Below are 56,724 nucleotides of genomic sequence, written 5' to 3' on the forward strand. Positions count from 1 at the left end.
GCGTATATCTCGTCGCAGCGATGATCTGGCTCAGATGAATGTCGATTCGTCCTAGTACAAGATTACCGCTCAGCTTCTGCTGAGTATTCCAAACATGAATAGCGGTTCGCCGCCCGTCGAGTTCCAACAGGAAGTCGGGTTGAAAGGTTACTTTGAAAAAGCCTCTGGGACTCAAAAGGTGAGAGCAGGACATGTCGCCAGCGCGCCAGGATTGTCCTCTCGCCATTTGAAAAATCTTTCGAGCCCTCGTTTGGCCGAAGCTCGCTCTGGGGCTTTTGTTATCTGATCCGTTGACGCTAAAACCTGTGCATCAGACAGTCCCTCGAAGGTGATCTGTTGAATTCGCAGTCGGAGGCTTCGGTGGTAATCGAACCCGCTTTTGCTAGGTTTGTGTCGTTCGCGGACTGCCCGTTTCTGCGGTTTGGGACTAAGGCAAACCAACCTGAGCAAAAAAGAGAAGCCAAATGTCTTTACAGATGCCATCGCCAATCCCTTCGAGAACGGAGGACGCTCAAGGTGTGCTGAGCGCCATTTGCATGCTGATTTTTGGCAAGCCTCTTTGTTGTCTGTTTGTTCCTATATAAATTCCGGACGCCGAAGCGCCCGGAAAATCCTGATTAAGTAGGTTGGCTAACACCACGCGGTTTTAGCTGTCAGCTCCCCGAAACAATAAGCCCAATCAGCTGCACCCGCTCGTCGCCCCACACGTGTCGCACTTCTCGCAGGTGCCATTCCGCACCATCGTGAAGTTCTGGCATTCCGAGCACATGTTGCCGGTATAGCCCTGCATGATCGAGCGCTGGCGGCGTTCGGCTTCCACCTTCTTGGCTTCGGTCTTCGCCGTTGCCGCATCGGCTGCCGCCTTGTCGGAGAAGAGGGCGGTGGCGTCGCTGGTGATTTCCTCGGTTACCTCTTCGGCGATCTCCTCGGCCAATTCCTTGGCGCGCTCCTCGTAATCGCGCTTGAAGGCAACGATTTCGGAGGTGGAGATGGCGACCGTCGGCTCCAGCTTGCGGGCCGCACTGCCGGCAAAGGCGGTGACGGTGCCGGTGGAAGCGGCGCGGGCAGGGGCTGCGGTGGCGGCACCCTTGGGTTCGCCCGCTTGGCGTTCGCCGCCGGTGCCTGAAACCAGCGTCGGCTTGTAGCCGCGGGTCCAGCCGGTCGACAGCAGGTTGGTCTTGCCTTCCTGGATGCCCTTGCCGAGTGCGGTGTTGGAGAAATCCGACGTATCGACATGCGCAAGGTCATGACGGCCGAGATAGGAGACGGCAAGCTCGCGGAAGACATAGTCGAGGATCGAGGTGGCGTTCTTGATCGCGTCGTTGCCGATGACCATGCCGGCCGGCTCGAACTTGGTGAAGGTGAAGGCCTCGACATATTCCTCGAGCGGCACGCCATATTGCAGGCCGAGCGAGATGGCGATGGCGAAATTGTTCATCATCGCACGGAAGGCGGCCCCTTCCTTGTGCATGTCGATGAAGATCTCGCCGAGGCGGCCGTCGCCGAATTCGCCGGTTCTGAGATAGACCTTGTGTCCGCCGACGGCGGCCTTCTGGGTATAGCCCTGGCGGCGGTTCGGCAGCTTCTCGCGTTCGCGCGAAACCCGTTCGATCACCCGCTCGATGATCTTCTCGGTGATGGTGACGGCCTGGGCGGCGACCGGCGCCTGCAGCAGTTCCTCCAGCGCATCCTCGTCGTTCTCATCCTCGATCAGCGAGGCGTTGAGCGGCTGCGACAGCTTGGAGCCGTCGCGATAGAGCGCGTTGGCCTTGAGGCCGAGCTTCCAGGACAGCAGATAGGCGTTCTTGCAATCCTCGACGGTCGCCTCGTTCGGCATGTTGATCGTCTTGGAAATCGCGCCGGAGATGAAGGGCTGGGCAGCCGCCATCATGCGGATATGGCTTTCCACCGAGAGATAGCGCTTGCCGATCTTGCCGCAGGGATTGGCGCAATCGAAGACCGGCAGGTGCTCGGCCTTGAGGAAGGGAGCGCCTTCCAGCGTCATCGCACCGCAGACATGGATGTTGGCGGCTTCGATGTCCTTCTTCGAGAAACCCATATGGTCGAGCAGGCTGAAGCTCATGTCGGAGAGCTGTTCGTCGGAAACCTTCAGCGTCTCCTTCAGGAAGTCGGCGCCGAGCGTCCACTGGTTGAAGACGAACTTGATGTCGAAGGCGCTCTTCAGCGCGGCGTTGACGGCTTCCACCTTCTCGTCGGTCAGGCCCTTGGCCTTCAGCGTCGACGGGTTGATCGCCGGCGCCTGGTTCAGGTTGCCGTGGCCGACGGCATAGGCCTCGATTTCGGCAATCTGGCTCTCGGAATAACCGAGCGTGCGCAGCGCGTCGGGCACGGCGCGGTTGATGATCTTGAAGTAGCCGCCGCCGGCGAGCTTCTTGAACTTGACGAGGGCGAAGTCGGGCTCGATGCCTGTCGTGTCGCAATCCATGACGAGGCCGATCGTGCCGGTGGGCGCGATGACCGAGACCTGGGCATTGCGGTAGCCGTGCTGTTCGCCAAGCGCGAGCGCCTTGTCCCAGGCCGATTTGGCGTGGGCGACGAGATCCTGGTCCGGGTTTTCCGAATGGATCAGCGCGACCGGGTCGATCGACAGCGCCTCATAGCCGGAGGTTTCGCCGTGAGCGGCGCGGCGATGGTTGCGAATGACCCTGAGCATGCTGTCGCGGTTCGGCGCGAAGTTCGGGAAGGGGCCGAGCTCGGCCGCCATTTCGGCCGAGGTCGCATAGCAGATGCCGGTCATGATCGCGGTCAGCGAACCGGCAATGGCGCGGGCCTCAGTGGAGTCATAGGGAATGCCCGACGACATCAGCAGGCCGCCGATATTGGCGTAGCCGAGGCCGAGCGTGCGGTATTCGTAGGAGAGTTCGGCAATGCGCTTCGACGGGAACTGCGCCATCATGACCGAGACTTCGAGCACGACGGTCCACAGGCGAACGGCATGTTCGTAGTCGGCGATATTGATGCGCTTGGTGGCCTTGTCCTTGAACTGCAGCAGGTTCAGCGAGGCGAGGTTGCAGGCCGTGTCGTCGAGGAACATATATTCCGAGCACGGGTTCGAGCCGCGGATCGGGCCGCCGGCGGGCGAGGTGTGCCAGTCGTTCATCGTCGTGTTGAAGTGGATGCCCGGATCGGCAGACGCCCAGGCGGCATAGGAAATCGTTTCCCAGAGATCGCGCGCCTTCAGCGTCTTCATCACCCGGCCGTCCTTGCGGGCGGTCAGCTTCCATTCGCCGTCATTTTCGACGGCGCGCAGGAAGTCGTCCTTGATCGAGACGGAGTTGTTGGAGTTCTGGCCGGAGACCGTGAGATAGGCTTCCGAATCCCAATCCGTATCGTAGGTCTTGAATTCGAGATCCTTGTAGCCCTGGCGGGCGAACTGGATGACGCGCTGGACGTAATTCTCCGGAACCTGATCCTTCTTGGCGGCGCGGATTTCGCGCTTCAGGGCAGGGTTCTTGGCCGGATCGAAGCAATCGCCATTGTCGCCGCCTTCGCAGTTGAAGCAGGCCTTCATGATTGTCTTCAGGTGCCGGGCGACGATCTTCGAGCCGGTGACGAGGGCCGCGACCTTCTGCTCTTCCTTGACCTTCCAGTTGATATATTCCTCGATATCGGGATGGTCGATATCGACGACCACCATCTTGGCGGCGCGGCGCGTCGTGCCGCCGGATTTGATGGCGCCGGCGGCGCGGTCGCCGATCTTCAGGAAGCTCATCAGGCCGGAGGAGCGGCCGCCGCCGGAAAGCTTTTCGCCTTCGCCGCGCAGCATCGAGAAGTTGGAGCCGGTGCCGGAGCCGTATTTGAACAGGCGCGCTTCACGCACCCAGAGGTCCATGATGCCGCCTTCGTTGACGAGGTCGTCCTCGACCGACTGGATGAAGCAGGCATGCGGCTGCGGATGTTCGTAGGCGGACTTGGACTTGGTCAGCTTGCCGGTGAAGGGGTCGACATAGAAATGGCCCTGGCCGGGACCGTCGATGCCGTAGGCCCAGTGCAGGCCGGTGTTGAACCATTGCGGCGAGTTCGGCGCGACGCGCTGGGTGGCGAGCATATAGGCAAGCTCGTCCTTGAAGGCGGCAGCATCTTCCTCGGAGGAGAAATAGCCACCCTTCCAGCCCCAATAGGTCCAGGTGCCGGCGAGGCGGTCGAAGACCTGGCGCGCATCGATTTCGGAGCCGGTCTGCTCATCCCTGGGCAGGGTCTTCAGCGCCGCATCGTCGGGAACGGAGCGCCACAGGAAGGAGGGAACGTCGTTTTCCTCGACCTTCTTCAGCCGGGTGGGGACGCCGGCCTTGCGGAAATACTTCTGTGCCAGAACGTCGGTCGCGACCTGGGAGAACTGCGCGGGAACGTCGATATTCTCGAGGCGGAACACGATCGAACCGTCGGGGTTCTTGATCTCGCTCGTCGCCTTGCGGAATTCGATATCCGCATAGGCGCCTTGTCCGGCCTTCGTGAAACGACGTTCGATGCGCATGGTCTTGACCTCGTGTTGGCGCCCGGTCCCCGCGACCGGGGCGCAAAATTCCTATCCGGCGGCACATTTGTCGTCGTGCAGCCAGTCTCGTTTCCGTATTGTCACAGGGGTGTCATCCGGAGATGTCCTTCCTGTATCTTGTGGTGATGGTGGCTGCAAACGCTAAATATAGTATTAACAGCTTATTATCGCCAGTCCCGACGTCACTTTTTTTGGAGGCTGAAAATCGCGCAGAGATCCTGTCAGGCCTGACACCGTTCCCGGCACATTGCCTTGATTCCGCGTCCTAATTTTCAATAGGGAACCGGGCTCGTTACCTCCGGTCCTGTCGCCGCCGCAACATCAGGGACAGTAAGTTTGAAACGGGTGATTCCGTCAAGGGCTGGCCGTTAATTGATTGCTAACCACAACATCTTGTGGATGCGCCTGTGAAGATTGGGGAAAGCCGGGGAGCCCTGAAATTACAATGGCTTGCAGGCGCTGTCGGCTAAGGAAAAGGCTGAAACGGCAAAAAAGCGCCCGGCGGCAAATCTTGTGATGGCATTTCCGGTGCAAATCGGCATGCCGATTCGGCGCGGAAATCAGCCCTCCTCAGAGCGCATCGATGGCGATGGTGACGGTGGCGACGCCGATCGGCCTGTCCTCTTCATCGATAACGACGAAGCTCGCCTGCGTTTCCAGCATCTGGGTGGATTGGTTGCGTTCCGCCCGGTCGATGAAGATCTCTCGGGAGCCGTCGGCGAAGGTTCTGAGGTATTTCTCCTCGTCGCCCTGCCAGTAGTCGGCGGTGATGGTGCTTTGCCCGACGTTCAGCCCATGACTGTCGGTGACGAAAAATTCGACGATCGCCCCCTGCGAGGCGTCCTGCCTGGCTTTCAGGTAATTCGACACGGATTTGTCGAGCAGCAGCTGGACCATCTGCAGGTGGTGCCGATCGACCTCCGACCGGTAGGTCTCGTCAAGCACCCGCAGGTCGATTTCGCTGACATCGGTGAATTTGGCATTCTGTTCGGCGATGGCTTTCAGCACCAGCGGCGTTTCCACCATCGGCCGGATCCGCGTCTCAACATAGTCGCGCACCAGCGGAATATAGGCAGGCTCGGCGCGGGTAGGCGCGAGCGGAGGCAGACATGCCGCCAGCCCGACGGCAACCACCGCAACATATCCCCACCGCGCCATCGTCGTTTCCTTCTACCGCATCGTTTACTGCACGCTTTAAGCGCAGTTTGATGCGATTCGCAGCTGCCGAGTTTATGCGAATAAGTTAAAATAGATGTGCAGATCCCGATAGCGGATTCAGCAAACCCCGCCGACAAAAACTGGAACAATTTCAAGTGGTAAATACGATTGGTGCGCGCTGCGATCTGTGCGCTCAGCGTGGACCCTTGGCGATCGGCTCCTGGTAGGTGAAGCCCATGTCCCAGGGGAAGTAGATCCAGGTATCCTGGCTCACCTCGGTGATGAAGGTATCGACGGTGGGCACACCCTTCGGCTTGGCATAGACGCAGGCGAAATGGGCCCGCGGCAGCATGGTGCGCACCTGAACGGCGGTCTTGCCGGTATCCGTCAGATCGTCGACGACGAGCACGCCTTCGCCGCCGTTTTCGGCAAGCTCGGGCGCTATTCCCTTGAGCAGCGTCATGTCGCCTTGGTTGACATAGTCATGATAGGAGGCGACGCAGACGGTCTCGATCAGCCGGATGTTCAGTTCGCGCGAGATGATCGCGGCCGGAACGAGGCCGCCGCGGGTGATGCAGACGATCGCCTTGAACGTCTGGTCAAGGCCGGCAAGCCGCCAGGCAAGGGCGCGTGCATCGCGGTGGAACTGATCCCAGGAGACGGGAAAGGCTTTATCGGGAAGGGACATCGGGCTGCTCCGCGGCATGAAGAAAGGACACGCCGTTTGTCGGCGACCGGACGAGCTTGAGGCGGCGATCGGCAAAACAAGAAACGCGCGAGCTGCACTGCGCTAGTTATGCCCGAGGCTCGAAGCCCTCATCGGTCGCCGCAATTAACGGAATTTGCCGTCAAAAGGCAAGAGCAGCCGATCAACGCGACAAAAGCGTCAGCGCCGTCATCGATTGCAGCAAGGTCCTCGTCGTGCCGCCGAAAATCATCTGCCAGAGCCAGGAATGCGTATAGGCGCCCATGACAAGAAGATCGATGCTGTCGTCCGACAGCCGGTTTTCGATGACATGCGAAGTGTTCTTATCCACGCTTCGGGCCGTCGCCAGCGTCGTTTTCACGCCGTGGCGGGCAAGGGTGGCGGCGATCTCGGCGCCTGCGGTCAGCGGCGATTGCAGCGCCGTGTCGGCCGGATCGACCGAAAAGATCTCGACCTCTTCGGCGGCTTTGAGGATCGGCAGCGCGTCGAAGGTCGCGCGTGCCGCCTCCTTCGAGCCGTTCCAGGCGATCAGCACGCGCTTGATCGGCTTCGGCTGGCGGATGATGTAGGGGATGATCAGCACCGGCCGGCCGGTTTCGAATAGGAAGCTGTCGACGTCGACATGGCTGTCTGAGGCTTTGGCCGGGTCGGCCTGCGAGGCGATCAGCAGATCGGCGCTGCGCGCGCTTTCGATGAGCGGCGCGGAGCCGTAGCCGATGGAGGTCGCAAAGCTGCGCCACTCGGAGGAGCCGCCTGAGGCTTCCGCCTTGGCGCGAAAAATCCGCTCCACCGCGAGGGTTTCGCTATGCGCCATGTCCTGCAGCGCCTGCACGGCGACCGGATCGGGGATTTCCATCGGCGCCACCAGCGGCACGGCGGAGATGTTTTCGGCATGCAGGCCGATCACATGCGCGCCGCTTTCGGCGGCAATGGCAAAGGCGAAATCGGCAACGGCGCTGCTATTGTCTGCTGTATCGAGAATGGCGAGAATGGTTTTGTAAGACATATCAATTCTCCTTGCGCTGAAATGGCGTGCGCGAGGGAAGGAATGCACCGGACCGTTCTTCCGTTCCTTGACGGGGATCAAGCCTGGTCCCCGGTTCCGGCATTGTCCTCAAGCCTCGGCGGAATGGTTTTCGGCGATGTCTTTCCTCTGGCGGATGGCGTCGATCATGGCTTGCACCTCGGCGCCGGCCGCATCGATGGCCGCCTGCGCGCGGCCGCGCACGACGATCTCGGTCGAGAATTTCTGGCCGATATAGCGGGGATAGGAGCCGATGCTGGTGTCCGGATGGGCTTTCTGGATCGCCGTCAGGGGCGTGCCGATCTCGCCTTCGCCGTAAGGGCAGGCGATGGCGAGCGACAGCACCGGCGTGCCGGTTCGAAGCGTCGGCAGCACATTGTCGACCATCGCCTGGAAAACCTGCGGCACGCCGGCCATGACATGGACATTGCCGATGATGAAACCGGGCGCCGTCGACACCGGATTGGCGATATGAACGGATCCGCGCGGCATGCGCGCCATGCGCTGGCGCGCCTCGGTGAATTCCATCTCGCGGCGTCGGTACATATCGGCCAGCAGCCTCATCGCCTCTTCGTCATAGTCGCAGGGCACCCCGAACGCCTTGGAAATGGCATCGGCGGTGATGTCGTCATGCGTCGGCCCGATGCCGCCTGACGTGAAGACGTAATCATATTTGCCGCGAAGCGCGTTCAGCGCCTCGACGATCGCCTCCTCGTCGTCGGCGACGATGCGCACCTCCTTGAGGTCGATGCCGGAAAGGGTGAGCAGGTCGGCCAGGTGGCCGATATTCTTGTCCTTGGTGCGGCCGGAAAGAAGTTCGTCGCCGATGGCGAGCATGGCGGCGGTGACGACGGTGGCATGGCTCATGGGATGTTCCGTGATGTGAGGCTGGTCAATAGGTAGCGCCCTTCGGCCGCTTTGCAAACAGCCGAGCATGATGGTGAGACGTCAAAGCGGTTTAGGCCGGCGGTGCCGCATGCCTGCTCGTCGGTGCCCTGATTTGTAACGGCATATGGTGCGGACGGCGGGGGTCGAACCCGCATAGCCTAGGCCGAGGGATTTTCTTACCGCTACGGCTTTCGCCGCCGCCTTCCGGCGTTTGTGGTCTGGACTATACCTTCACCCTAGCGTCTGCCTTAGGTGCTGCCCGTCTAGTCTCTACACCTTCCCCTTGCAGGGCTTGGCTCGGGATTGCCATCTGACAGGTTTCCCCGACTTTGAGCAGTTCTACATCAGGCGTTTCCGCCAGTGCACTCAATTTTGTTTTAAGTCCCTTGTGTCTACCGATTCCACCACGTCCGCGTGGTTCTCCCTGCTAACAAAGAGAGGCGGCATTCTCAACCGATATTCAGTGGCGAGGTGCGATTCCGTTTCAAAGTCTGGACGCCTGCCATCACCTAGTCGTTTGGAATGTTCAGCTGAATCTCGGAGTAACGCGGCGATCCGGCGCGCTGATCAAAGCTTCGGCAAGCAACTGCGCGTCACGAAGTTTCAGATTGTCGTTGTGGCCATGCAAGGGCGTGACAGTCGATTGCGGAATTTCATGCCAGCCGGCGAAAAAAACTCAGCACAACCCTTGCGACACAAGCTTGTTGAATTTCGCCGGACATTGGGACAAAGTACCGGCAGGGGTAGCGTTTGCGATTTTTACTGTTGCAATACGTGCATTGCACTTTTTCATCATGAATGTTGGGACATGTGGTGACTTATAGGGCGAAATGGCTTTTGTTCTGAAGACCTTCGGGAGGCTGCAGCTCGTTGACGGGGAGGGGAAGGCTGTCGCGTTTCCTGAGAAAGGCCTGCTGCTTCTCGCCTATTTGTTTACAACCGAGCAAGCTTCGGCGGATCGAACGACGCTGGCCCGCTTCCTATGGGGCGAAGGTGACAGGGATGTTGCACTTTCGACTTTGCGGAAGGTGATTTCGAGAATTAAGGCTCGTCAAAACGATCTCGGGGTAAACATCCTTTCGTCTCAAGGCAACTTGCTCACCCTCGACCAAGGGGCTCTGTCTTCCGACATGCTGCTCGACGGCGAGGAGGAAGAGGGTGAGCCGTTCTCCCGGCTGAGACAGCTGGTGACGCTGATGAACCAGCCTTTTCTGGAGCCAGTTCACAACCATAGCCGTCAGTTTCAGCGCTGGCTCGCCGAGCGTGAAGATTTCCATAACGAGCTTCTCGCCAATACTTTGAGAACGGCGTCCCAACTGGCCCCGTCGCAAAAGGAATCCGAGCTCCTGAGGAAGGCCGCGGTTATCCTGTTTCGGACCGAGCCGAAGGATCCGGAAACACTGCAACTGCTCATACGGATCTTCAAGGCGGAAGGGGAAGTCGAATCCCTTCGCAGCTACTTTGAACAGCGGCGCAGCTCGACGGCGAGAGCTGTCGCCGCGCGCAGCGAATCCGATGGCGGTGACGCGAAATCCCTGCGTCCGCCATCCGTGTCGTCACAGGCGAAACTCGAGGCTGCTCTACCCCCCGAGCCCGAAGATATCCGGATTGCCATTCCCCGCCTGGTGCTGCTTCCTCCCAGGAATCAATCCGTTCGGCCCCAAGCCGGTTTTCTGGCAGCGTCTTTGGTGGAGGATATCACGATCGGATTTTGCGTCTTCAACAGCCTGGAGGTCATCGCCCCGTATTCGGCGGTGCAAATCGGCCATCAGGTGGAGACGCAGAAGGCCTTCTTTGAACGGCATCGCGTCAACTATATCCTCGACACCCGGATCAGCAATATGGGCGAGGAAGTGACGCTGTTCGCTCAGCTGATCTTTTTCGATCAGAATCAGATTGTCTGGGCCGAAAGGTTCAGCCTCGATCGCATGGATCTTGCCAGAGACAGGAGAGTGGTTGCCCGCCAGATCGCCCTCTCCGTGTCCAGTGAAATCGAGCGTCATGAGGCATTGCGCGAAGATCTGAACCCGGTCGCCTACCACAGATATCTTGTCGGCAGGCGCCACCTGGCGCGGCTGACGCTTCCGAACCTGCGGCGCGTGCGCAAGGAAATGAAAGCCGCGCTCAGCGTAAGCCCGGATTTCACCCCGGCGCTGAGTTCGATGGCGAGGACCTATTCCAAGGAATGGCTGCTGACGGCGCGGGGGGATATCGATCTTTTACAATTGGCGGAAACCTTCGCAAAACAGGCCACCGCGATGCGTTCGGACTTCGCCGATGGCCATCGCGAGCTCGGTGTCGCCAAACTCTTGCAGGGCGCCTTCGATGAAAGCGCCGAAGCAATGGAAGTGGCGGAAAGCCTGGCGCCGCACTACGCCGACGTGATTGCCGACTACGCGGACACCCTGGTTCATTGTTCGCTCCCCGCCATGGCCTTGCGAAAGATCGAGCGGGCAATCGAACTGAACCCGCTCGGTCCCGATACCTATTTCTGGACTGCTGCAGGAGCAAACTATGCGCTGGGCGAATTCGAAGCTTCGCTGGACTATATCGGGCAGATGGCCGATCCTAATTTAGCGGATAGGTTGTCCGCTGCAAGTTGGGCCATGTTGGGTCATCAGGATAAGGCGCGGATCTTCGTACGAAGGTTTCGTGAAGGCAATCCGGACTTCGATGTGGACAAATGGTTGTCTGCAGTTCCAAGTAAAGAGCAGTGGCATAAAGATCTTTATCGTGAAGGCCTGAAGAAAGCTGGATTTTAAACATCAATCGTTAGAAAGGGCAAAACATGGCTACAGTTGTTGTTATTAGTGTTGAAGGTCAAGACGGGCTCTGGGTCGCCGATCTGGACGCCGGCACCGTACTGCCGCTCCCGGTCCCCAAGGCGGGCGGCTTGAAAGTGGTAACCGATCTTCGCGCCACCGGCGCGACGGTGACAAAAGGCGTGAATGTGGCTGTCACCGTCAAGTCTGCGGAAGCGGCGTTCTCCGGCCATTATGACGGCTAGACGTGATGATGTTGTCGCGCCGTTGCGTCTTTCAGGCTGGTGACGGAAGCTATAACACTCTGAATTATTTGTGATTTATCCGGATTTCGATCTCGGGAATCTGTGCAGAAGTGCGAGACGGCGAGCGGGAAGTCGACCTGCTCGCCGTCGAGCATAAGCTTGCGCTATATTGATGTAATCATAGTCATTCCCGATGCCGATCAAGTGCAGCGGTCTCAGCAAGCACTATTGGCTTCGGTTATGCGGGTTCGTGTCCTCTTGCCCACACAGCTTCATAATACCGTTTGAATATGCACGTATATCGTGGATATAAGCATGTCATCGCTTGACAATAGCATTTTCGGTGCAAGGATTGCGCCGCGGCGGTTGAGTAAGTGTTGTCTTGTGGGAGTAAGGCGATGGTTTACGATTGGACTGGGGCTAAGGTTCGGCGCATCCGGATCTTCAAGACCAGTGTCGCGCTTGTTCTGGGAACCGCGACGGCTGCGATACCGCTGTTCTTCTGGGCCATGGAGTTTCGCGGTTTCTAACCTGAGGTAATCACCGTCTCGCGCCACCTGTTGATCACCCAGCCGGCCAGCAGCCCGAGGGCGGCGCCCATTGCCTTGATGCCGGCATCATGCAAGCGCGGATGGCGCGTCGGCGAGAGGTACTGCAGATATTCGATGGCGACGGAACCAGCGATCAACAGCACGGCCACCAATTTCCACTGTTTCGGATAGGCGAGCGCAAAGGCGAGGCCGACAAGAATATAAGCGCCCGCGCGGTCGGTATCGACAGTCGTGACGGTCTCCGGCCTCAGCCCGATCGGCGAAACCGTGACGAAGAGAATGAAGGCGAGCAGCAGCCAGGCCACAGGTTTTGCGAATTTGAAGATCATCATCGTTCCATATAATTGGCAGGCCTTTGCATTGACAGTTAAAATCAGTTCATCTGCCGCCGATTTCGCGATTGGCTTAAGAAAGGCTTCCTGAGGCTGGACCCGGCATCAGGATGTGAGCGGTTCGGTCAGCGAACCGGAAATGACCGGAGCGGGCTTTCTTTTGCCGGTCGGCCTGTGCCATAGCGGCGGCGGCTAATCTTTAGGAATGGACCACGTTGGTGACAAGACTTGATGTCGAAAACGCCGAAGCGGCAATGCGCAGCCTTTTTCCGGCAACGCCGCTGCAGCTCAATGACCATCTCTCGGCGCGCTACGGGGCCGATATCTGGCTGAAGCGCGAAGATCTGTCGCCGGTGCGTTCCTACAAAATCCGCGGCGCCTTCAATTTCTTCCGCAAGGCGATCGGGCAGGGCGCTTCCGGCAAGACCTTCGTCTGCGCCTCGGCCGGCAATCACGCCCAGGGCTTTGCCTATGTCTGCCGCCATTTCGGCGTGCCGGGCGTCGTCTTCATGCCGGTGACGACACCGCAGCAGAAGATCGACAAGACCCGCATGTTCGGCGCCGAATTCATCACCATCCGGCTGTTCGGCGATTTCTTCGACCAGTGCTATCAGGCCGCACGCGACCATGTCGAAGCGGTCGGTGGCGTCATGGTGCCGCCCTTCGACCATGCCGACATCATCGAAGGGCAGGCGACCGTCGCCGCCGAGATCATGCAGCAGCTGCCTGAGGGAACGGTGCCCGATATGGTCGTCCTGCCGGTCGGCGGCGGCGGCCTTGCCGCCGGCATCACCGGTTATCTCGACGGCACCGTGCCGAAATCGGCCTTTGTCTTCACCGAGCCCGCCGGCGCGCCGAGCCTGAGGCGCAGCATCGAGGCGGGTGAGGTGACGACGCTTGCCAAGGTCGACAACTTCGTCGATGGCGCCGCCGTTGCCCGCATCGGCGACCTGAATTTCGCCGCCCTTCGCGATTTCCCGGCAAGCCAGGTGCAACTGATGCCGGAGAACGCCATCTGCGTCACCATCCAGGAGATGCTGAATGTCGAGGGCGTCGTGCTGGAGCCGGCCGGCGCCCTGTCGCTGACGGCGATCGCCGCGATGGACGCCGAAGCGATCCGCGGCAAGACCATCGTTGCCGTCGTTTCCGGCGGCAATTTCGATTTCGAGCGCCTGCCTGACGTAAAGGAAAGAGCCATGCGTTACGCAGGGCTGAAGAAATATTTCATCCTGCGGCTCGCCCAGCGCCCCGGCGCGCTCAGGGATTTCCTCAATCTGCTCGGGCCCGACGACGATATCGCCCGCTTCGAATATCTGAAGAAATCGGCCCGCAATTTCGGCTCGATCCTGATCGGCATCGAAACCAAGGCGCCGGAGAATTTCGCCCGGCTGATCGGAAATTTCGAAGCCGCCGGCATGGGTTACGAGGATATCACCGAAAACGAGATCCTCGCCAACCTGATCATTTGACTTGGCGAAAACAATGTCATCGTGCTAAAGGCGGATCATGGCTTCGTTCCTTTCAAATCTCTTTTCGATGTTCTCCGGCGGCGGCAAACCGACCTCGGAGGCGGCAGGCCCTTCCGGCGAGCCGCAGCTTTACAACGATTGCACGATCTACGCGGAGCCGCGTAGGGAAGGCAGCCAATATCGCCTAGCCGGCCGCATTGAAAAGAAGGTTGGCGACGAGGTGCTGGTGCGCAATTTCATCCGCGCCGATCTGTTTTCCTCTTCCGATGACGCGCTCGAATGCACGGTGCGCAAGGCGCAGCAGATCATCGACCAGCATGGTTCGTCACTCTTTGGCGACGGCGAGAAGCTTCGCCAGGTCTGACACCGGGATGCGCCGCATCGGCATCTGATACCGGCCGCAATTATTCTTTTTTTTCAATCCTGTGACGCGGCGACGCGGCCGGTGATCGGCATCTCGCTCACGCAATCTTAAAGGATTGCAGTCAAAGCTATGGCCTGCAGCATGTGCAGGGCCGCCCTCGTGTTTGACTTTTTCGGACGATCGACCAAAGGATCCGCCGTCGCGGCCACTGCGCCCGCGTTCGGTCCAGCGCGCCGACCTGAAGCCGGGGTGCGGTGATGGAGACGCTCAACCTCGCTCTCTTTGCCGTCGAAGCCATCGCTTATTTCGCGCTGATGGTGACGCTTCTGCATTTCCGTCATCGGCTCGGTCTCGGGGTTTTCCTGACGGCGCTCGGCGTCATGCATTTCATGGAGACCTATCTGGCGGCGGTCTTCTATATCGCGCTGCCGTTCGGCGATGTGTCGCCGGGCTCATCGGTCTTCTTCTCCGGCAAGCTGATGATGATCCTGATGCTTTACCTGCAGGAGGATGCCGCGACGGTCCGCCAGCCGATCTACGGCCTGTTCCTCGGCAATCTGCTGACCGTCGGCATTGCCTGGGTGCTGCAGCTGCACCTGCCGCTGCAGATGTCGCCCGACCACACGCCCGACGTCGATTTCCTCCAGGAGATGGGCTGGCTGATGGTCTGGGGCACGGCACTGCTCTATGTCGATTCGCTCGGCATCATTCTGCTTTACGAAAAACTCGGGGATTTCTTCCGCCGCCGCGTCGTCCTGCGTTTCCTGATTTCGGGCTTCGTGCTGCTGACCTTCGACCAGATCGGTTTCTTCGCCGCGCTGCATTATTTCCTGGATGTGCCGATCGCCGCATTCTGGGCAGGCTGGAAGGCGAAAATGCTTGCCGTCTGCCTCTATGCGGCAATGTTCGCGATCTACGAATATCGTATTCGCCGGGGCGGGGTTGCCGTGTCCGCACGCTCGATCAGCGACGTCTTCGGCGACCTGACCTTCCGCGAGCGCTACAACGATCTTCTGGAGCGCACCGGCCGCGACATGCTCACCGGCGTCTACGATCGCACGCGCATGGAACTGGAAGCACCGCTGATGCTGCGCGAGGCATTGAGGCAGGGGCTGTCCGCCACCATCCTGATTATCGACGCCGATCACTTCAAGGATGTCAATGACGGCTACGGCCATCTCCAGGGCGACGAGGTGCTGAAGGCGATCGCCACCCGGTTAGGCACGACCTTGCGTTCGAGCGACCGCGTCTTCCGCTTCGGCGGCGAGGAATTCGTTGCCGTTTGTCCGGGCACCGACCACGAGGAAGGTTTGCTGCTTGCCGAACGCTTGCGTTGGACGATCGCCACCAGCGTCAAGACGCCGGACGACAGACCGGTCACGGTCAGCATCGGTGTCGCGACCGCCGACGAGGACGGCGTCGATTTCACCGCGGTGCTGGCGGCCGCCGACGGCAGGCTCTATGCGGCCAAGAAGAGCGGCCGCAACTGTGTCGTCGGCCGCTCCGGTGTCGTGAAACTCGGTTGAGCCGATCAGCGCAGCAGGTCGGTTGCCGGTGTTTGCGATGTTGGGGAAGCGCAAACAGCGGATGCAGATGTCATTGATTTTCAATGGCTTATCAGTACCATAAAAACGGCTTGTTAGCATAACGCAAACGTGATCTCCATTGCCGCAACGGATGAGCTTTCCTGCGAGGGGCGTGGAGACATGAGTGATGCAGTTGCACGGACGAAGGTCGATGGCGGCGAGTTTGCCGTCTTGTGTATCGGAGGATTTCTTCTTTCGATCGCCTATGGCGTGACCTTTCTGATCCCGGTGCTGGTCGGTCAGCGCGGCGGCAACGAGGCGCTCGCCGGCCTGATCATCTCGGCGGCAACCATCAGCACGGTCATTCTGGTGATCCTCTCCGGCCACATCGCCGATGCCATCGGCTCTGCGCGGGCGGTGGCGATTTCCGGGCTGTTTCTGGCGGCATCGGGGCTGGGATTTGCCATGGTGCCCGCAGCCGGGCTCAGCCTGATGACCGTCGGTTTCGTTCTCGGCATCGGCTGGGGTACCTTCTATGCGCTCGGCCCCATCCTGGTCGCCGCGATCACCGAGCCCGAGCACCGGATCCGGTTCTTTGCCCTGCTTTCGGGATCGATGATGTCGGGCATCGGCGCCGGCCCGATAATTGGCCGCATTGTCACCGGCTGGTCCCTGCCGATCGAAACCGCCTTCGCCTTTGCGTTCCTCTCCAGTCTCGCCGGCGGCGCGCTTTATTTCCTGCTCCATGTCAGGCTGACCTCTGCCGGCAAGATCCTGCCGCATGTCAACAAGATCTCCTTTGCCGCAGCGCGTCAGGTGATCGGTTCGCGGGCGATCTATTCCATCGCCATGGTCGGCATCGGCGGCGCGATCTTCGGCGGGCTGTCCAGCTTTCAGACCAGCTATGCCAAGGCGCACGGTTTCGATTATTCGCTGTTCTTCATCGGTTTCATGTCCGCCGCCATCCTCAGCCGGCTGTTCGTGGCGGGCTATGTGGTCAAGAAGGATCCGTTCTATGCGCTTCTGGTGCTGACGAGCCTGACGCTCGCCTCCATCCTGCTGTTCCTGGTGGTGACTTCAAGTCAGTTGGCCTATCTCGGAGCGGCTGCGATGCTGGGGCTGGGCTACGGCCTGACCTATTCCGTCATCAATGGCCTTGCCGCAAATGAGGCGCCCACAGGCCTTATGCCGCAATCGCTTCTCCTGTTCTCGCTGTCCTATTTCATCGGTGTCTTCGGCTTTCCGCTGATCGCCGGCAACCTGATCGTTTCCTCTGGTATCCAGGCCATGCTGCATGTCCTGCTGCTGCTTGCCGTCGCCAATCTGGCAATCGTCCTGTTTCGTGTTGTCCACCGCGTCCGGAACCGCTGAGCGAGGCCGGGCAAGGTCGACTTGCCCAGCCTCGCTGGTTACGCGGCGCGGAAGATCTTGGCGCCGGACGGGGCGCTCGTCATGCCGCCGTCGACGGTGATCTCGATGCCGGTGACATTGGACGAGTCATCCGAGGCCAGATAGAGCGCCGCCTTGGCGATTTCGTCGGCTTCGCTCATGCGGCCGAGCGGGCTCATGCCGCCGATGCGGGCTTCGAGCGCCGACATCGCATCTTCCGTCTGGGCCATCGGCGACCAGATCGGCGTCTTCGTGCCGCCGGGTGTCACCTGATTGACGCGGATACCGCGCGGCGCGAGTTCGGAGGCCATATTGCGCGTCATCGCCCGAACCGCGGCCTTGGTCGCCGCATAGGCCGACCAGCCGGGAGCGCCGAGCACGGCATGCACCGAACCGTTGAGGATGACCGAAGCGCCGTCGCTGAGATGCGGCAGGGCCGATTGCACGGTGAAGAAGACGGCGGTGAGATTGGTGCTGATGATCTGATTGAACTGTTCCGGCGACGTGTCACCGAGCGGTGTGGCACCGCCGATGCCGGCATTGGCGAAGACGATGCCGAACTTGCCGACCTCTGCTGCGGCTTCCGCAAAGGCCTTCTCGGTGGCGGCGGCATCGGTGACATCGACCTTCAGCGCCAGCACGCCGGCGCCTAGCGCCTTTTCGGCGGCCGCGAGCGTTTCCGGGTTACGGCCGGTGATGACGACTTTAGCACCCTCGTCGATGAAGACCCTGGCCGTCGCAAGACCGATGCCGCTGTTGCCGCCGGTGATCAGAGCAACCTTGTTTTGTAGACGCATGATTCATGCTCCTCTTGGAATTGGCAACGATCTGGATTATGATCGTTATCTATAAGGATTATGTTTGTAATCCACATAAGTCAAGAGGCACCGATGGGGCGTTCGCAGCTGGAAAAACAGAAGACGCATGAGAAGATCGTGGAGACCGCATCCAGGCGGCTGCGCGAAGCGGGACTCGACGGTATCGGCGTTGCCGACCTGATGAAGGAGGCCGGGCTGACCGTCGGCGGCTTCTACAAGCACTTCGCCTCCCGTGACGATCTGGTCGCCGAGGCGATCCAGTCTGCCTTCGATTCATGGGGACACAAGCTGCAGGCCGAGGGCGTGGACCCGGCAAAGATGACGGCTGCCGATATCGCCGATCGTTATGTCAGCACCTATCACCGCGACAATCCCGGCGAGGGCTGCCCTTTTGCGGCGCTGACCTCCGATATCTCACGCAGCGGCGAGAAGGCGCGAGCGATCGCGACGGACGGACTGAGGCGTAATTTCGCGGGATTGGCGAGCAAAGCCGCAGGAGTGGATGAAGGGGAAAGACGACGCAAGGCGATCATGGCCTTCGCGATGATGGCCGGCGGCGTCGGCCTTGCCAGGATTTCCTCCGATGAGGCGCTGTCCGCCGAAATCCTCGAGACGATCCGGGATTTTGTCACCGCTATCGACAAATGACAAACGGCCGGCGAAGGGCCGGCCGTTGCATTACACCTAAGCGTTTGACAGCCGATCAGGCGGCCAGCGCGATTTCCTGGACGCGCGACTTGGCGGCGTCGATGGCCTTTTCGGCAGCTTCAGGACCGAAGGCGAGGCCTTCGACGTAAATGGTCTCGATATCGCTGATGCCGAGGAAGCCGAGAACCGACTTCAGATACGGTACGGCATGGTTCAACGGGGCAGCCGGGCCCTGCGAGTAGACGCCGCCCGAGGTGAGCACCACGTAAACCTTCTTGCCGGTGAGCAGGCCGACCGGGCCGCTTTCGGTGTACTTGAACGTCACGCCCGCGCGGGCGACGTTGTCGATCCAGGTCTTCAGCGACGAATAGATATTGAAATTGATGAGGCCGGTGCTGATGACGATCGTATCGGCGGCAAAGAGTTCGTTGACCAGTTCGTCGGAGGTCTTGACGGCGGCGACTTCTTCGGCGGTGCGGGCTTCGGCCGGCTTGCGGATGGCGCCGGTGAAGAGGTCATCGATATGCGGCAGCGGGTTGGCGGCGAGGTCGCGGCGAACGAGGACGCTGCCCGGATTCTGGTTCTTCAGCTTTTCGGCGAGTTCGACGGCGATCGGCGTCGAGAGCGATTCGGCACGCGGGCTGGACGTCAGAAGAAGGATGGACGACATGGTGCATTTCCTTTCGAATTGGATTTGACGGCCCGTTGCTGGGAGGTGAGCCGCAGTCTCGAAATGGAAAATAGGTCTGGCCCGCTATCGAAAAAACGGTGATAATGTCGATCGAAACTATCGATGGAATGGATGGATATGCTTCCGAACCCGACTTTGGACCAATTGCAGGTGTTTCTGACCGTCGCCGAGACCGGCAGCTTTTCGGCCGCGTCGCGGGCGCTGAACCGGGCGCAATCGGTCGTCAGCTATACGATCGCCAATCTGGAAGCGCAGCTTGAAATGCCGCTTTTCGAGCGCTCCGGCGCCCGACAGCCGAAGCTGACGGAGGCGGGCAAGGCGATGCTGGAGGATGCGCGCCGTATCCTCGGCGACCTGCAGGTCATGCGGGCGCGCGTCAAGAGCCTGAAGGAAGGGTTGGAAGCGGAGGTCTCCGTCGCCATCAGCGTCATGGTGCCGTCAAAGGCGGTGGTCGACGTGCTCCACGAATTCCGCGAGATATTCCCGTCCGTTGCGTTGAACCTCAATGTCGGCGAGCTCGGAATGGTCATGGATCTGGTCATGAGCGGCAAGGCGACGATCGGGATCGGCGGCGCCGTGCTGAAGCAGGACGATTCGGTCGTCACCGAGCGGATCGGCCATTCCTTCATGATGCCCGTTGCCGCGCGCAACCACCCGCTAGCCCAAATTGACCGGCCGCTGACGCTCGGCGACGTGCGCGAGGACGTGCAGCTCGTCGTCACCGATGCGTCCGGCCTGACGAAGGGGCGCGATTTCAACGTTCTGTCCTACAAGACATGGCGCGTCAGCGATATCGCGACGAAGCATCAACTGATCAAGGCCGGCCTTGGCTGGGGCGGCCTTCCGGCGTCGCTCATCCATGACGATCTCTTAAGCGGCGCGCTCGTTCACCTCGATCTGGATGCCTACGAACAGGGGGAGTATCCGATCTATTCGATGCGCCGGCTCGCCAATCCGCCCGGACCTGCCGCCACCTGGATGATCGACGCCTTCCGCACCCGGCTTACCCATTGCCCGAGCCAGGCAGATTTCCACGCCCGGATCGCGGAACTGCGCGAACCCGCAATCCCGCTCGCCGCAGAATAAGGCATGTCGCGCAAAAGTGTGCAGCGGTTTTCCCAGGCAAAGCGCGAAGCGCTTTTGCCGCACCGACATGCGCAAGATAAAAGAGCTAAAGCGCAAACCGCGAATCTGAAAGATCGCGACGCGCTTTAGGGAAGGCGCGGCTGCCGCGCCTTCCTCGATCTGCTCTTAGAGAACCAGTCTGAACTTCGAGAAGCCGTCAGCACCATCGCCGGCATCCTCGATCTTGACGCTCTTGACCGCAGCCAGAAACTGCTTTGCCTTCGGGCCGCTTTCGAATGTGACCGTCGTGCCCGGCAGCGGCTTGAAGGTCCAGTTCGCATCGGCCGAAGGATTGATCGTGCCCTGGTCATGGACATAGCGGACGATGACGTCGCGGTTGGTGTCCGGCGCCTGGAAGATCACCTTGTCGGCAGCGATCTCCGGGAAACTGCCGCCGCCGCCGGCCCGGTAATTGTTGGTGACGACGACGAATTTCTGCGTCGGGTCGATCGGCTTGCCGTCGAAGACTAGATTCTGGATGCGGTTGGCATCCGGATTGATCGCTTTGCCTGAGGAATCATATTTCGGCGGCTGCGACAGGTCGATCTGGTAGGTCACGCCGTCGATCACGTCGAAATTATAGGACGGGAAGTCGCTGTTGAGCAGCGCCGCGTCCTTCGCGCCGGCGTCGATGTGATTGAACATGCCGGCCGACATTTCCAGCCAGTTTTTCACCTGGGCGCCAGTGATGGCAACGGCCTGCACCGTATTCGGGTAGAGATAGAGGTCCGCGACGTTCTTAATGGCGATATCGCCGGCCGGGACGTCGGTATAATAGTCGGCGCCGCCACGGCCGCCGGCCTTGAACGGGGCCGCCGCCGAAAGTACCGGCAGATCCTTGAACGCGGTGTCGGCCAGCATCTGCTTGATGTACCAGGTCTGGGCCTGGCTGACGACCTGCACGGAAGGATCGTCGGCGACGAGCGCGAAGTAGGAATAGAGCGGCGCCGAGGTCTTGCCGACGGGGGTGCGGACATAGGCGAGCGTCGCCTCGTGCTCCGACTTGGCGGCTTCGACCACGTCCTTCTTGTCGGCGTAATCGGCAACCACCTTCTTCTTGTCGTCGCGATGGTAGATCGGCCGTGCTTCCGCGGTGAAATCGACGATCTTCCAGCTGTTGCCGTCCTTTTCGAGCAGCAGGTCGATCAGGCCGAGATGCGAACCCCAGAAGCCGGCCATCACGGCGGGTTTGCCATGCAGCGTACCTTTGACCGGATCGGCATTGGCAATGCCGTCCCAGCTCTTCGGGCCGGGGAAGACGAGATGCTGGTGGCCGGTGAAGATCGCGTCGATCCCGTCGACAGCGGCAAGATGCAGCGAGGCGTTTTCCATCTTTTCGGACGGCGCGGCGCCGTCGATGCCGGAATGGGAGAGCGCGATGACGATATCGGCGCCAGCTTCCTTCATCGCCGGAACCCAGGCCTTGGCGGCTTCGACGATATCGCGCGTCTGCGCCTTGCCCTCGAGGTTCTTGATGTCCCAGAGCATGATCTGCGGCGGCACGAAGCCGATGAAGCCGATCTTGACCGGGCTCTCCTTGCCGGCGCCGTCCTTGATCTGTTTTTCCACGATGATGTAGGGCTTGAAGAAGAGATCGTCCTGCTTCGGATCCGAGGCGAGCTGGCCCTTGGTCAGGTTGGCGCAGACGAAGGGAAAGTTTGCGCCTGACAGGACCTTGAACATGAAGTCGAGGCCATAATTGAACTCGTGATTGCCGAGCGTCCCGACAGTGTAGCCGAGCGTGTTCATCGCCTTGATCACGGGATGGACGTCGCCGTCCTTCATGCCGTGCTGATAGGCCATGTAGTCGCCCATCGGATTGCCCTGCAGCACGTCGCCATTGTCGATCAGCAGCGAGTTGACGGCCTCTGCGCGGATATTGTCGATGATCGTTCCGGTGCGCGACAGTCCCATCGTGTCGTTCGGCTTGTCGGCATAATAATCATAGGGGAAGACGTTGACGTGAATATCCGTCGTTTCCATCAGACGGAGATGGGCCTGGTTGGCGCTGGCGCGCGCGCTGAAAGGGTGCAGCAGCACCAGGGCGGAGGTGGCGGCAAGCCCGCCGAGCAGAGAACGGCGGCTCATGACGCCAACGTCGAAAATGGAAGACATCGAAACTCTCCTATAGGGATCATGCATCGTCCGGCCCGTCAGAATTAGGACGATTTGGCAAGGAGTACACATCAAAAATGACAGGACGGCAAAACAATCCGCCGTGGACGCGGCATGGCTGCGAAATGCAATTCATGCTGCAGTCGGGCCGCCGGGGACAGGATCAATTATAGGGTCAGCGCCATACTGCCGCAGCCGGGGCGAGGTCGATCTGGACGTCAACGTCGGCCGCTGCGACCGGAACGATCTCAGTCGCATCTTCGCCGCGAAGGCGGTCAGCGTGACGGTTTCGGCGTCGACGTTGCCAAATGAGGTGGGCGGTCGCCGCTGGTCGCGGCCCTAAGCTGACGCACCGCCAGCACCGGCCGTATCTCTTTATGAAAAAAGCGAAAATAGGAGGAGACCTGTGCCCGCGCATTCGAATTCACATCGAACTGGATGCCGATGCGGCCGTTGTGCTTCCAGCGGATGATGCCTTCCAGCAGCCCGATATTTTCAGCCTCGATGCGCACCTTGCTGCCGGAAGCGGCATGGAGCGGCGTCTTCGTCTCCAGCGCGGCGCCGGTTGCCGACAGGTTAAGGATGCGGACATCCACCTCGCTATTCAGATATTTGACGCTGCCGAAGACGCGACAGTTTTTCCGGTCGGCCTTGCGGGCTGTAATTTTCAAATTGTGGCTCATATGTTCTCCATCGAATATAATGGGGAGCATAGCGCACGAAAATTGAAATGGTTTTAGGGGCTTGGCTAAAATTGCAGTGAAATCATCACCTACCCGCGGCCGTCCTGCGGCCCACCACATGTTCGCGCCAAATGGTGAAGATGCCGGCGCAAACGACGATGATCGAGCCGATGATCGTGTTGATACTGAGCGTTTCGTCATAGATCGTCACACCGATGATCGAGGCGTAGACCAGTGACAAATAGGTCAGCGGCTGGACCGCGGCGGCATCGAGGAGATCGTAGGCGCGGATCAGGAAGTAGTGGCTGGAAATGCTGGTCACGCAGACCAGCGCCATCCAGCCCCAGTCTCCCGGCGACATGGAGCTCCAGTAGAAGGGGCCAATGATGCTCATCGTGATGCCGCCGATGACGCCGGTATAGAAGAAGCTGGTCATCGACGAGTCGTCACGGCTGACGAGACGCGTGGCGATGACATAGAAGGCGAAGTTGAAGCAGGAAATAATGGCCAGAAGCAGCTTCACATCGAAAAACTCGCCTTCCGGCTTCAGAATCAGCAGCACTCCGAAAAGCCCGGCGCCAATTGCCATCCATCGTCTCCAGCCGACCCGCTCGCCGAGGATCGGCATCGACAGCAGCGCGATCAGGATCGGCGTCGCGGAAAAGATCGCTTGTGAGCGGGCAAGGCCGATCACGGCAAAACAAGTGATGGCCAAAACCACCTGAACGGCAAGCAGCACGCCGCGCACGACCTGAAGAAGCGGGCGTTTGGTGCGGGCCGTCGTCTTAAGGCCGCCGCGCATCTTCGAAGCGAGGATGATCGTGAACAGCGCGAAGGCCCAGTAGCGGATCATCGTCACGAAGATCGGCGGGTAGGTGGACGCCAGATGTTTCGAGATGGCATCCTGAAGAGAGAAGATGGTGATCGCCAGCAGAGCGAAAATATAACCGTGGGTCTTCGATGTCATGATATGCCGTTGAGCGGAAAACACCGAAAGTCTGGTCAGGCTTTCGGCACATATGCAAGGGCTCAAAGCCCGACATTCGGCTTGTCGATGATCTCTCTGAGGGCAAAGCTCGAATTAATCTTGACGACGTGGGGCAGGGCCGACAGCCAGTCGCGGTGGATGCGTTCATAATCCTCGAGATCGCGGGCAGCGACCCTGAGAATATAGTCGTATTCGCCCGACATCAGATAACAGACGAGCACGTTCGGGCACAGCTTCACCGCCGCCTCGAATTCCGCCAGCGTCTTGGCGAACTGGCCCGACAGCGAGATATGCACGATGGCAATCATCTTGTAGTCGAGCGCCTTGTGCGAAAGCCGCGCATGATAGCCGCCGATGACGCCGCTTCTCTCCAGAATGTCGAGCCGGCGCGAACAGGCCGAAGGCGACAGGCCGATCCGCTCGGCAAGCTCGGCATTGGTGATGCGGGCATTGGCCTGCAAAGTCCGGAGAATCGCAAGATCGATGGTATCGAGATCAGCCATTCGAATAACCTTCGAATTGAGAGGCATTGAGCGCAATAATCACCGAAAAATCACCTATTGGCAAATCGTCTTTGCAAGGACATTTCACTGCCTTGATGGTTGGATTCCTCATCCGAAAAATCCGCGGCCGCGGAGATAAAATGAGAGGAACGCCAATGCGTGTCGGTTGCCCGAAGGAAATCAAGAATCATGAATATCGCGTCGGCCTGACGCCGGCTTCGGTGCGCGAATACGTCGCCCATGGCCATGAGGTCTGGGTGGAGACGAAGGCGGGTGCCGGCATCGGCGCCGATGACGCCGCTTATGCCGCGGCTGGCGCGAAAATCGCCGCCTCCGCCAAGGATATCTTTGAAAAATGCGATATGATCGTCAAGGTGAAGGAGCCGCAGCCCTCCGAATGGGCGCAACTGCGCGACGGTCAGCTTCTCTATACCTATCTGCATCTGGCGCCCGATCCGGAACAGACCAAGGGTCTGATCGCCTCCGGCGTCACCGCGATCGCCTATGAGACGGTGACCGACGAGCGCGGCGGCCTGCCGCTGCTGGCGCCGATGTCGGAAGTCGCCGGCCGCCTGTCGATCCAGGCTGGCGCGACGGCGCTGCAGAAGGCTAATGGCGGCCTCGGCGTCCTGCTCGGCGGCGTGCCCGGCGTGCTGCCGGCCAAGGTTGCGGTCATCGGCGGCGGCGTCGTCGGCCTGCATGCCGCTCGGATGGCCGCCGGCCTTGGCGCCGATGTCAGCATTCTCGACCGGTCGCTGCCGCGCCTGCGCCAGCTCGATGATATCTTTGCCGGCCGCATCCACACCCGTTATTCCAGCATCCAGGCGCTGGAGGAGGAGGTCTTCTCGGCCGATCTCATCATCGGCGCCGTGCTGATCCCCGGTGCTGCCGCGCCGAAACTCGTCACCCGCGAAATGCTGTCGGGCATGAAAAAGGGCGCTGTCGTCGTCGACGTCGCCATCGACCAGGGCGGCTGCTTCGAGACCTCGCATGCGACGACCCATTCCGACCCGACCTACGAGGTCGAGGGCGTCGTGCATTATTGCGTCGCCAACATGCCGGGCGCTGTCCCCGTCACCTCGGCGCATGCGCTGAACAATGCGACGCTCGTCCACGGCCTGGCGCTTGCCGATCGCGGCCTGCGCGCCATTGCCGAAGACAAGCACCTGAGGAACGGCCTCAATGTGCATAAGGGCCGCATCACCAACAGGCCGGTGGCCGAGGCGCTCGGCTACGAGGCCTTCGCGCCGGAAAGCGTGCTGAACGTAGCGTAAGCTGCCTGACTCATGGTTAGGCGAGGGCGCCGGTCTCCGCAAGGGCCGGCGCCCTTACCTTGTCGATCCGGCACTGGAAGCAGTTGTTGCGCGCCGAGCGCACATGCACGTAGGCAATCTCAGGCCGCGCCAGCAATGTCTGGGCATAGGCCGGAATATCGGCGATCTCGGTCACCGCGCCGGTGCCGTAGACGATGCGGTCGTTCTCGCCATAGCCGCGGACGATGAAGTCCGGGCTCATCGTCAGCATCGGCGGCTGGACCTCCTCGGCGGCGTAACGCCGGCAGGGCTGCTTGTGCAGGAAAATCGGCCCGGTCTCGGCATAGGGCTGCAGAGCCGGGAAGGGCCGGTAGGCGAAAACCAGAAACTCGTCGCCCTCTTCGATATTCTGCAGGCAATGGCGGCAAGGGTTGCCGTCACCGTCCGATATAATCGTCTCGGGAAGATTATCATAGGCGTCGCGACCGCCGTTCCAGAGGGCTCTAGCATCGGCGGTCGGCATGGCGGAAAAACGAATGGCGGTCATGGCAAATCTCCTGTGATCGCCATGAAATTGCGCCCGGACCCTTGCCCAAGCCACCCGTTTCTTGCGCGTTGCCAATTGTCGCCGGCTCATCAACGATTGGTGGAGAATTTCCACCTCTCCTCCCTCATTCCTTTGCTCGTCACAGGAATCCAGTGCGCCCAAGTCCTTGGGTGCGATAGACTTTTTCGGTTATGGTATTGCTTCATTCTCGGCGCGGACGCGCCGTGGCTGGATTCCTGTGACATCCCTCGGGTCAAGCCCGAGGACAGGAATGAGGGTGGCGGGGGCGTCGGAAAAGCAACCCAAACCCTCAGCCTTTCCGTGCCATCTCCAGCAACTCCTTGTCGCTGAGCGGCCGGACAATGCCGGTGCCTGTGGAAACCGGGGAGAAGCCGTACATCTGGTAGAGCTGCAGTGCGCGGGGGTGATCGAGATTGTTCGTTGTGGTGGTGACCCGCTTCGGATTGAGCGACCAGATGGCGTAGAGCGCCTGCAGCAGGAACCATTTGCCGATGCCGAGGCCGAGCGCATGTTCGATCAGGCCGAAATGGCTGAGCTCGATCGTATCCTCGTCCTCACAGAAATATTCGTAAAAGCCGGCCGGCGCGCCGTTCACATAGAGGACGCTGATATTGTTGCGCTTGTCGTTCAGCGTCTGGGCAAGTTGCTCGTCGCTCATCCGCAGCCGGTCCACCCATTGCCAGCGCGCGCCGACCTGCCGGTAGAGATAGCGGTAGAACGGCAGCGGGATCGCAGGCGCGCGCATGATGGCCGTCTGGATATTGACGGGCACCGGCATGCTTGCCTTCGGCGCCGCCGTCATTTCGAGCCGCGTGATGTGAGCTTTCAAAGAAGCAGGTGTCTTCCCCATGGCGATCAGGCTTTGACCGGTGTTGGCGGGCCGGTGACGATGGGCGTATCGTCACGGCTGCCCCATTCGCTCCACGAGCCGTCGTAAAGCTTGTTGTCGTGATGGCCGAGCGATTCCAGCGCCAGCGTGATGATCGCGGCAGTGATGCCCGAGCCGCAGGAGGTGACGACAGGCTTGGAAAGATCGATGCCGGCATCCTCGATCGTCTGGCGCAGTTCGGGCAGCGATTTGAACCGGCCCTGGTTGGCGAAGGAGCCGGAAGGCAGGCTGCGGGCGCCAGGCATATGGCCGGAGCGCATGCCGGCACGCGGCTCGGGCTCGGCAGCAGCGAAGCGGCCGGCGCTGCGGGCATCGGCGATCTGCATCGCGCCGCTCGAGACGATATCGCGCATGCTGTCGAGCGTCACCACGCGGCTCGCGTCGAAATCGGGCGTGAAGACCGCCGGCGCATGGCTGGGCGTCGCGGTTTCAAGCGGCCGGCCTTCGGCCTTCCAGCCGTCTAGACCACCGTCGAGCACGAAAACATTCTTTGCGCCCATCACCCGGAACAGCCACCAGACGCGCGGCGAGGCGAACAGGCCGATGCCGTCATAGACGACGATGCGATCCTTCTCGCTGATGCCGAGCCGGCCGACTTCTGCGGCGAAATAATCGGGCGAGGGGATCGTGTGCGGCAGCGACGTCGAGTGGTCGGCGATCTTGTCCTGGTCGAAGCGGATGGCGCCGGGAATATGGCCGGCCGCATATTCGGCATCGGCATCGCGTTTCTGCGCCGGAAGGTAGAAGGAAGCGTCCAGCACGCGCAGATCCGGTTTGCCGAGTTCGGCCTGCAGCCAATCGGCCGACACGACGAAACGGCTCTTGCTCTCACTCATTATGCTCTCCCTTGATGCTCAGGCGTCGTCGCCGGGCGTGCCGAAGCGGATGCGGAAGCGCCGGTTCTCCTTGCCCTTCTTTTCGATTTTGGCGATATGGATCTGGCCGACTTCCTGTGTCTCGGAGACATGTGTGCCGCCGCAGGGCTGGCTGTCAATCAACGAGTTCTCGCCGATGCAGACGAGGCTGACGCGCCCGAGCCCGATCGGCGGGCGGACATTCTTCGATTTGACGATGTCGGGATTGGCGGCAAGTTCTTCGTCGGTGATCCACTGCAGGTAGACCGGATGGTTCTGACCGACCAGTTCCATCAGGCTGGCCGTAACCTCGTCCTTGTCGATCGTCTCGCTCATGTCGAAATCGACGCGGCTTTCCTCCTCGCCGACGGCAGCCCCGGTGATCGGATAGGAGCAGACGACGGACAGCAGATGGCAGGCCGTGTGCATGCGCATCAGCCTGTAGCGGCGCAGCCAGTCGACATGCAGCACCAACGTCTCGCCAACCACAGGCCGCGGCTCGTTTTCGAGCGGCACGTGGATGACGATATCCTTGCTCGGACCGTGTTTCGTCTGGCCGAGTGCGATCTTGCTGCCGTCGGCGCGTTCCAGCTCGCCGGTGTCACCCGGCTGGCCGCCCGACGTCGCATAGAAGCAGGTCTGGTCGAGTTCAATGCCCCCATCCTCGTGCACGGCGGTGACGACCGCCTCGCATGTCGAGAGATAGAAGTCGTCACGATAAAGGGCATTGACGGGCATGGGGTCTCACGCGGGTTCGTAGGGAACGTCTATCTCGGGCGACTTGGCCATCCAGCCCGGAACGGGCAGTCCCTTCGAGGTCAGGAAATCAGGGTTGAAGAGCTTCGACTGATAGCGGTTGCCGTAATCGCAGAGGATCGTCACCACCGTGTGGCCGGGGCCGAGATCCCGGGCGAGTTTGACCGCGCCGGCAATGTTGATCGCCGTCGAGCCGCCAAGGCACAGGCCCTCGTTTTCGACGAGGTCGAAAAGATAGGGAAGCGCTTCGGCATCGGAGACCCGATAGGAAAAATCGGGGGTGAAGCCTTCCAGATTGGCGGTGATACGGCCCTGGCCGATCCCCTCGGTGATCGAGGAACCCTCGGATTTCAGTGTGCCGTTCTGATAGAACTCATAAAGAGCGGCGCCGTCGGGATCGGCGATGCCGATCTTGATATCCGCCTTGAAAGCCTTGAGGCCGGCTGCGACGCCGGCCAGCGTACCGCCGGACCCGACCGAGCAGATGAAGCCGTCGACCTTGCCGTCGGTATCGTTCCAGATTTCCCGAGCGGTCGTTTCCACATGCGCCTGGCGGTTGGCGACATTGTCGAACTGGTTTGCCCAGATCGCCCCGTTCGGCTCGGTCTTCGCCAGTTGCTCGGCGAGCCGCCCGGATACCTTCACGTAGTTGTTCGGGTTCTTGTAGGGAACGGCGGGCACTTCGACGAGCTCGGCGCCGAGCAGTTTCAGCGCGTCCTTCTTTTCCTGGCTCTGTGTTTCCGGAATGACAATGACGGTGCGGTAGCCGAGCGCCTTGGCGACCAGCGTCAGCCCGATGCCGGTATTTCCGGCCGTGCCTTCGACAATGACGCCGCCGGGCCGAAGCAGCCCCTTCCGCTCTGCGTCGCGGATGATAAAGAGCGCGGCGCGATCCTTCACCGATTGGCCGGGGTTCAGGAACTCCGCCTTGCCGAGGATGGTGCAGCCGGTTGCCGCCGACGCGCCCTTGAGTTTGATCAGGGGCGTATTGCCGATGGCTTCGAGGACGGAAGGGTGGAAGGTCATGGAATCTGCCTCTATTCGAACTCTTACTTTAGGAACGGTCTTTTCCCTTCACAAGGCTGAGTTGGCAAGAAATGCTATTCCACGCCTCTGTCGGGCACGATAAAATTTGGCCTTCGTCCCCCGAAATGACGCATGGCCCGCAATCTGCCGCGCGCGGGGTGATCCGAAGATTGACTTTCCCCGTACGGATGACGACAAAGCGAAAACGGAGCGCGGCAACTGGGCGTGACCGAAACCGGCATGATTGACGAGCAGATCGACACGATCGATGCATTGATGGCGCATTACGTTGCCGGCTCTTTGCCCGAGCCGGCGCGTGTGCTGGTGCGGTCCCATCTCGAAATGAAGCCGGACAATCGCAGCCTGGTGGACAGCCTCGAATTGCTGGCCGGGGAGGCGTTGGAAAGCGCAGGTGAAACCGCCATTGCCGACCGCGACCGGCAGCTTGCTGCAATCTTCTCCTCTGCCGCTCCGGTCGCAGCGCCGCAGGCGGCCAAACGGCCGGACAACGCGCTGTTTCCACAAGCGCTGCGCGATTTCGTCGGATTCGAGGTCGAGGACGTGCCGTGGCGCATGCGGTTGCCCGGCTTCAAGGAATATTGCCTCGAACTCGACGGCTGCGAGGTCAACCTGATGTGGATTCGTCCGGGCCGCGCTTTGCCGGCGCACACCCACAAAGGCATGGAACTGATCCTCATCCTCGACGGCGCCTTCAACGATGAACGCGGCCGTTTCGGCCCAGGTGATATCTCCATTGCCGACGAGACGGTCGACCATCGGCCGGTCGCCGAAAAGGACAGGCCCTGCATCGCCTTTGCCGTTTCGGACGGGCCGGTCAAGCTCACCGGATCCCTTCGTCAGATCATCGGCGACCTGATCGGCTGAAAGCAGCCACAATGGTGTGATAGAGTCATAAATCCGGGAGGAATAGAAACTTCCGGAGCTGTTTTCGTGTTGGTCAGGCAGAACCGGAGGAACATGTCATGCGTGATTTCACCGCCCGTCCCGAGCATGGACTCGTTTGGATCTCCGGTGCGAGTTCCGGCATCGGCCGCGCGCTTGCGCTGAAGCTCGCCGGCGAAGGATACAAGGTCGCCGTCACCGCCCGAAGCCATGAAAAGCTGGTCGAACTGCAGGCCGAGGCCAGCGGCCTTGCCGGCAGCATCGTCGTTCTCGATGGCGACGTCACCGATGCCGAGGACATGGAGCATATCATGGCCTCCATCGAATACGAACACGGCACACTCGCCATGGCGATCCTCAATGCCGGTGTCTATCTGCCGGTTCATGCCGAGGACCTGAACCGCGCCGATTTCGAAAAGAGCTTCGCCGTCAATCTCTCCGGCGTCGTCAATTGTCTGTTGCCGGCGGTCCGCCATATGAAGGCAAAAGGGCAGGGACAGATCGCCATCGTCTCCTCCGTCACCGGTTATGGCGGCCTGCCGACGGGCGCTGCCTACGGTGCCACCAAGGCGGCGCTGATCAATATGGCCGAAAGCCTGAAATTCGATCTCGACAAGATGGGCATCCGTATCCAGCTCATCTGCCCGGGCTTCGTCGACACACCGGCGACGCGGAAGAACGCCTTTCCCATGCCGTCCCTGGTGTCGACCGACGAAGCCGCCCGGCAGATTGCCGCCGGGCTGAAATCGCAGGCCTTCGAGATTTCCTTCCCCAGGCGCTTCACCATGATGCTGAAGCTTGCGCGCATGCTTCCCTACAGCGCCTACTTCATGCTGGTGAATCGCGTGACCGGCTGGCGTGAGCGGCCGTCATCGGCTGGTCGCCATCCGGTGACACCGCATCCGGCGGAATGATCAGCTGCGCGAGAATACGACCTGGCGCACATCGATATTGCGGGCGCGGAAGCCGGCTTCGCAATAGAACAGATAGAATTCCCAGAGCCGCTTGAAACGCTCGTCGAAGCCCATCGGGCGGATGCGCTCCCAGACCGACCAGAAGCGTTCGCGCCATTCGGCAAGCGTGCGGGCATAGTCGAGCCCGAAGCCGAAGTCCCTGACCAGTGACAGGTCGACCTTGCCGGCAAGTTCCGCCAGATGGTTGCGCGTCGGCAGCATGCCGCCGGGAAAGACATATTTCTGGATGAAGTCGGGGTTGCTGCGATACTGGTCGAAGGCCTCCGGCCGGATCGTGATGATCTGCAGGCCGGCCTTGCCGCCCGGCTTCAGACATTGCCGGAGCTTGGAGAAATAGGACGGCCAGTATTTCTCGCCGACCGCTTCGAACATCTCGATCGAGACGATCCGGTCGTAAAGCCCGGTCTCGTCGCGGTAATCCTGGAAGCGGAATTCGACGCGGTCGCCGAGACCGGCCTTGCGGATGCGCTCCTCGGCAAAGGCCAGTTGCTCGCGGCTGATCGTCAGCCCGGTTACCTTGCAGTTCAGTTCGCCTGCTGCAAATTCGGCAAAACCGCCCCAGCCGCAGCCGATCTCCAGCACGTGATCGCCGGGCCTGATGCCGGTCGCCTCGGCGAGCGCGCGGTATTTGGCATTCTGCGCCGATTGCAGGTCGTTGGCCCCGGTGGAATAGAGTGCCGAGGAATAGGTCATGCTCGGATCGAGCCACTGCCTGTAGAAATCATTGCCGAGATCGTAATGGGCGGAAATGTTGCGCTTCGAGCCCGTCTTGGTATTGGTATTCATCCAATGGCGGACGCGCTCGAGCAGGCGGCCAATGCCGCCCTTGCCATTGGAATAGCTGTAGACGGCCTCGCCGTTGATGAGGAAAAGTTCGAGGAAGGCGGCGATGTCGGGACTGTCCCAGTCGCCGTCCATATAGGTTTCGGCAACCCCGATCGTGCCGCTCGTCAGGGCCCGATAGGCAAGGTTCCAGTTGTTGAGGCTGAGAGCCGCCTTCGGCCCGGCCTGCTTGCCCTCGATCAGCAGCCTGCGGCCGTCGGGCAGGGTGACGGCCAGCGAACCGTGCTGCATGCGCAGAAGTCCGCGCAGCGCCAGCTTCGCCTTGAAGGGCAGCCCCTTCACCAGACGGGATATATTTTCGGCCGTCAGCGTCACCGCGTCACGGGCCAGCACATTCCAATCCTGCGCCTTGCTCATCTTTCCTCCTCCAGCATTTTCTTGCCGGTTAGGGACGACGATACATCCGTGACGATGCTCGGGCGGCCTCCGGCCATTGTAGGCAAGGCTACTGCATAATTTCCTCAATCGGAATCGAATTAGGAAAAATTATGCAGCAGTTCAAAGCGCTGCAGCGTCTCTGCGCGTCGTGTCAGAACGCGCGGCGCTGCAAAGTCAATCCGCGGCGTCCGCAAGCGGCTGGCGCCGGTGAATGCTGACGGCAGGCGGAGGCGCCGGACGGCTGATATAACGCGCGCCCTTGAGCCACAGTTTCAGAGCTTCCCAATGGATCCCGGCCACGATCTTGAAGGGGAGGAAAGGGATGTCCGCGGTCAGCCGGAGCAGCGCGGCGCTGGTCAACGGCAGCTGCCGACCTGAGAATGTCGCCGCAAGCAGCGGCCCTTCGCCGTCGGTTTCGAGGATGCGCCAGCGGATTTCCGCGCCGGGCGGCAGCATGCGGAAGTGATAGCGCGCCGCTATGCCGATGAAGGGCGAGACGTGGAAGAGCTTGTCGCAGCTCTGACGGAGCCCGCCTTCCGACATATCGCCATCGCCGACAGGACAGACGTAACTATGCCGCTCGCCGAAAGTGTTGCGCACCTCGTAGATCATCGCGACGAGGGCGCCGCCGCCATCATAAGCGTGATAGACAGAGATCGGGTTGAAAACATAGCCGAGAACGCGGGGATAGCAGACGAGCAATATCCTTGCCGCGCGCTCGAGCCCGGCCTCAGCAAGCAGCCGGTCGGCGTAGGCGCGCAGCGGCGTGCTCGCCGTATCGGCATGGTCCTTTTCATGAAACGAGACGAGATTGCGGCCGTTGACGGAAAACAGCGCCGACAACCGATCGGCCGCTTCAAGCCGATCGAGATCGACGAGTAGGGAGAAGACGCGGTAGCGGAAACGATGGCCGAAGGGTTTCAGGCGTTGATGCATGATGTCACCGACATAGAGCGCGGCCGCCGCATCCGGCGCAGCGCCGTTGCCGCTCATGCTGACGCCGTGCTTTTTGCCTCGTCCGCTCATGCCGCTGCATCCGGTTGCGGTTTCAGGCTTCGCGCCGTTCGCCAGGGAATGATGCCCCCCAGCGCCTCGGCTGCCGCCAGGCCGGAAACCAGGCCATCCTCATGAAATCCATATCCCGTCCAGGCGCCGGCGAAATGGCAATGGTTCTCACCCTGGATGGCGGCGAGCGTCCGCTGCGCTGCCATGGCGTCGGCCGAAAATTGTGGATGCTCATAGGTGAATTCCGCAAATACCATGCGGGGATCCGGCTCGCGGTCGGGGTTGAGCGTTACGAATAACGGGAAATTATCGTCGATGCCCTGCAGCCGGTTCATCCAATAGGTGACGGCGACACCCGCCTTGCCATCCTCCCGGCTGGAGCGCAGATAGTTCCACGAGGCCCAGACCTTGCGCCGCTGCGGCATCAGCTTTTGGTCGCAATGCAGGACGACGCGGTTCGGCTGGTAGGGAATGGCGGCGAGCAGCCGCCTTTCCCGGTCGGTGGCATCGATGAGCAGGCGTGCCGTCTGATCGCTATGGCAGGCAAGGATCACCTTGTCGAACGGCCGCTGGCCGCCCGTCTCGTCGATAAGCGTGACGCCGCTCTCCGAACGGATCACCCCGCGTATGCCGCAGGACAGTTTCACCCGTCCGCCGAGCGGCTTCAGCAGCCGGTCTAGATAGGAGCGGCTGCCGCCGGTCACCGTCCGCCATTGGTGCTGGCGGCGATAGATCAGCCGGTGATTGTCGAAGAAATTGACGAAATATTCGGCCGGGAACTGCAGCATGCGGGCCGACGGCGTCGACCAGATCGCCGCCGCCATCGGCACGAGATAATTGTTGGTAAAGCCGGGCGAGAAGCCGCGCCAGTCGAGATAATCGCCGATCGAGCGTGAGGCGAGGTGACCGGCGGCCCGATCTTCGAGGCAGGTGCGGTTGAAGCGGAGGATCTCGCGGATCATCAACAGGAACGACGGCCGCAGCAGGTTGCGCTTTTGGGCGAAGATCGAGGACAGCCCGCCGCCGCTCCATTCCAGCCTGCCGCGGTCGAGCGAGAGCGAAAAACTCATGTCGCTGGTATGGGTGGCGATGCCGAGCTCGGCAAAGAGCGCCGTCAGGTTCGGATAATTCTGTTCGTTATAGACGATGAAGCCGGTATCGACCGCAATCCGAACCCCGTCATAATCGACGTCGACCGTCGCCGTATGGCCGCCCGCCCGCGCCTGGCTTTCGTAGAGCGTCACGTCGTGCACGGGGTCGAGCGCCCAGGCCGCCGAGGCGCCAGAGATGCCGGAGCCGATGACGGCGATCTTCAGCCGGCGCGAGGCGGGGCGGAAATGCGCGTTCATGCGGCGTCCTTCGTGGCTTTGTAGGCCGCGAGCGCTCGGTCGCGGGCGCTGGCATGGTCGACGATCGGTTTCGGATAGGTCTGCCCGAGGATGATGCCGGCCTCGTCGAGCGCGTTCTTCGGCGCCTCGAACGGTCGGTGGATGTATTTTGCCCCAAGCCGTTGCAGCTCCGGCACATGAGCTCTGACATAGTCGCCGTCGGGATCGAAAGTCTCGCCCTGCAGCATCGGATTGAAGATGCGGAAGAAGGGTGACGCGTCGGCTCCCGAGCCCGCCACCCACTGCCAGCTTGCCGCATTGTTGGCGGGATCGGCATCGACCAGCGTGTTGCGGAACCAGGCCTCGCCGCGGCGCCAGTCGATCATCAGATCCTTGATGAGGAAGGAGGCGACGATCATGCGCACCCGATTGTGCATCCAGCCGTGACGCCAGAGCTGGCGCATGCCGGCATCGACGATCGGGTAGCCGGTCATGCCGCGCCGCCACGCCTCGAAATCCCCGTCGTCGTTGCGCCATTTAAAGCCGTCGAAACGATCGTTCCAGTTCTCCGAGGCAAGACGCGGAAAATGGAAAAGCAGGTGGTAGGAGAATTCGCGCCAGGCGATCTCCTTGCGGAAATGCACGATGTCGGCCGCCGGCATCCGGTTCGACAGTCCGCGCGTCGCATCCCAGATGCGGGCAGGGGAGATCTCGCCAAGCGCCAGATGCGGCGACAGCATCGAGGTCGCCAGTTTCGCCGGATAGTCGCGGTTTTCCTTGTAGCCCTTGAGTTCGTCCTCGACGAAGACGCTGAGCCTCTCTCTTGCGCCTTGCTCGCCCGGCGTCCAGAGATCGGTAAAGTCCTTCGCCCAGTCCGGCTTCGTCGGCAACAGTTTCCAGCTCTTCAATGTTTCCGATGCCGGACGCTGCGCTGCCAGCCGCAGCTTCGCCGGCGCCTCCAACGGCGGCTCGGCTTCGCCCGCACCCTCCAGCGCGCGCCAGAATGGCGTATAGACCCGATAGGGAGTGCCGCTGCCGGTCATCAGCCTGGACGGTTCGTGCAGCAGCTGGCCGCCGAAACTTCTCGCCTCGATCGGCTGTTTTTCCAATTCCTGCTTGATGTGCTTGTCGACCGAGATGCCCGACGGATCGTATCGTCGGTTCCAGAAAACGGCTTCGGCACCGCTCTTTTTGATGACGGCGCGGAGCACATCGAGCGCATCGCCGCTGGCAAACACCAGCCCGCCCTGCCGCTCGTGCAATGATCTATCAAGCGCTTCCAACGAATGATGCAGCCACCAGGCCTGCGCAGCGCCGAGCGGACCCGTGCCGGCTGCCGTAGGCTCGTTGATATAAAGGGGGATGATCGGTCGCCCGGAGAGATGGGCGGCATGGAGGGCCCGATTGTCGTCAAGGCGCAAATCCCTGCGAAACCATAAGATGACAGGTTTTAGCGTGTCCTTTGCCAATGAAGCCGTTCCCTGCTCTGTTTTTTCACCCTGCTACGGATGTACGGAACGCCCGGATCAAAAGTTTCATCCGGAGGGAAAGCTTTTCATCATGGTGGCGACGACCTGAAAAAGGCCGGCGTGAACCGGCCTTTTCCAAACGTGGCGCGCGTTCGCGCGACATATTTAGGGAGCGAAGGTGCCTGTCAATTGTCGTATTCGCGGCAGGCTTCGCTGATCGATGCGCCGCTCTGACCGCCGCGTGTGTCGACGCCGGACATCTGCTGCGGCATGCCGGGGCATTCCATCGTTTGCGGCTGGCCGATGCTCTGCGTGGTGGTTGGATCGACCGGCGCGACCTGCACCGGATACATGCCGTTGTCACTGTTGGTGTAATCCGACGAATAGCTACCCGAACTCGGATCGGTCGAGCCGCCATTCGTCGGCCCGATCGGGTCGGGGTTCGACTGGGCAAAGGCCGACGATGCCATACCGATCGCGAGCAGCGAAGCGGCAATAAGGGACTTGGTCATGAGGATATCCTCCTTTGATTTTCATCTTGGGTGGCCCTCGGCTAACTGCCCGACGGATTCATTGTTCCAATATTTTGCGAAAAACTGCACGCGCGCCTTGCATGGTTACGCATAAACCTTAACCGGCGAAGCCGCTGGATCGTCGCTGCTGCCTGCCTTAGGGACATGGTGAAACGCTAGAAATCAGCAGCATGAGGCCGCTATGTTCGTTTCCCCGCGCGAGGCCGCAGATATCGGTCTCCAGATTGCCCTCGCACTCGCCCTGACGGCAAGCGGCATGGCAATCGCATCCTCTGCCATGGGCGGCGAGAAGGCCGGTATCTCCGCGATCGACATCAGTCGCCCCTCGCTATGGACCGCCATACCCAAGCGCATCGATCCAACAACACAGGCCTACCTACGCGCCGACACTCCGGCCGCATTGGAACTCGCCGAAGGCGCCGATGACCTCTGCCACGACCCGATCGGCCTTCGCCTCTCCTGCGATCTGATTGCCTCCTCCGGCAAGGCGGCTTTTTAGGGAAGGGAGTTTTGCAGCCGCTGCCTCTTGCTGTCGACGCTTGCAAAAGGCGGTGATTTGCCGTTTCATCGCGCGATACGACAACCATCCGATGCTTTCCTTAAAGGATCCGCTTTTGTCCGTGCCGACGCCCCGTGGCTTCGAGAAGCCTTATGCCGCCTTCCTGTTCGATATGGACGGCACCATCCTCAATTCGATCAAAGCGGCCGAGCGTGCATGGAGCGACTGGGCAAGGCGTCACGGGCTCGATGTCGCCGGCTTTTTGCCGAAAATGCACGGATCGCGCGGCATTGACACGATCACCCGGCTGAACCTGCCAGGCGTCGATCCAGAAGATGAGGCGAGGCTGGTGACCGAGGCCGAGATCGCCGATGTCAGCGATGTCGTTCCCATTTCAGGTGCCGCGGCATTCCTGAGTTCGCTGCCGCCGGATCGCTGGGCGATCGTCACCTCCTCGCCGTTGCGTCTTGCCCGCCGGCGGCTGGAGGCGGCCGGCCTGTCGCTGCCGAAATTCATGGTGACGGCGGAGGACGTCAAGGTCGGAAAACCCGACCCGCAATGTTATATTCTCGGCGCCGAACGCCTCGGCGTCAGCCCGCGGGACTGCCTGGTGTTCGAGGATGTCGCCGCCGGCATTGCTGCCGGCGAGGCGGCGGGCGCCGATGTCATGGTCGTCACGGCAACCCATCATGACAAGATGGAAACGCCGCATCCGACCTTCGCATCCTATGACGAGATCTCGGTGCGCATCTCAGCCGACCATAAGATGTTCATCATGCCGAACGCGGCCTGACAGCAGCCGCGTTTCCGGCCTTTCACTCTGCGGCCGCGGCAAGACAGCGATCGATGATCCTGCCGATTTCGCCGCGGCAGGAGCCGCAATTGGTCCCGGCGCTCGTTTCCTTGCCGACCGCCTCGACGCTGTGGCATCCGCCACGCACGGCGGCAGCGATCTGATTGACTCCGACGCTGAAGCAGGAACAGACGGTGGCGCCCGGATCCGGCCTGCCGGCGCCGGGACGACCTGCGACGAGCGCAAAGCGTTTCCTCAAATCACCATGCGCGACCGAGAGCTGCAAAATCGCCCAGTTGCGCGCGACGGCGACCGGTTCGCGGGCAAGGAACAGCGCGGCGAGCAGCGTCTCGCCGTCGAAGAAGGCGAGCCTGAGGTCGCCCGATTGCCGGTCGGCGTAACCCAGCGGTTCGATCTCATCGGGAATGGCGAAAACCGACCGGCACCAGGCCGTCCAGTCTTCGACGCTCCGGTCGAAGGCAAGCTCCAGCCGCCAGCCGCCCTCGGCTTTGGCCAGCGCCCAATAGGCCGCATCAGGTGCTACGGGTTTTGCCGATGAGACGGCGAAACCGTAATGGCTGGCGGGGAAGGACCGGACGGCGACGGCAACGTTCTTCGACGCCGGCTGGCCGGAAAAGGGATCGGTGATCGGCGCGACCACGGCGTCGATCCGCGCTTTTGCCGCGAACTGGTCGTTCCAGTGCATCGGCGCGAAGATGCCGCCGCGCGCCTGGCGATCGGTCACCAGCGCACGGACAATCGCCTTGCCGAACGGGCTGTCGATCTCGACGAGCCCGGCGCTCGATATACCGGTCTCGATAGCGTCGCGCGGATGGATCTCCGCAAAGGGTTCGGCGATATGGGCGGACAGCCGCGCGCTCTTCCCGGTTCGCGTCATCGTGTGCCACTGGTCGCGGATGCGCCCGGTATTCAGCGTGAAGGGGAAGTCGGCATTGGTGCGGTCCGTTGCCGGCGGTTGCACCGCGACGAAGCGCGCCTTGCCGTCGCCATGGTAGAAACCGCCATCGGCGAAGAAGCGGGTGACGCCGGGTTCTGACCCTGCCGCCTGCGGCCATTGGAAGGGCGACAGCTGCTCATAAGCGGCGCCTGAGATATCGGCGCGGGCGCCGATGTCGAAATCGCGGCTGCCGTTGTTTTCGAAGGCGGACAGGGCGGCGTGTTCGGCGAAGATCTCGGCCGGCCTATCGAAATCGAAGGCGGCGGCAAATCCCATGCGGCGTCCGACCTCCGCAAGCTGCCACCAGTCGGCTTTCCCGTCGCCGGGAATGCCGAGAAACGGCCGCTGCCTGGAAATGCGCCGCTCGGAATTGGTGACGGTGCCGTCCTTCTCGCCCCAGCCGAGCGAGGGCAGAAGCACATTTGCATGCCGGGCCGTATCGGTCTCCTTCAGGATGTCGGAGACGACGACGAAGGGACAGGCGGCGATCGCGCTTTCGACGCTGTTTGCATCCGGCATCGAGACGACGGGATTGGTGGCCATGATCCAGAGCGCCTTGATGCGCCCGTCGGCGACGGCGCGGAACATGTCGACCGCTTTCAAACCTGGTTTTGCTGCAATGACCGGCGATTTCCAGAAACGCTGCACCCGGTCGCGGTCATCCGCATTCTCGATCGCCATATGGGCGGCCAGCATATTGGCAAGACCGCCGACCTCGCGCCCGCCCATGGCGTTCGGCTGGCCGGTGAGCGAGAAGGGGCCCATACCAGGACGGCCGATGCGGCCGGTCGCCAGATGGCAGTTGAGGATGGCATTGACCTTGTCGGTGCCGGAGGAGGATTGATTGACGCCCTGGCTGTAGCAGGTCACGACTTTTTGCGTCGTTTCGAACAGGCGGAAGAATTCCCGGATCTGCATGGCCGGCAGGCCGGTCCGTTCCAGCAGATCGTTGATATCGAGCGCTGCGGCCGCAGCAAAGGCGCCGGCAAAACCTTCCGTATGGGAGGCGATATAATTCTGGTCGATCGCAGGACTTGTCGCGAGATGGGCGAGCAGCCCCATGAACAGCGCGACATCGCCGTCCGGGCGGATGGCCAGATGCAGATCGGCTATATCGCATGTCATCGTCCGGCGCGGATCGATGACGACGATCCGCATGTTCGGCCGCGCCGCTTTTGCGGCGGCCAGCCGCTGGTAGATGACGGGATGACACCAGGCGAGGTTGGAGCCGGTGAGCACCACCAAATCCGCAAGCTCGATATCCTCATAGGTCCCTGGCACGGTATCGGCGCCGAAGGCGCGGCGATGGCCGGCGACCGACGAGGACATGCAGAGCCTGGAATTGGTGTCGATATTGGCCGAACCGATGAAGCCCTTCATCAGCTTGTTGGCGAGGTAGTAATCTTCGGTCAGCAACTGGCCGGAGACGTAGAAGGCAACGGAATCAGGTCCGTGTTCGGCGATCGTTTCGGAGAAACGCCGGGCGACCAGATCGAGCGCCTCGTCCCAGCCGCTGCGTGCGCCTGCGATCTCGGGATGGAGAAGCCGGCCGTCGAGATCGATGGTTTCGGCAAGCGCCGAGCCCTTCGAGCAGAGCCGGCCGAAATTCGACGGATGCTCGGGATCGCCTTTGACGCTAACGGCGCCCGCCTCGTCGACCGTGGCGATGACGCCGCAGCCGACGCCGCAATAGGGGCAGGTGGTCTTGACTTCAGCCGCCATTATTCAGCCGCCATCAACAGGCTTTCCAGCGCGATGAAGAGGGCGCCGTCCTCGTTGCGGACCGGTATTGTGCGCACCTCGCCCTGGTCGGCGCCGAGCGCCTTGCCGGTTTCCAGCGAGATCACCCAATTGTGCAGCGGGCAGGTGACGGCCTTGGCATGCACGATGCCCTGGGAGAGCGGGCCGCCCTTGTGTGGGCAGTGATCCTCGATGGCAAACACCTCGTTTTCGGCCGTACGGAAGACGGCGACCTTGCCCTGCGGCGTCTTCACACAGCGCGCGCCGCGCAAGGGAATATCGGAGATGTCACCGATTGCGATCCAATTCATGTCCATCTCCTTATTCGGCAGCCTGCGGATAGCCGATCGTCGCCATCGGCTTGAACTCGTGCTTGTCCTTGCCGGAAACACGCTCCGACCAGGGATCGACCTGGGCAAATTTCTGGCTGAAGACGAAGCGCTCGTAGTAGGCTTTGCGCTTTTCGGCATCGCCCATGATCTGGCGGCGGATTTCCTCCAGGCCGACGCGCTTGGCCCATTTGTAGATGCGCTCGAGATAGCGGGCCTGTTCCCGATACATCTGCGTCAGCGCCACGATATGCTCCAGCGCTTCGTCCTCGGTCTTCACGAGGCCGAGCACCTCGGTGCCCTTAATGTCGAGACCGGCGGCACCGGCGAAATGGATTTCGAAACCGGAATCCACGCAGATCACGCCGATATCCTTGCAGGTTGCTTCGGCGCAGTTGCGCGGGCAGCCGGACACGGCCAGTTTCAGCTTGGCCGGGGTCCATGAGCCCCACATGAATTTCTCGATGCGGATGCCGAGACCGGTGGAGTCCTGGGTGCCGAAGCGGCACCAGTCCGAGCCGACGCAGGTCTTCACGGTGCGCAGGCCCTTGGCATAGGCCTGGCCGGAGACGAAGCCGGCCTTGCCGAGATCGGCCCAGACGGCGGGCAGATCTTCCTTCTCGATGCCGAGCAGGTCGATACGCTGGCCGCCCGTCACCTTGACCATCGGGATTTCGAATTTGTCGACGACATCGGCGATGGCGCGCAGCTCGTTCGAATTGGTGACGCCGCCCCACATGCGGGGAACGACGGAGTAGGTACCGTCCTTCTGGATGTTGGCGTGGACGCGCTCATTGATGAAACGCGACTGGTAGTCGTCGGCATATTCGTCCGGCCAGTCGCAGACCAGGTAATAGTTGAGCGCTGGCCGACACTTGGCGCAGCCGCAGGAAGTCTTCCATTCCAGTTCCTGCATGACGGCAGGGATGCTCTTCAGCCCCTTCGCCTTGATCAGGCGGCGAACATCGTCATGGCCAAGCTCGGTGCAGGTGCACATCGGCTGCACGGCAGCCGGATTGTAGCCGTCGCCGAGCGTCAGCGCCATGAGTTGCTCGACAAGGCCGGTGCAGGAGCCGCACGAGGCGGACGCCTTGGTATGGGCGCGCACGTCGTCGAGCGACGTCAGTCCCTTGGCCGTGATCGTCGAGGTGATTTTGCCCTTGCATACGCCGTTGCAGCCACAGATTTCCGCGTCATCCGGCAAGGCTGCAACGGCCGCCATAGGGTCCAGCGGCGACCCTCCCTGATAGGCCTGTCCGAAGATCAGCGTCTCGCGCATCTCCGAAATATCGGTCGCCTTCTTCTTCAGGTCGTTGAACCAGGCGCCGTCGGCGGTCTCGCCGTACAGCACGGTGCCGATGATCTTGTTGTCCTTTAGCACCAGGCGCTTGTAGACGCCGGCTGAAGCATCGCGCAGCACGATCTCCTCGCGGTCGTCGCCGTCGGCGAAATCGCCGAGCGAATAGAGTTCAATGCCGGTGACCTTGAGCTTGGTCGGCGTGTCCGCATGCACGAAAGCCGGCGAACGGTCGTCGCAGAGATGCGCTGCGGCAATGCGGGCCATCTCGTAGAGCGGCGCGACGAGGCCGTAGACCATGCCGCCCACCTCAGCGCATTCGCCGAGCGCAAAGATATCGCCATCCGAAGTCTGCATGCCGGCATCGACGACGATGCCGCGATTGACCGCAAGGCCGGCGTCCTTCGCCAGGCCGACACTCGGACGAATGCCGACGGCCATGACGACGAGCGTCGCCGGGATGATGCGGCCATCGTCGAGTTCGATGCCCTCGACCTTGCCGTTGCCGACGATCGCCTTGGTATTGGCCTTGCAGATGACCTTGATGCCGCGTTCCTCGACCGCCTTCTGCAGCAGGTAGCCGGCGGCGGGATCGAGCTGGCGCTCCATCAGCGTCGGCATGACGTGCAGCACGGTGACGTCCATGCCGCGCTGGGCAAGGCCGGCCGCCGCTTCGAGCCCAAGCAGACCGCCACCGATGACGACGGCCTTTTCGCGCGACTGAGCGGCAAGCAGCATCGCCTGCACGTCGTCGAGATCGCGATAGGTGATGACGCCGGGCAGATCCTTGCCGGGAACCGGGATGATGAAGGGCACGGAGCCGGTGGCGATCACCAGCTTGTCGTAGCTTTCGGTGACGCCGTGGTCGGAAGTGACGGTCTTGGCGACACGATCGATGTTGACGATCTTGTGGCCCTTGTAGAGCATGATGCCGTGCTTGATGTACCAGCCGTCACCGTGAATGATGATCTGCTCGTAGTCCTTTTCTCCGGAGAGAACCGGCGACAGCATGATGCGGTCGTAATTGACGCGCGGCTCGGCATTGAAGATCGTAACTTCATAGCGTCCGGGCGCGCGTTCGAGGAGGTGCTCCAGCATGCGCCCGGGCGCCATGCCATTGCCGATGATGACGAGTTTTTCTGTCATATTTCCAAGTCCTTAGATCAGGTTGCAGCCACGGGCGCCGAGTGCCCTTGGCGCGACAATTGCTTGACGGACAGGTGCATCCAGACGAGCGAGATGGCGACGACCGCGAAGAGCAGCAGGAAGCAGCTGGACCAAAGGCCGGTCATGTCCTTGAGGAAACCGAAGGCGATCGGCAGGATGAAGCCGCCGAGTCCGCCCATCATCCCGACGATGCCGCCGACCGCGCCGACGCTTTCGGGATAGTAGGCCGGGATGTGCTTGAAGACGGCGGCCTTGCCGAGGCTCATGAAGAAGCCGAGCACGAAGATGACGATGATGAAGATGACCGGCGTGATGGTCGTAGCCGGCAGCGACAGAATGAGCGTGGCCACGGCGGATACGGCCAGCATCGCATACATCACGCTGCGCGCACCCTTCTTGTCCGACAGCACGCCGCCGAAAGCGCGGAAGATGCTGCCCGGGATGGAGTAGGCGGCCGCGATCATGCCGGCGGTTTCGAGGTTGAAGCCGTAGACGCCGACCAGGTAACGCGGCAGCCACAGGGACAGAGCGACGAAGCCTCCGAAGGCGAAGAAATAGTAGAGCGAGAAACGCCAGACCTGAACGTTCTGCAGCGGCGCGAATTCCTCGGCGAAACTCTTGGAGGCGACGCTGCGTTCGCGGCGAAGACGGAAGGCCGGGTCATCGGTTGTGGTGAACCAGAAGATGATCGCCATCAGCGCCAGACAGACGGCCCAGATTTCCGCAACCGCCTGCCAGCCCCAGGCGAGCAGAACGAAGGGAGCGGCGAATTTGGTCACGGCCGCGCCGACATTGCCGGCGCCGAAGATGCCGAGCGCGGTTCCCTGCTTTTCCGCCGGGAAGAAGGGCGAAACGTAGGCGACACCGACGGCGAAGGAGCCGCCGGCAAGCCCGACGCCGAGGCCGGCGATCAGCATTTGGGTATAAGTCTGGGCATAGGAGAGCAGAAAGGTCGCCAATGCGGCAGCAAGCATGGTGAGCGTGTAGACGAGACGGCCGCCGTAACGCCCTGTCCAGATGCCGAGCACGATGCGTACGAGCGAGCCGGTGAGAACCGGGGTGCCGACCAGCAATCCGAATTCCGCCTCGTTCAGGCCGAGGTCCTGCTTGATGCGGATGCCGATGATCGCAAAGATCGTCCAGACCGCGAAACAGAGGGTGAAAGCGACCGTGGAGATCCACAATGCTTTGGCGGGTTCGCCGTCGGACATGGGCTGCACTTTCTCGATGACAGACATGGCTTCTCCGTGACCCGACAAAGGTCGGGCCGATTCATCGCTGAGGGTTAAAAACAAAAAGCCGCTGGTCAGGCTGCGCATGCACGAGGCGCGCGAAATATCCTGATCAGCGGCTTTGCTGGTAGCGCCCGCCGTTGGGCGCCGAATTTATGGTCTTCTGCGAGCGCCTATCGGGCCCTCATGCTGCGCTGATCGCCATTGATCTGTGCTGTAATAGCCTTGCAAGCTGCGTGCCAGTTTGGTGTTTTTGTTTTAAATTATTGAATTTAAATGGTATTTTTAAAATGCGGCCATCTGCTCGTTTTTGCGGCTGCCAAAAAACATGCAAATCTTTTGTGCGTTGCGGTGATGGCGGGCGTCGAATTTTGCTGGCGTTTTGTGCAGGCCGGCAGGGATCAAGTGTCATCGCTATGGGAAGCGAAGGGCAGGGCGCTTTTGACGGCAAAGCTCGCGACATAGTCCGGCAATTGCCCCGGATCGAAGACGTGGCCGTCCATGAAACGGTCGCCCTCATCATTGCCTTCGATGCGGATATCAGCGTCATCGGGCGCGTTTTCGTCGCCGAGGGCCGTGCGGTAGAGATCCGGGCGGTAGGCGGATGCGGCGGCACGCGCCTTGTTGAGACTGGCATCGGCCTGTCCCCAGCGGATCATCTGGCTGTAGATCCAAAGTGCATGGCTTGGCCGGGGATAGTTGGCGAAGCCGGAATGGAACTGGAAATAATCCGCGATGATCCGGTGGTTGCCCTTGGCGTCGAGGCTGAATTCGCCGGCGAGAACGCGGCGAATGATCTCGACGGGCGCCGCGATATAGCGGGGATCGGCAAGAACTCCTGCCAGCGCGTCGTGATTGTCCGGCCGGTCGCACCAGCGGGCTGCCGCATCGAGCGCCACGATCAGCCGGGAAACAGTCTCCGGATGGCTTTCGGCCCAATCCGGCCGCATGCCGATCACCTTTTCCGGGGCCGACGGCCAGATGTCCTGTTTGGTGGCGACGATGCGGCCAAGGCCACGCTCAGAGGCGACCATGTTCCAAGGCGCGCCGACGCAGAAACCGTCGATTGCGCCAGCCGCCAATGCGTCCGAGGTCAGCTGCGGCGGCACGACGACGAGCTTGACGTCCTTGTCGGGATCGATGCCGCCAGCCGCCAGCCAGTAGCGGAATTCGTAATTGTGCGAGGAGAAGGGATAGGTGACCCCGAAGGTCGGCAGCGGCTCGCCGCGCGCCTTCATCGCCGCGATCGTTTTTGCGAGCGCGTGGGCGTTATCAAGCGCGCTTGCCGTTTCCGGCAATCCGGCGTCATCCCGCATCCTGTCGAAGAGCCGCGTCGACAGCGTGATCGCATTGCCGCCGCGCCCCAGCGAAAACGGCGTGATCGTCGGCGAGGGATTGGAGCCGAGGCCGAGCATGGAGGCGATGGGCATCGGCGACAGCATATGGGCGATATCGAACTGGCGGAATGCCAGGCGATCGCGGACATTCGCCCAGGAGACGTCCTTGACGAGATCGAGCGTCAGGCCTTCCTTCTGCGCAAAGCCGAATTCCGCCGCCGCAATCAGCACCGATGCATCGACGAGCGGAATGAAGCCGGCCCGCAGCACTTTCGGCCCTTCATTGTTGATATGTGCGGGCGAGGCCAGCTCGCCGCCTGATTTGGCGGTCTTCATCATCATATTCACTCCGGTTTCCTCCGGAAATGCAGGAGGCCCGCCATCACATCAAAAGTCCCGCGGCGGTGACAACGCTCTGGGCGATTTCCGACATCTTCTTCTTTTCGTTCATCGCCGTCTGGCGCAGCAGCGCGAAAGCCTCTTCCTCCGAGAGGCCGCGCATCTTCATCAAGATGCCCTTGGCGCGCTCGATCAGCTTGCGTTCCTCCAGCGCCGACCGGGCATCGGCAAGTTCCCGCCGCAGCCGGTTGAAGGCATTGAAGCGGCTGACGGCCATGTCGAGGATCGGTTTGACGCGTTCCTTCTTCAATCCGTCGACGATATAGGCCGAGACGCCGGCATCGACGGCAGCCTCGATCGAGGCCGTGTCGGAGCGGTCGACGAACATGGCGATCGGCCGGCTGACCGTGCGCGTCAGCTGGAACAGATGCTCCATCATGTCGCGATTGGGGTTTTCGATATCGATGATGATCACGTCGGGCATCAGCGTTTCGATGGTGCGCGCGATGCCGTTGACCTCATGCACCACGGTGACGCGCGCATGCCCTGCCTCGCGCAGTCCCTCTTCGATGATGGAGGCGCGTATGGCATTTTCGTCGATCACCAGAATTGTCAGATCGAGATGCGTCATGGCTATATTTATGACGCGCTGCAGCAATTCTGGCAAGGTGCACGCCTCAAAAATGTGCATGAATTTTGGCGCCTAAAAAATGATCATGATGCCGAACTTTCGGGCTGCGGGCGGTCGGAAGCCGGGTGCCGATAACGCATTTTGCGGTCTGTCACCGCTTGAGCAAGCGCTCCGTTTCGGCGAAAAGGCGTTACGCTCTTCGACCTCGATCCTTTGAGGGAGAGAAGCGCCTGATGTTGAGGGCAGAGGCAAATTTATTGGCCGCCAGTGAAATTCATCCGATCGACCGGACCGCTCTGGACAACGGGGTGGTAGCCCGCCTGCTGCGGGCAATCGAGGCGGTTCTCGGCATTGCCGCAGCACTCATTCTCGCCGTGCTGCTCTTCATGGTGCTCGTCACCGTCTTCCTGCGTTATTTCTTCGGCACCGGCTTCATCGGCGCCGAGGATCTCGGCGTATGGCTGCATGTGGGTCTGATCGCGCTCGGCGCGCCGCTCAGCCTCAACAGTGCGCTTGCCATGCGCCTCGACGTTTTCGTCAGGATGTTGCCGGAAGGCCTGCAGAAGGCGACGCGGATCGGCGCCGATGTCTTCACCGTGCTTTCGGCGCTGATCCTTGCCTTCGGCGCCCGCGAGATTATGACGATGCTCGGCGGCGTCTCGCCGACGCTCGGCCTGCCGGAATGGATCCGCTTCGGTTTCCTCGGCGCTGGCGGCGCGCTGATCCTCGTTGTGCTGCTTCTGCAGCGCGTCGCCGAAGGCCGGGTCCTGCCGGTTGCTCTTTCGCTGGCCCTCGGCATCGCGCTCTATGCCGGCATCCCGCATATCTCGCTCGATCTCGATTGGCCGCCGAGCATCTTCCTCGGGTTGATCGCGGCGATCGGTCTGGTGCTTGCCGCGCCGCTGCCGCACGCCTTTCTCGCCGCAGCCTATGCCGCCATCGCTTTCGGCAGCAGCCTGCCGGAGCCGGCGATCGTTTCTTCGACCGTTACCGGCATATCGAAATTCCTGCTGCTCGCCATTCCCTTCTTCCTGCTCGCCGGCGGACTGCTGACGGCGTCGGGCGTCGCCAATCAGCTCGTGCGCTTCGCCGCCGCCATGGTCGGCCATCGCCGGGCCGGGCTGGCGCAGACGACGCTTCTGACCAGCGTTCTCTTTTCCGGCGCTTCCGGCTCCTCGGTCGCCAATGCCGCTTTCGGTGCATCGACCTTCCAGCCCGAGCTGGTCAAACACGGATATCCTCAGGCGCAGGCGGCGGCGATCATCGCCTCGACTTCGGTTCTCGACAACATCATCCCGCCGTCGATCGCCTTTCTCATCCTTGCCTCGGCGACCAATCTTTCCGTCGGCGCACTGCTGGTCGGCGGCTTTTTCGCCGGCGGGCTGATGGCCATATGCCTGGCGGTTGCTATCCATCTGACCGTGCGTGAGCAGGTGCCGTTGCCGCGAGCCAGCGCGAGACAGCGCTGGCAATCGGCGGTCCAGGCGATCCCCGCCTTCGGGCTCGGCGTCATCGTCGTCGTCGGCATCCGCATCGGCATCGTCACGACGACAGAGGCGGCCGCACTCGCGGCTTTCTACTCGCTGCTGCTCGGCATCGGCGCGCGGCTCGGCATCCTCTCGCTCTATGCCGCCTTCCGCCAGGCGGCGGTCGAAGCGGCGGCGATCGGTCTGCTGATCGGCACGGCAGGCCCTTTCGCCTTCCTGCTGGCGGTCGACGACGTGTCATCGCTGATCTCGCATCTGACGTCGGCGCTCGGCGGCAGCGCGTTTGCCGTCATCCTTTTGTCGAACGTCATTCTGCTCGCCGTCGGTGTCGTTCTCGACATCGGCGCCGCGATCCTGCTCTTCGGCCCGATCCTGCTGCCGGCCGCGATCGCCGCCGGCATCGATCCCATCCAGTTCGGCGTCATCATCGTCGTCAACCTGATGATCCACGGACTGACGCCGCCGCTCGGCATGCTGATCTTCGTCGTCAGCGGCGTCACCCGCATTCCCGCCTCGGAACTCTTCCGGGCGGTGGTTCCCTATCTGCTCGCCCTTCTGGTCTCGCTCGCAATCCTCTGCGCCTGGGCCATCATTTTCTAATCAACAGGATAATCCCATGGATAATCTCAACCGCCGCAATTTCCTGAAAACCGCAGCACTCGCCGGAACGGCGCTCGCAGCCCCTGCCTTCGTCCGCACGGCCGCCGCCCGCACGACGACGATCACGATCGCCTCGCTGCTCGGCGACGACAAGCCGGAAACCAAGATCTGGCTGAAGATCGGCGAGCTGGTCGAAGCCAAGCTTCCCGGCCAGTTCAAGTTCAATATCGTCAGGAACGGTGCGCTCGGCGGCGAGAAGGAGGTGGCCGAGGGCGTGCGTCTCGGTTCGATCCAGGCGAGCCTCTCGACGGTCTCGTCGCTTTCCGGCTGGGCGCCGGAACTGCAGATCCTCGATCTGCCCTTCCTCTTCCGCGATGCCGACCATGTCCGCAGGACCGTCGGCGGCGATGTCGGCGCCGATCTCAAGCAGAAGCTGCAGGCGCAGAATTTCGTCGTCGGCGATTTCATCAATTACGGCGCCCGTCATCTCCTGACCAAGGAACCGGTGACACGGCCCGAGCAGCTCAAGGGCAAGCGTATCCGTGTCATCCAGAGCCCGCTGCACACCAAGCTCTGGAGCGCATTCGGCACCACGCCGATCGGCATTCCGATCACCGAGACTTACAATGCCCTCGCAACCGGCGTCGCCGATGCGATGGACCTGACCAAATCGGCCTACGCAGGCTTCAAGCTCTATGAGGTCGTGCCTGATATGACCGAGACCGGCCACATCTGGGCATCAGGCGTCATCTATTATGCCTCGACTTTCTGGGCCGGCCTGAACGACGAACAGAAGGCTGTCTTCCAGCAGGCCTCCAGCGAGGGTGCGGCCTATTTCAATCAACTGATCGTCGACGACGAGGCAAAGTCCGTCGAGACGGCGCTTGGCCATGGCGGAAAGCTGTTGAAGCCCGAAGCCTTCGAGGAATGGCAGAAGGGTGCCCAGGGTGTCTGGGCCGATTTCGCCCCTGTTGTCGGCGGCATCGACCGGATCAAAGCCGTTCAGGCGGCCTGAAGCGGGAGAGGAACGGACCCCTGATGTTTCCGACAGGGTCGATTGAAAAATCGACCCTATCGTCGCTTGGATGCATCGGAAAAATAATGCCGCCGCAGGCCTGAAATCGAAAGAGCATGCCTTCGGCGATCGTGGTATATGACTTACTTATAATCCTGGAATGGGAAGTTTTTACCTTCGGCCGGTGCGATCCTGTTGACCGCAATCTCGCGACCGCTTCCGGCGGACGGATCCCAGGGCCTCGATTTGAAACAAACGACATTGAACACAAGGCTTTGGAGGGCCGACCATGAGCTTACGTATCAACGATATTGCCCCCGATTTTACCGCCGACACCACCCAGGGACCGATCAGCTTCCATGAGTGGATCGGCAATGGCTGGGCCGTCCTGTTCTCGCATCCGAAGAATTTCACGCCGGTCTGCACGACCGAGCTCGGCGCGATGGCCGGCCTGGCGGGAGACTTTTCCAAGCGTGGCGCCAAGATCATCGGCATCTCCGTCGATCCCGTGGAAAGCCATGCCAAGTGGAAGAACGACATCAAGACCGCCACCGGCTTCGACGTCGAATATCCGCTGATCGGCGACAAGGACCTCAAGGTCGCCAAACTCTACGACATGCTGCCGGCCGGCGCCGGCGAGAGCTCGGAAGGCCGCACGCCCGCCGATAACGCCACCGTACGTTCGGTTTTCATCATCGGCCCGGACAAGAAGATCAAGCTGATCCTCACCTATCCGATGACGACGGGCCGGAATTTCAACGAGATCCTGCGCGCCATTGATTCCATCCAGCTGACGGCCAAGCACCAGGTGGCCACACCGGCGAACTGGAACCAGGGCGAGGACGTCATCATCACCGCCGCGGTCTCCAACGAGGACGCCATCACGCGTTTCGGGTCCTTCGATACGGTTCTGCCCTATCTCCGCAAGACCAAGCAGCCGACGGCCTGATTGCTGTTTTCAAAGCTTTCCTGAAGCCGCCGCGGCCACTTGGCCCGGCGGCTTTTTCGTGCGGGCATTGCGGAAATGGGAAGCTTCGCGCCTTGATCGGTGGTATCTAATGCATGTCGCCCGGAAGTGTGCATGCGGTTCCGGGATAACGGTATGCATCAAAACAATGAGCTAAAGCGCGTTGCATGAATCAAATTTGATGCGACGCGCTTTAGCATCAGCGTTGCGATGGAAGTCGAACCTGCTGAGATCCGATGATAGGGCGAAGGCGTCAGTCCGGCATGGGGAAGAGATCGGCGAAGGCCATGCTTTCGCTCTGCTTTCTATTTTCCGCCGTAGCCACCGGAAAGGCCCAGCCGGAAGTAAGCGCTGCCGAGCCGGCCTGCCTCTATTCCGGGCCTTCGGCGTCGGGTTCGGGTGAGACGCTCTGCATCCGCAAGGATAGTTTCAATCGCGACCTTTGCGCCGCGATCGAGCATTTCGCCGGCGCCAATCAATTGCCGCCGGACTATTTCGCCCGTCTCATCTGGCGCGAAAGCACCTTTCGCCCCGATGCCGTCAGCTTCAAAGGCGCGCAGGGGATTGCGCAGTTCATGCCGGGAACGGCGAAACTGCGTGGCCTCGAAGACAGCTACCAGGTGCTGGAGGCGCTGCGGAAATCGGCGCAGTATCTCGATGAATTGCGCAACCGTTTCGGCAATCTCGGCCTTGCCGCCGCCGCCTATAATGTCGGCGAAAACGGCCTTGCCTCTTACCTTACGTCAGGGAGATTGCCTTACGAGACGCGCAGCTACGTCATGGCGATCACCGCCCATACGGTGGAGGAGTGGAAGGACAATCCGCCGGAAGATGCGGCAGCCCCGCTCGACAAGGACAAGCCCTTTGTCGATGGCTGCGTGGCGCTTGCCGAACGCCGGATATTGAAGGACACGCCCTGGCATCAGGAGGGCGATTGGGCACCCTGGGGTGTTCAGCTTGCCGCGAACGCGGATGTCGCGGTGGCCCGGCGCCTGTTTCTCGATGCCGTGCGGGATCTGCCTTCACCCCTGGATGCGGAGCAGCCGCTGATCCTGCGCCAGCGCGATCGCAGCTTCGGCTTTCGCCCGCGTTATGCCGCCCGCATCGGCCGGCAGACGCGCCTGGAAGCCAACGACCTCTGCAACCAGATCCGCAAGCACGGCGGCACCTGCCTGGTTTTCAAAAATCGATAGCGGCGCCGCTTCCTCCAGCTTGGGGAAAAGTCCGCTTGCAGGATCGCGTCGCGGCGCAGCATAGTCGACGTGGACTATGCCAAAGGGAGGAACGACAATGCGGGTTTTGGTCATCGGGGCAACGGGCCATGTCGGAACCTATCTGGTTCCCCGCTTGGTGGAGGCGGGGCACGACGTCGTCACCATCAGCCGCGGCGCGGCAAAACCCTATACGGAAAACCGCGCCTGGGCCTCCGTCGACCAGCGCCAGATGGATCGGGCAGCGATGGAGCGGACGGGTGAATTCGGCCCGGCGGTGCGGGAGTTGAAAGCCGACATCGTCATCGACATGATCTGCTTCACGCTGGAGAGTGCCGAGCAGCTGGTGACGGCACTATCCGGGCATGTCGGTCATTTCCTGCATACCGGCACGATCTGGACACATGGCCACGCCAGCGCCGTGCCGACACTTGAAGAGGCGCCGAAGTCTCCTTTCGGTGACTACGGCATCCAGAAGGCGGCGGTCGAAACCTATCTGCAGCAGCAGGCACGGCTTCGCGGCTTTCCGGCGACCATCATCCATCCCGGTCACATTGTCGGTCCCGGATGGGCGCCGCTCAATCCGGCCGGAAATTTCAACCTGCAGGTCTTTTCCACCCTTGCTCGCGGCGAGGCCCTGGCGCTGCCCAATTTTGGCCTGGAGACCGTTCATCACGTCCATGCCGATGACGTGGCAGCGATGTTCATGGATGCGATCGCCAACTGGAATGCGTCGACCGGCGAAAGTTTCCACGCGGTTTCGGCGCAGGCGCTGACGCTTCGCGGATATGCCGAAGCCATGTCGCGCTGGTTCGGGCGAGAGCCGAAACTCAGCTTCGCCCCATTCGACGCCTGGGCCGAGAGCCAGGCGGCCGAAGACGCCGAGGCGACATGGGAGCATATCGCCCGCAGCCCGAATTGCTCGATCGCCAAAGCCCGGCGCCTGCTCGATTACTCCCCGAGATATACATCCCTGCAGGCGGTGCAGGAGGCTGTGGGCTGGCTGGTCGGGCAGGGGCGGATCAAGACTTGATCCGCCGGGCTGCTAACGGATCAGGATAGCCCTGAAATCATTGACGTTGGTGCCGGTCGGGCCGGTTTCGAAGAGGTCGCCGACGGCGGCAAAGCCCGAATAGCTGTCATTACAGTCGAGCAGCCGACGCGGATCGAGCCCGGCGGCGCGCAGGCGCTTGACCGTGCCGCCATCGGCAAAGGCGCCGGCATTGTCTTCGGAGCCGTCAATCCCGTCCGTGTCGGCGGCCAGGAGATGAATGCCCTCTGCTCCGTCGACCGCAAGCGCCATGGCGAGCGCGAATTCGCCGTTGCGCCCGCCCTTGCCGCCCTTGGCTCGGAGCGTCACCGTCGTCTCGCCGCCGGAAAGGATGACGACCGGTTTCGAAAACGGCCTGTTCCGGCCGAGCACCTCGCGGGCGATTGCCGCATGCACCTGCGCTACGTCGCGCGATTCTCCCTCGATCGCATCTGAAAGGATGGCCGGCTCAATCCCCTGCGACTTTGCGAGCGCCGCCGCGGCCTCCAGCGACACGCCGGCAGAGGCGATGATGTGATGTTCGTGGTGTGAGAAGACCGGGTCGTCCGGCCGCGGCGCATCGGCCTTCGGCGAGTTTAGATGGTCGAGCGCTGCCTGCGGCAGCAGCAATCCATATTGCTTGATGATGTCAAGCGCATCGTGCCGCGTCGAACCGTCGGGCACCGTCGGCCCGGAGGCGACATGGGCCGGGTTGTCGCCGGGAATGTCGGAGACGATCAGGCTCACGACTCTTGCTCTGGTTGCTGCCGCAAGTCTCCCGCCCTTGATGGTCGAGAGATGCTTGCGCACGACGTTCATCGCCGAGATCGGTGCGCCCGAGGCAAGCAGCATTTCGTTGAGGGCGATCTCGTCTTCAAGGGTCAGCCCCTCCGGCGGAGCAGGCAGCAGCGCCGAGCCGCCGCCGCAAATCAGCGCGATCACCAGATCGTCTTCCGTCAGGTCGTTCACCGTCTCCATCAGCCGTCTTGCCGCGGCAAGTCCCGCCGCATCGGGAACAGGATGAGCGGCCTCGATGATCTCGACGTCGCGTGTCTCGCAGCCATAGCCGTAGCGTGTGACCACCAGACCCGTAAGCGGCCCGTCCCAGACGCTTTCGAGCGCCCGTGCCATCTGCGCAGCACCCTTGCCGGCGCCGATCACCACGGTCTTTCCCTTCGGCCTGTCGGGCAGGTTCGCCTTGATGCCGGTCAGCGGATCGGCGGCGCGTACCGCCGCGTCGAACAGGCCTTTCAGGAAATCGCGGGGAGCGCTTATCGTCATCGGTGGTCTCTGCTGCCTGGAGTGTCGATCATGATGCGGACTGTCTGCGCATGGGCGTGCCGGCGTCAAGGTCGAAGACGAGGCAATGTGGCGGCCTTGGACTGCAAATTCTGAATCCTCGAAAGGAACGGATAGAACGATAGAAAGCATTAACCATAGTCCCGTAGACAACGAACAGGATCAAAGGAACCTGTGTTCGATGGCTACTGAAATGACCTGCCGCCCCGCCGCCCCGAGTGAAGGCGTGGTGATTGCTTTTCCCTCCGGAACCGGAACTGCCAATATCGAGCGCTGCGCCCGTGAACTCGGCCGGCGACACGGCGCGGATGCGATCGCATTCTGGAGGGCCGAATGCCGCAGGCTTGCCGATCAGCTTCTGGCAGCGGGGATGCCGGAGAGTGACGTCGGCGAGCGCGTGCTGCAGTTTCAGCAGGATGTCCAGATCGAACTCGTCCTCAGCCATCAAAACGGGCCAGTGCCCAAGTCCCAAAACCGATAGCGTATTCCCTGGATGCGGACGGTCCCCGGCATAATGGCATAGCAGCCAGGCTGCTCCCGTTCTATCGCTTTACCGCAGCAGCCCGGCAGACCGAAGGGCGTCTTCAATGACCTTCTGAATGCCGCCGCGGTCGCGGCCCGTTGCAAATGAACCTGCGACGTTTTCCGGTTGCGTAGCGGAGGGTTCTGCATTGCGCCGCTTTTCGAACGAGGGAACCAGACCCCAGGATCTGGCAATTTCGACGGTCGAGGAAATTCCGACGTCAAGCATGAAGGGGCCGCTTGCCCCGTAGCCGGAGATGACATCGAGCGGCGTGCCGTGATCCATCCCGGCAATCGTATGGAGTTCGATCACCTCGACCCCATGAGCATCGGTCCAGACCTTTCGCTGATGTCGTCCGATATTTTCCACGCGCGCTGGCGAGGTGTCGACGCCGTGGACATTTTTCCATTGCTCCACGATTGCATTCGCATTGGATGGTGCGACGGTTCTGTCGGCGCTTCCCTGCCAGAGCGACACTGTCGGCCACGGGCCTTTGTGGCCTGAAGCTTTTCTCAACCGCTGTTCCAGTTCTTTGGCGCTTGGCCCGCCGTGACCGCGCATCCGGTCGAACGCCTCGGGAGCGGTCGCGGCACTGGCATAGGGCAGGCCGGCAATGATCGCGCCGCCGGCAAACACCTCCGGATAGGTGGCGAGCATGGCCGCAGTCATGGCGCCGCCGGCCGAAAGCCCGGTGACGAACACGCGCCTGCTGTCGATACCGTATTCCGCAATGACCTTTGCGATCATCTGGCGAATGGAAAAGACCTCGCCGTGATCCCGTCTTATGTCCTCCGGGTTAAACCAGTTGAAGCAAAGGTTGGGATTGTTTGCCCTTCGTTGCTCGGGAAACAGCAGCGCGAAACCATAATCCTCTGCCAATCGCGACCACCCCGACCCGATATCATAGCCTGATGCAGTCTGGGTGCAGCCGTGCAGGACGACGACCAGGGCCATGTTTTTTGCGCATTTCGACGGCAGGTATGTGTAGCC

Annotated in this window: 51 protein-coding genes (1 of these 51 only partly in view); 20 read left to right on the forward strand and 31 right to left on the reverse strand. The window is 61.4% G+C overall.

All coding sequences use genetic code 11. The annotated features are described in order from the left end of the window. Positions 1-679: 679 nt before the first annotated feature. From AF337_RS24715 to AF337_RS24735, 5 genes are all read right to left on the reverse strand, one after another. Positions 680-4,495, reverse strand: a complete 3,816-nt coding sequence (locus AF337_RS24715) for a vitamin B12-dependent ribonucleotide reductase (RefSeq protein WP_049734204.1) — start codon at positions 4,493-4,495, stop codon at positions 680-682. A gap of 591 nt (positions 4,496-5,086) precedes the next feature. Further along, the gene (locus tag AF337_RS24720) at positions 5,087-5,674 is read right to left on the reverse strand and encodes a hypothetical protein (RefSeq protein ID WP_049734205.1); all 588 of its coding nucleotides are present in this window, start codon (positions 5,672-5,674) and stop codon (positions 5,087-5,089) included. Positions 5,675-5,867: 193 nt separating this feature from the next. Continuing rightward, complete coding sequence (gene gpt / locus AF337_RS24725) at positions 5,868-6,362, reverse strand: xanthine phosphoribosyltransferase (RefSeq protein ID WP_049734206.1); 495 nt, start codon at positions 6,360-6,362, stop codon at positions 5,868-5,870. A 181-nt stretch (positions 6,363-6,543) separates the two neighbouring features. Then, positions 6,544-7,386 (reverse strand): universal stress protein, encoded by an 843-nt coding sequence (locus tag AF337_RS24730; protein WP_049734207.1) that lies wholly within the window; start codon positions 7,384-7,386, stop codon positions 6,544-6,546. Positions 7,387-7,494: 108 nt separating this feature from the next. After that, positions 7,495-8,271, reverse strand: coding sequence for a competence/damage-inducible protein A (locus tag AF337_RS24735; protein WP_049734208.1), 777 nt, complete (start codon positions 8,269-8,271; stop codon positions 7,495-7,497). An 851-nt stretch (positions 8,272-9,122) separates the two neighbouring features. On the opposite strand from AF337_RS24735, the gene AF337_RS24740 reads away from it, so the two are divergent. The 3 genes from AF337_RS24740 (at position 9,123) to AF337_RS46090 (ending at position 11,829) form a co-directional block, all read left to right on the forward strand. Further along, the gene (locus tag AF337_RS24740) at positions 9,123-11,054 is read left to right on the forward strand and encodes a hypothetical protein (RefSeq protein WP_049734209.1); all 1,932 of its coding nucleotides are present in this window, start codon (positions 9,123-9,125) and stop codon (positions 11,052-11,054) included. A gap of 26 nt (positions 11,055-11,080) precedes the next feature. After that, a complete protein-coding gene (locus AF337_RS24745; RefSeq protein WP_049734210.1) occupies positions 11,081-11,299 on the forward strand; it encodes a hypothetical protein in 219 nt (72 codons plus the stop codon). A 398-nt stretch (positions 11,300-11,697) separates the two neighbouring features. Next, the gene (locus tag AF337_RS46090; protein ID WP_257784959.1) at positions 11,698-11,829 is read left to right on the forward strand and encodes a hypothetical protein; all 132 of its coding nucleotides are present in this window, start codon (positions 11,698-11,700) and stop codon (positions 11,827-11,829) included. Here the strand turns inward: AF337_RS46090 and AF337_RS24750 are convergent. Next, on the reverse strand, positions 11,826-12,182 hold the full coding sequence (locus AF337_RS24750; RefSeq protein WP_049734211.1) for a VanZ family protein: 357 nt from the start codon (positions 12,180-12,182) through the stop codon (positions 11,826-11,828). The two genes, AF337_RS46090 and AF337_RS24750, sit on opposite strands and share 4 nt — an antisense overlap. Before the next feature lie 218 nt (positions 12,183-12,400). Here AF337_RS24750 and ilvA point away from each other — a divergent pair, with 218 nt between their 5' ends. The 4 genes from ilvA (at position 12,401) to AF337_RS24770 (ending at position 16,912) form a co-directional block, all read left to right on the forward strand. Further along, positions 12,401-13,651, forward strand: a complete 1,251-nt coding sequence (gene ilvA / locus AF337_RS24755; protein ID WP_049734308.1) for a threonine ammonia-lyase — start codon at positions 12,401-12,403, stop codon at positions 13,649-13,651. A 37-nt stretch (positions 13,652-13,688) separates the two neighbouring features. Continuing rightward, positions 13,689-14,015 (forward strand): HlyU family transcriptional regulator, encoded by a 327-nt coding sequence (locus tag AF337_RS24760; RefSeq protein ID WP_049734212.1) that lies wholly within the window; start codon positions 13,689-13,691, stop codon positions 14,013-14,015. Positions 14,016-14,269: 254 nt separating this feature from the next. After that, on the forward strand, positions 14,270-15,541 hold the full coding sequence (locus tag AF337_RS24765; RefSeq protein ID WP_082336856.1) for a GGDEF domain-containing protein: 1,272 nt from the start codon (positions 14,270-14,272) through the stop codon (positions 15,539-15,541). A 180-nt stretch (positions 15,542-15,721) separates the two neighbouring features. After that, positions 15,722-16,912, forward strand: a complete 1,191-nt coding sequence (locus tag AF337_RS24770) for an MFS transporter (protein ID WP_049734214.1) — start codon at positions 15,722-15,724, stop codon at positions 16,910-16,912. Between the two features lie 38 nt (positions 16,913-16,950). Here the strand turns inward: AF337_RS24770 and AF337_RS24775 are convergent, their stop codons facing one another. Next, complete coding sequence (locus tag AF337_RS24775) at positions 16,951-17,727, reverse strand: SDR family oxidoreductase (RefSeq protein ID WP_049734215.1); 777 nt, start codon at positions 17,725-17,727, stop codon at positions 16,951-16,953. A 93-nt stretch (positions 17,728-17,820) separates the two neighbouring features. Between AF337_RS24775 and AF337_RS24780 the strand changes: the two genes are divergently transcribed. After that, positions 17,821-18,396, forward strand: coding sequence for a TetR/AcrR family transcriptional regulator (locus tag AF337_RS24780; RefSeq protein ID WP_049734216.1), 576 nt, complete (start codon positions 17,821-17,823; stop codon positions 18,394-18,396). Between the two features lie 55 nt (positions 18,397-18,451). On the opposite strand, the gene AF337_RS24785 is transcribed toward AF337_RS24780, so the two are convergent. Beyond that, the gene (locus AF337_RS24785) at positions 18,452-19,066 is read right to left on the reverse strand and encodes an FMN-dependent NADH-azoreductase (RefSeq protein WP_049734217.1); all 615 of its coding nucleotides are present in this window, start codon (positions 19,064-19,066) and stop codon (positions 18,452-18,454) included. A 138-nt stretch (positions 19,067-19,204) separates the two neighbouring features. Between AF337_RS24785 and AF337_RS24790 the strand changes: the two genes are divergently transcribed. After that, positions 19,205-20,173, forward strand: coding sequence for a LysR family transcriptional regulator (locus tag AF337_RS24790; RefSeq protein ID WP_049734309.1), 969 nt, complete (start codon positions 19,205-19,207; stop codon positions 20,171-20,173). A 165-nt stretch (positions 20,174-20,338) separates the two neighbouring features. Here AF337_RS24790 and AF337_RS24795 read toward each other — a convergent pair whose 3' ends face one another. The 4 genes from AF337_RS24795 to AF337_RS24810 form a co-directional block, all read right to left on the reverse strand. Further along, positions 20,339-22,327, reverse strand: a complete 1,989-nt coding sequence (locus AF337_RS24795; protein ID WP_049734218.1) for a bifunctional 2',3'-cyclic-nucleotide 2'-phosphodiesterase/3'-nucleotidase — start codon at positions 22,325-22,327, stop codon at positions 20,339-20,341. A 275-nt stretch (positions 22,328-22,602) separates the two neighbouring features. After that, positions 22,603-23,010, reverse strand: coding sequence for a PilZ domain-containing protein (locus tag AF337_RS24800; protein ID WP_049734219.1), 408 nt, complete (start codon positions 23,008-23,010; stop codon positions 22,603-22,605). A gap of 85 nt (positions 23,011-23,095) precedes the next feature. Then, a complete protein-coding gene (locus AF337_RS24805; RefSeq protein WP_049734220.1) occupies positions 23,096-23,977 on the reverse strand; it encodes a DMT family transporter in 882 nt (293 codons plus the stop codon). Positions 23,978-24,039: 62 nt separating this feature from the next. Continuing rightward, the gene (locus AF337_RS24810; RefSeq protein WP_049734221.1) at positions 24,040-24,501 is read right to left on the reverse strand and encodes an Lrp/AsnC family transcriptional regulator; all 462 of its coding nucleotides are present in this window, start codon (positions 24,499-24,501) and stop codon (positions 24,040-24,042) included. Between the two features lie 155 nt (positions 24,502-24,656). On the opposite strand from AF337_RS24810, the gene ald reads away from it, so the two are divergent. Further along, on the forward strand, positions 24,657-25,775 hold the full coding sequence (gene ald, locus AF337_RS24815; RefSeq protein ID WP_049734222.1) for an alanine dehydrogenase: 1,119 nt from the start codon (positions 24,657-24,659) through the stop codon (positions 25,773-25,775). 16 nt (positions 25,776-25,791) lie between these two features. Here ald and AF337_RS24820 read toward each other — a convergent pair whose 3' ends face one another. The 5 genes from AF337_RS24820 to AF337_RS24840 all read right to left on the reverse strand — a co-directional run bounded on the left by AF337_RS24820 (position 25,792) and on the right by AF337_RS24840 (position 29,847). After that, the gene (locus AF337_RS24820) at positions 25,792-26,301 is read right to left on the reverse strand and encodes a DUF1203 domain-containing protein (protein WP_049734223.1); all 510 of its coding nucleotides are present in this window, start codon (positions 26,299-26,301) and stop codon (positions 25,792-25,794) included. A gap of 310 nt (positions 26,302-26,611) precedes the next feature. Continuing rightward, the gene (locus AF337_RS24825) at positions 26,612-27,172 is read right to left on the reverse strand and encodes a GNAT family N-acetyltransferase (RefSeq protein WP_049734224.1); all 561 of its coding nucleotides are present in this window, start codon (positions 27,170-27,172) and stop codon (positions 26,612-26,614) included. A 5-nt stretch (positions 27,173-27,177) separates the two neighbouring features. Further along, positions 27,178-28,047, reverse strand: a complete 870-nt coding sequence (sseA, locus tag AF337_RS24830; protein ID WP_049734225.1) for a 3-mercaptopyruvate sulfurtransferase — start codon at positions 28,045-28,047, stop codon at positions 27,178-27,180. An 18-nt stretch (positions 28,048-28,065) separates the two neighbouring features. Further along, complete coding sequence (locus AF337_RS24835) at positions 28,066-28,803, reverse strand: alanyl-tRNA editing protein (protein ID WP_049734226.1); 738 nt, start codon at positions 28,801-28,803, stop codon at positions 28,066-28,068. Between the two features lie 6 nt (positions 28,804-28,809). Continuing rightward, entirely contained in the window at positions 28,810-29,847 is a 1,038-nt protein-coding gene (locus AF337_RS24840; protein ID WP_049734227.1) for a cysteine synthase A, read from the reverse strand. 225 nt (positions 29,848-30,072) lie between these two features. On the opposite strand from AF337_RS24840, the gene AF337_RS24845 reads away from it, so the two are divergent. Continuing rightward, positions 30,073-30,732 carry a ChrR family anti-sigma-E factor gene (locus AF337_RS24845; RefSeq protein ID WP_184344233.1) on the forward strand — a complete coding sequence of 220 codons (660 nt, stop codon included), beginning with the start codon at positions 30,073-30,075 and terminating at the stop codon, positions 30,730-30,732. Positions 30,733-30,830: 98 nt separating this feature from the next. Then, positions 30,831-31,664 (forward strand): SDR family NAD(P)-dependent oxidoreductase, encoded by an 834-nt coding sequence (locus AF337_RS24850; RefSeq protein WP_049734228.1) that lies wholly within the window; start codon positions 30,831-30,833, stop codon positions 31,662-31,664. On the opposite strand, the gene AF337_RS24855 is transcribed toward AF337_RS24850, so the two are convergent. The 5 genes from AF337_RS24855 to AF337_RS24875 all read right to left on the reverse strand — a co-directional run bounded on the left by AF337_RS24855 (position 31,665) and on the right by AF337_RS24875 (position 37,259). Continuing rightward, on the reverse strand, positions 31,665-32,924 hold the full coding sequence (locus tag AF337_RS24855; RefSeq protein ID WP_049734229.1) for an SAM-dependent methyltransferase: 1,260 nt from the start codon (positions 32,922-32,924) through the stop codon (positions 31,665-31,667). 195 nt (positions 32,925-33,119) lie between these two features. Next, a complete protein-coding gene (locus tag AF337_RS24860) occupies positions 33,120-33,971 on the reverse strand; it encodes a DUF1365 domain-containing protein (RefSeq protein ID WP_049734230.1) in 852 nt (283 codons plus the stop codon). Next, entirely contained in the window at positions 33,968-35,299 is a 1,332-nt protein-coding gene (locus AF337_RS24865; RefSeq protein WP_049734231.1) for an NAD(P)/FAD-dependent oxidoreductase, read from the reverse strand. The genes AF337_RS24860 and AF337_RS24865 overlap by 4 nt, the downstream gene beginning before the upstream one ends. After that, positions 35,296-36,747, reverse strand: a complete 1,452-nt coding sequence (locus AF337_RS24870; protein WP_049734232.1) for a cryptochrome/photolyase family protein — start codon at positions 36,745-36,747, stop codon at positions 35,296-35,298. Before AF337_RS24870 ends, AF337_RS24865 begins: the two co-directional genes overlap by 4 nt. Positions 36,748-36,932: 185 nt before the next feature. Beyond that, positions 36,933-37,259, reverse strand: coding sequence for a hypothetical protein (locus AF337_RS24875; protein ID WP_049734233.1), 327 nt, complete (start codon positions 37,257-37,259; stop codon positions 36,933-36,935). Between the two features lie 202 nt (positions 37,260-37,461). On the opposite strand from AF337_RS24875, the gene AF337_RS24880 reads away from it, so the two are divergent. Together AF337_RS24880 and AF337_RS24885 are read left to right on the forward strand one after the other, a co-directional pair. After that, a complete protein-coding gene (locus tag AF337_RS24880; protein WP_049734234.1) occupies positions 37,462-37,779 on the forward strand; it encodes a hypothetical protein in 318 nt (105 codons plus the stop codon). Positions 37,780-37,894: 115 nt separating this feature from the next. After that, positions 37,895-38,572 carry an HAD-IA family hydrolase gene (locus AF337_RS24885; RefSeq protein ID WP_049734311.1) on the forward strand — a complete coding sequence of 226 codons (678 nt, stop codon included), beginning with the start codon at positions 37,895-37,897 and terminating at the stop codon, positions 38,570-38,572. 22 nt (positions 38,573-38,594) lie between these two features. Here the strand turns inward: AF337_RS24885 and AF337_RS24890 are convergent, their stop codons facing one another. The 7 genes from AF337_RS24890 to AF337_RS24915 all read right to left on the reverse strand — a co-directional run bounded on the left by AF337_RS24890 (position 38,595) and on the right by AF337_RS24915 (position 47,602). Then, complete coding sequence (locus AF337_RS24890; RefSeq protein ID WP_049734235.1) at positions 38,595-41,252, reverse strand: nitrate reductase; 2,658 nt, start codon at positions 41,250-41,252, stop codon at positions 38,595-38,597. Further along, positions 41,252-41,587, reverse strand: a complete 336-nt coding sequence (gene nirD, locus AF337_RS24895; RefSeq protein ID WP_116429614.1) for a nitrite reductase small subunit NirD — start codon at positions 41,585-41,587, stop codon at positions 41,252-41,254. Before nirD ends, AF337_RS24890 begins: the two co-directional genes overlap by 1 nt. 4 nt (positions 41,588-41,591) lie before the next feature. Beyond that, the gene (gene nirB / locus AF337_RS24900; protein WP_049734237.1) at positions 41,592-44,042 is read right to left on the reverse strand and encodes a nitrite reductase large subunit NirB; all 2,451 of its coding nucleotides are present in this window, start codon (positions 44,040-44,042) and stop codon (positions 41,592-41,594) included. Positions 44,043-44,059: 17 nt separating this feature from the next. Then, a complete protein-coding gene (locus AF337_RS24905) occupies positions 44,060-45,301 on the reverse strand; it encodes an MFS transporter (RefSeq protein WP_049734238.1) in 1,242 nt (413 codons plus the stop codon). 178 nt (positions 45,302-45,479) lie between these two features. After that, positions 45,480-45,707 (reverse strand): hypothetical protein, encoded by a 228-nt coding sequence (locus AF337_RS42560; protein ID WP_152971176.1) that lies wholly within the window; start codon positions 45,705-45,707, stop codon positions 45,480-45,482. Next, positions 45,697-46,980, reverse strand: a complete 1,284-nt coding sequence (locus AF337_RS24910; protein WP_152971177.1) for a CmpA/NrtA family ABC transporter substrate-binding protein — start codon at positions 46,978-46,980, stop codon at positions 45,697-45,699. Before AF337_RS24910 ends, AF337_RS42560 begins: the two co-directional genes overlap by 11 nt. 34 nt (positions 46,981-47,014) lie before the next feature. Then, positions 47,015-47,602 carry an ANTAR domain-containing response regulator gene (locus AF337_RS24915; protein WP_037092785.1) on the reverse strand — a complete coding sequence of 196 codons (588 nt, stop codon included), beginning with the start codon at positions 47,600-47,602 and terminating at the stop codon, positions 47,015-47,017. Between the two features lie 257 nt (positions 47,603-47,859). On the opposite strand from AF337_RS24915, the gene AF337_RS24920 reads away from it, so the two are divergent. From AF337_RS24920 to AF337_RS24940, 5 genes are all read left to right on the forward strand, one after another. Continuing rightward, positions 47,860-49,689 (forward strand): TRAP transporter large permease, encoded by a 1,830-nt coding sequence (locus AF337_RS24920; protein ID WP_049734240.1) that lies wholly within the window; start codon positions 47,860-47,862, stop codon positions 49,687-49,689. A 16-nt stretch (positions 49,690-49,705) separates the two neighbouring features. After that, positions 49,706-50,704: a TRAP transporter substrate-binding protein gene (locus AF337_RS24925; RefSeq protein WP_049734241.1), complete on the forward strand. Its 999-nt coding sequence runs from the start codon at positions 49,706-49,708 to the stop codon at positions 50,702-50,704. Positions 50,705-50,993: 289 nt separating this feature from the next. Then, positions 50,994-51,653: a peroxiredoxin gene (locus tag AF337_RS24930; protein ID WP_049734242.1), complete on the forward strand. Its 660-nt coding sequence runs from the start codon at positions 50,994-50,996 to the stop codon at positions 51,651-51,653. A gap of 254 nt (positions 51,654-51,907) precedes the next feature. Continuing rightward, positions 51,908-52,864, forward strand: coding sequence for a lytic transglycosylase domain-containing protein (locus AF337_RS24935; RefSeq protein ID WP_049734243.1), 957 nt, complete (start codon positions 51,908-51,910; stop codon positions 52,862-52,864). A 97-nt stretch (positions 52,865-52,961) separates the two neighbouring features. Next, positions 52,962-53,915, forward strand: a complete 954-nt coding sequence (locus tag AF337_RS24940) for an NAD-dependent epimerase/dehydratase family protein (RefSeq protein ID WP_049734244.1) — start codon at positions 52,962-52,964, stop codon at positions 53,913-53,915. A gap of 12 nt (positions 53,916-53,927) precedes the next feature. Here AF337_RS24940 and AF337_RS24945 read toward each other — a convergent pair whose 3' ends face one another. Continuing rightward, positions 53,928-55,193, reverse strand: coding sequence for a glycerate kinase type-2 family protein (locus tag AF337_RS24945; protein ID WP_049734245.1), 1,266 nt, complete (start codon positions 55,191-55,193; stop codon positions 53,928-53,930). A gap of 199 nt (positions 55,194-55,392) precedes the next feature. On the opposite strand from AF337_RS24945, the gene AF337_RS24950 reads away from it, so the two are divergent. Next, the gene (locus AF337_RS24950) at positions 55,393-55,692 is read left to right on the forward strand and encodes a DUF6074 family protein (protein ID WP_049734246.1); all 300 of its coding nucleotides are present in this window, start codon (positions 55,393-55,395) and stop codon (positions 55,690-55,692) included. Between the two features lie 69 nt (positions 55,693-55,761). On the opposite strand, the gene AF337_RS24955 is transcribed toward AF337_RS24950, so the two are convergent. After that, on the reverse strand, positions 55,762-56,724 hold the 3' portion of the coding sequence (locus AF337_RS24955; RefSeq protein WP_049734312.1) for an extracellular catalytic domain type 1 short-chain-length polyhydroxyalkanoate depolymerase. Its footprint extends 129 nt past the window's final position; only the last 963 of its 1,092 coding nucleotides appear in the window; its start codon lies beyond the right edge, outside the window; it ends in the stop codon at positions 55,762-55,764.

It is taken from the genome of Rhizobium ecuadorense, assembly GCF_001187535.1.
GTDB lineage: Bacteria > Pseudomonadota > Alphaproteobacteria > Rhizobiales > Rhizobiaceae > Rhizobium > Rhizobium ecuadorense.

Excerpts from the sequence above, each read along its gene's own strand:
- AF337_RS24780 (WP_049734216.1), top strand. The coding sequence starts at position 17,821 with ATGGGGCGTTCGCAGCTGGAAAAACAGAAGACGCATGAGAAGATCGTG.
- AF337_RS24750 (WP_049734211.1), bottom strand. The coding sequence starts at position 12,182 with ATGATGATCTTCAAATTCGCAAAACCTGTGGCCTGGCTGCTGCTCGCC.
- AF337_RS24810 (WP_049734221.1), bottom strand. The coding sequence starts at position 24,501 with ATGGCTGATCTCGATACCATCGATCTTGCGATTCTCCGGACTTTGCAG.
- AF337_RS24880 (WP_049734234.1), top strand. The coding sequence starts at position 37,462 with ATGTTCGTTTCCCCGCGCGAGGCCGCAGATATCGGTCTCCAGATTGCC.
- AF337_RS24940 (WP_049734244.1), top strand. The coding sequence starts at position 52,962 with ATGCGGGTTTTGGTCATCGGGGCAACGGGCCATGTCGGAACCTATCTG.
- AF337_RS46090 (WP_257784959.1), top strand. The coding sequence starts at position 11,698 with ATGGTTTACGATTGGACTGGGGCTAAGGTTCGGCGCATCCGGATCTTC.
- AF337_RS24865 (WP_049734231.1), bottom strand. The coding sequence starts at position 35,299 with ATGAACGCGCATTTCCGCCCCGCCTCGCGCCGGCTGAAGATCGCCGTC.
- AF337_RS24740 (WP_049734209.1), top strand. The coding sequence starts at position 9,123 with ATGGCTTTTGTTCTGAAGACCTTCGGGAGGCTGCAGCTCGTTGACGGG.
- gpt (WP_049734206.1), bottom strand. The coding sequence starts at position 6,362 with ATGTCCCTTCCCGATAAAGCCTTTCCCGTCTCCTGGGATCAGTTCCAC.
- nirB (WP_049734237.1), bottom strand. The coding sequence starts at position 44,042 with ATGACAGAAAAACTCGTCATCATCGGCAATGGCATGGCGCCCGGGCGC.
- AF337_RS24875 (WP_049734233.1), bottom strand. The coding sequence starts at position 37,259 with ATGACCAAGTCCCTTATTGCCGCTTCGCTGCTCGCGATCGGTATGGCA.
- AF337_RS24835 (WP_049734226.1), bottom strand. The coding sequence starts at position 28,803 with ATGCCCGTCAATGCCCTTTATCGTGACGACTTCTATCTCTCGACATGC.
- AF337_RS24775 (WP_049734215.1), bottom strand. The coding sequence starts at position 17,727 with ATGCGTCTACAAAACAAGGTTGCTCTGATCACCGGCGGCAACAGCGGC.
- AF337_RS24825 (WP_049734224.1), bottom strand. The coding sequence starts at position 27,172 with ATGGGGAAGACACCTGCTTCTTTGAAAGCTCACATCACGCGGCTCGAA.
- AF337_RS24860 (WP_049734230.1), bottom strand. The coding sequence starts at position 33,971 with ATGAGCGGACGAGGCAAAAAGCACGGCGTCAGCATGAGCGGCAACGGC.
- AF337_RS24735 (WP_049734208.1), bottom strand. The coding sequence starts at position 8,271 with ATGAGCCATGCCACCGTCGTCACCGCCGCCATGCTCGCCATCGGCGAC.
- AF337_RS24730 (WP_049734207.1), bottom strand. The coding sequence starts at position 7,386 with ATGTCTTACAAAACCATTCTCGCCATTCTCGATACAGCAGACAATAGC.
- nirD (WP_116429614.1), bottom strand. The coding sequence starts at position 41,587 with ATGGACATGAATTGGATCGCAATCGGTGACATCTCCGATATTCCCTTG.
- AF337_RS24770 (WP_049734214.1), top strand. The coding sequence starts at position 15,722 with ATGAGTGATGCAGTTGCACGGACGAAGGTCGATGGCGGCGAGTTTGCC.
- AF337_RS24890 (WP_049734235.1), bottom strand. The coding sequence starts at position 41,252 with ATGGCGGCTGAAGTCAAGACCACCTGCCCCTATTGCGGCGTCGGCTGC.
- AF337_RS24790 (WP_049734309.1), top strand. The coding sequence starts at position 19,205 with ATGCTTCCGAACCCGACTTTGGACCAATTGCAGGTGTTTCTGACCGTC.
- AF337_RS24805 (WP_049734220.1), bottom strand. The coding sequence starts at position 23,977 with ATGACATCGAAGACCCACGGTTATATTTTCGCTCTGCTGGCGATCACC.
- sseA (WP_049734225.1), bottom strand. The coding sequence starts at position 28,047 with ATGAGTGAGAGCAAGAGCCGTTTCGTCGTGTCGGCCGATTGGCTGCAG.
- AF337_RS24745 (WP_049734210.1), top strand. The coding sequence starts at position 11,081 with ATGGCTACAGTTGTTGTTATTAGTGTTGAAGGTCAAGACGGGCTCTGG.
- AF337_RS24800 (WP_049734219.1), bottom strand. The coding sequence starts at position 23,010 with ATGAGCCACAATTTGAAAATTACAGCCCGCAAGGCCGACCGGAAAAAC.
- AF337_RS24785 (WP_049734217.1), bottom strand. The coding sequence starts at position 19,066 with ATGTCGTCCATCCTTCTTCTGACGTCCAGCCCGCGTGCCGAATCGCTC.
- AF337_RS24915 (WP_037092785.1), bottom strand. The coding sequence starts at position 47,602 with ATGACGCATCTCGATCTGACAATTCTGGTGATCGACGAAAATGCCATA.
- AF337_RS24795 (WP_049734218.1), bottom strand. The coding sequence starts at position 22,327 with ATGTCTTCCATTTTCGACGTTGGCGTCATGAGCCGCCGTTCTCTGCTC.
- AF337_RS24850 (WP_049734228.1), top strand. The coding sequence starts at position 30,831 with ATGCGTGATTTCACCGCCCGTCCCGAGCATGGACTCGTTTGGATCTCC.
- AF337_RS24905 (WP_049734238.1), bottom strand. The coding sequence starts at position 45,301 with ATGTCTGTCATCGAGAAAGTGCAGCCCATGTCCGACGGCGAACCCGCC.
- AF337_RS24715 (WP_049734204.1), bottom strand. The coding sequence starts at position 4,495 with ATGCGCATCGAACGTCGTTTCACGAAGGCCGGACAAGGCGCCTATGCG.
- AF337_RS24935 (WP_049734243.1), top strand. The coding sequence starts at position 51,908 with ATGATAGGGCGAAGGCGTCAGTCCGGCATGGGGAAGAGATCGGCGAAG.
- AF337_RS24925 (WP_049734241.1), top strand. The coding sequence starts at position 49,706 with ATGGATAATCTCAACCGCCGCAATTTCCTGAAAACCGCAGCACTCGCC.
- AF337_RS24930 (WP_049734242.1), top strand. The coding sequence starts at position 50,994 with ATGAGCTTACGTATCAACGATATTGCCCCCGATTTTACCGCCGACACC.
- AF337_RS24760 (WP_049734212.1), top strand. The coding sequence starts at position 13,689 with ATGGCTTCGTTCCTTTCAAATCTCTTTTCGATGTTCTCCGGCGGCGGC.
- AF337_RS24720 (WP_049734205.1), bottom strand. The coding sequence starts at position 5,674 with ATGGCGCGGTGGGGATATGTTGCGGTGGTTGCCGTCGGGCTGGCGGCA.
- AF337_RS24840 (WP_049734227.1), bottom strand. The coding sequence starts at position 29,847 with ATGACCTTCCACCCTTCCGTCCTCGAAGCCATCGGCAATACGCCCCTG.
- AF337_RS24945 (WP_049734245.1), bottom strand. The coding sequence starts at position 55,193 with ATGACGATAAGCGCTCCCCGCGATTTCCTGAAAGGCCTGTTCGACGCG.
- AF337_RS24855 (WP_049734229.1), bottom strand. The coding sequence starts at position 32,924 with ATGAGCAAGGCGCAGGATTGGAATGTGCTGGCCCGTGACGCGGTGACG.
- ald (WP_049734222.1), top strand. The coding sequence starts at position 24,657 with ATGCGTGTCGGTTGCCCGAAGGAAATCAAGAATCATGAATATCGCGTC.
- AF337_RS24820 (WP_049734223.1), bottom strand. The coding sequence starts at position 26,301 with ATGACCGCCATTCGTTTTTCCGCCATGCCGACCGCCGATGCTAGAGCC.
- AF337_RS42560 (WP_152971176.1), bottom strand. The coding sequence starts at position 45,707 with ATGACACTTGATCCCTGCCGGCCTGCACAAAACGCCAGCAAAATTCGA.
- AF337_RS24950 (WP_049734246.1), top strand. The coding sequence starts at position 55,393 with ATGGCTACTGAAATGACCTGCCGCCCCGCCGCCCCGAGTGAAGGCGTG.